The sequence below is a fragment of the Staphylococcus sp. Marseille-Q5304 genome, assembly GCF_943737015.1.
Taxonomy (GTDB): domain Bacteria; phylum Bacillota; class Bacilli; order Staphylococcales; family Staphylococcaceae; genus Staphylococcus; species Staphylococcus hsinchuensis.
The window spans coordinates 692,058-749,728 of the sequence record NZ_CALSFP010000001.1; the positions used below are offsets into that span (position 1 = coordinate 692,058).

General features: G+C 31.8%; 56 protein-coding genes, 8 tRNA genes, 2 pseudogenes and 2 riboswitches (2 of these 68 cut by a window edge). Of the genes and pseudogenes, 45 read left to right on the plus strand and 21 right to left on the minus strand.

Translation table 11 applies throughout. The annotated features are described in order from the left end of the window. Positions 1-259, minus strand: partial view of a formyltetrahydrofolate deformylase gene (gene purU / locus NGI30_RS03535; protein ID WP_251519599.1) — the 5' portion only. Its footprint begins 593 nt before the window's first position; 259 of the gene's 852 nt are visible here — the first part of the coding sequence; it begins with the start codon at positions 257-259; its stop codon lies beyond the left edge, outside the window. Positions 260-696: 437 nt separating this feature from the next. Here purU and xdrA point away from each other — a divergent pair, with 437 nt between their 5' ends. From xdrA to chrA, 7 genes and pseudogenes are all read left to right on the plus strand, one after another. Then, positions 697-1,161: an XRE family transcriptional regulator XdrA gene (gene xdrA / locus NGI30_RS03540; RefSeq protein WP_251942729.1), complete on the plus strand. Its 465-nt coding sequence runs from the start codon at positions 697-699 to the stop codon at positions 1,159-1,161. A 446-nt stretch (positions 1,162-1,607) separates the two neighbouring features. Beyond that, positions 1,608-2,738: a DUF445 domain-containing protein gene (locus NGI30_RS03545; protein ID WP_251942731.1), complete on the plus strand. Its 1,131-nt coding sequence runs from the start codon at positions 1,608-1,610 to the stop codon at positions 2,736-2,738. 69 nt (positions 2,739-2,807) lie between these two features. Further along, on the plus strand, positions 2,808-3,152 hold the full coding sequence (locus NGI30_RS03550; RefSeq protein ID WP_251519605.1) for a YlbF/YmcA family competence regulator: 345 nt from the start codon (positions 2,808-2,810) through the stop codon (positions 3,150-3,152). 772 nt (positions 3,153-3,924) lie between these two features. Then, entirely contained in the window at positions 3,925-5,109 is a 1,185-nt protein-coding gene (locus tag NGI30_RS03555) for a metallophosphoesterase family protein (protein WP_251942732.1), read from the plus strand. A gap of 1 nt (position 5,110) precedes the next feature. Then, positions 5,111-8,044, plus strand: a pseudogene (locus tag NGI30_RS03560) (ATP-binding protein). Next, positions 8,044-8,985 carry a 3'-5' exoribonuclease YhaM gene (gene yhaM / locus NGI30_RS03565; RefSeq protein WP_251519611.1) on the plus strand — a complete coding sequence of 314 codons (942 nt, stop codon included), beginning with the start codon at positions 8,044-8,046 and terminating at the stop codon, positions 8,983-8,985. The pseudogene NGI30_RS03560 and the gene yhaM overlap by 1 nt, the downstream one beginning before the upstream one ends. 232 nt (positions 8,986-9,217) lie before the next feature. Further along, on the plus strand, positions 9,218-10,375 hold the full coding sequence (gene chrA / locus NGI30_RS03570; RefSeq protein WP_251942733.1) for a chromate efflux transporter: 1,158 nt from the start codon (positions 9,218-9,220) through the stop codon (positions 10,373-10,375). Positions 10,376-10,424: 49 nt separating this feature from the next. Here chrA and prsA read toward each other — a convergent pair whose 3' ends face one another. The 4 genes from prsA to NGI30_RS03590 form a co-directional block, all read right to left on the minus strand. After that, positions 10,425-11,441, minus strand: coding sequence for a peptidylprolyl isomerase PrsA (gene prsA / locus NGI30_RS03575; protein ID WP_251519615.1), 1,017 nt, complete (start codon positions 11,439-11,441; stop codon positions 10,425-10,427). A gap of 228 nt (positions 11,442-11,669) precedes the next feature. Next, complete coding sequence (locus tag NGI30_RS03580; RefSeq protein ID WP_251520952.1) at positions 11,670-12,236, minus strand: DUF3267 domain-containing protein; 567 nt, start codon at positions 12,234-12,236, stop codon at positions 11,670-11,672. 190 nt (positions 12,237-12,426) lie between these two features. Further along, positions 12,427-12,798: a YtxH domain-containing protein gene (locus NGI30_RS03585; protein ID WP_251519617.1), complete on the minus strand. Its 372-nt coding sequence runs from the start codon at positions 12,796-12,798 to the stop codon at positions 12,427-12,429. Positions 12,799-12,879: 81 nt separating this feature from the next. After that, positions 12,880-13,305 (minus strand): HIT family protein, encoded by a 426-nt coding sequence (locus NGI30_RS03590; RefSeq protein ID WP_251942734.1) that lies wholly within the window; start codon positions 13,303-13,305, stop codon positions 12,880-12,882. A gap of 130 nt (positions 13,306-13,435) precedes the next feature. Here NGI30_RS03590 and ecsA point away from each other — a divergent pair, with 130 nt between their 5' ends. Continuing rightward, entirely contained in the window at positions 13,436-14,170 is a 735-nt protein-coding gene (ecsA, locus tag NGI30_RS03595) for an ABC transporter ATP-binding protein EcsA (protein ID WP_251519621.1), read from the plus strand. Beyond that, positions 14,170-15,396: an ABC transporter permease EcsB gene (gene ecsB, locus NGI30_RS03600; RefSeq protein WP_251519623.1), complete on the plus strand. Its 1,227-nt coding sequence runs from the start codon at positions 14,170-14,172 to the stop codon at positions 15,394-15,396. The genes ecsA and ecsB overlap by 1 nt, the downstream gene beginning before the upstream one ends. Positions 15,397-15,535: 139 nt before the next feature. Here ecsB and NGI30_RS03605 read toward each other — a convergent pair whose 3' ends face one another. Continuing rightward, positions 15,536-16,036, minus strand: coding sequence for a signal transduction protein TRAP (locus NGI30_RS03605; RefSeq protein ID WP_251942735.1), 501 nt, complete (start codon positions 16,034-16,036; stop codon positions 15,536-15,538). Between the two features lie 260 nt (positions 16,037-16,296). Between NGI30_RS03605 and hemE the strand changes: the two genes are divergently transcribed. The 12 genes from hemE (at position 16,297) to NGI30_RS03665 (ending at position 21,621) form a co-directional block, all read left to right on the plus strand. Next, entirely contained in the window at positions 16,297-17,331 is a 1,035-nt protein-coding gene (gene hemE / locus NGI30_RS03610) for a uroporphyrinogen decarboxylase (protein ID WP_285813496.1), read from the plus strand. Between the two features lie 38 nt (positions 17,332-17,369). Next, entirely contained in the window at positions 17,370-18,293 is a 924-nt protein-coding gene (gene hemH, locus NGI30_RS03615) for a ferrochelatase (protein ID WP_251942736.1), read from the plus strand. A gap of 12 nt (positions 18,294-18,305) precedes the next feature. Beyond that, positions 18,306-19,703: a protoporphyrinogen oxidase gene (gene hemY, locus NGI30_RS03620; protein WP_251519658.1), complete on the plus strand. Its 1,398-nt coding sequence runs from the start codon at positions 18,306-18,308 to the stop codon at positions 19,701-19,703. A 233-nt stretch (positions 19,704-19,936) separates the two neighbouring features. Continuing rightward, positions 19,937-20,494, plus strand: a complete 558-nt coding sequence (locus NGI30_RS03625; protein WP_251519678.1) for an RBBP9/YdeN family alpha/beta hydrolase — start codon at positions 19,937-19,939, stop codon at positions 20,492-20,494. 421 nt (positions 20,495-20,915) lie between these two features. Then, positions 20,916-20,989 (plus strand) — tRNA-Met (locus NGI30_RS03630). Between the two features lie 10 nt (positions 20,990-20,999). Then, a tRNA-Asp gene (locus NGI30_RS03635) sits at positions 21,000-21,075 on the plus strand. A 4-nt stretch (positions 21,076-21,079) separates the two neighbouring features. Continuing rightward, a tRNA-Phe gene (locus NGI30_RS03640) sits at positions 21,080-21,152 on the plus strand. Positions 21,153-21,169: 17 nt separating this feature from the next. Next, a tRNA-His gene (locus NGI30_RS03645) sits at positions 21,170-21,242 on the plus strand. A gap of 19 nt (positions 21,243-21,261) precedes the next feature. Beyond that, positions 21,262-21,335, plus strand: a tRNA-Gly gene (locus tag NGI30_RS03650). A gap of 9 nt (positions 21,336-21,344) precedes the next feature. After that, positions 21,345-21,419, plus strand: a tRNA-Asn gene (locus NGI30_RS03655). Between the two features lies 1 nt (position 21,420). Further along, positions 21,421-21,492 (plus strand) — tRNA-Glu (locus tag NGI30_RS03660). Between the two features lie 40 nt (positions 21,493-21,532). Beyond that, a tRNA-Ser gene (locus NGI30_RS03665) sits at positions 21,533-21,621 on the plus strand. A 335-nt stretch (positions 21,622-21,956) separates the two neighbouring features. Here the strand turns inward: NGI30_RS03665 and NGI30_RS03670 are convergent. Next, positions 21,957-23,258: an SNIPE associated domain-containing protein gene (locus NGI30_RS03670; RefSeq protein WP_251942737.1), complete on the minus strand. Its 1,302-nt coding sequence runs from the start codon at positions 23,256-23,258 to the stop codon at positions 21,957-21,959. A 352-nt stretch (positions 23,259-23,610) separates the two neighbouring features. Here NGI30_RS03670 and NGI30_RS03675 point away from each other — a divergent pair. Then, positions 23,611-23,937 (plus strand): annotated as a pseudogene (locus NGI30_RS03675) (hypothetical protein); the annotation flags it as partial. 1,277 nt (positions 23,938-25,214) lie between these two features. After that, positions 25,215-25,397, plus strand: coding sequence for a hypothetical protein (locus NGI30_RS03685; RefSeq protein ID WP_251942738.1), 183 nt, complete (start codon positions 25,215-25,217; stop codon positions 25,395-25,397). 287 nt (positions 25,398-25,684) lie between these two features. Here NGI30_RS03685 and NGI30_RS03690 read toward each other — a convergent pair whose 3' ends face one another. Beyond that, positions 25,685-26,308 carry a LysE family translocator gene (locus NGI30_RS03690; protein WP_251942740.1) on the minus strand — a complete coding sequence of 208 codons (624 nt, stop codon included), beginning with the start codon at positions 26,306-26,308 and terminating at the stop codon, positions 25,685-25,687. 414 nt (positions 26,309-26,722) lie between these two features. Between NGI30_RS03690 and NGI30_RS03695 the strand changes: the two genes are divergently transcribed. The 4 genes from NGI30_RS03695 to menC all read left to right on the plus strand — a co-directional run bounded on the left by NGI30_RS03695 (position 26,723) and on the right by menC (position 31,169). Then, positions 26,723-27,247, plus strand: a complete 525-nt coding sequence (locus NGI30_RS03695) for a hypothetical protein (RefSeq protein ID WP_251519685.1) — start codon at positions 26,723-26,725, stop codon at positions 27,245-27,247. Between the two features lie 366 nt (positions 27,248-27,613). Further along, complete coding sequence (locus NGI30_RS03700) at positions 27,614-27,973, plus strand: MmcQ/YjbR family DNA-binding protein (RefSeq protein WP_251519688.1); 360 nt, start codon at positions 27,614-27,616, stop codon at positions 27,971-27,973. Between the two features lie 783 nt (positions 27,974-28,756). Next, positions 28,757-30,145 carry an o-succinylbenzoate--CoA ligase gene (menE, locus tag NGI30_RS03705; protein WP_251519689.1) on the plus strand — a complete coding sequence of 463 codons (1,389 nt, stop codon included), beginning with the start codon at positions 28,757-28,759 and terminating at the stop codon, positions 30,143-30,145. 19 nt (positions 30,146-30,164) lie between these two features. Further along, positions 30,165-31,169, plus strand: a complete 1,005-nt coding sequence (gene menC / locus NGI30_RS03710; protein WP_251519691.1) for an o-succinylbenzoate synthase — start codon at positions 30,165-30,167, stop codon at positions 31,167-31,169. Here menC and yidD read toward each other — a convergent pair. Beyond that, entirely contained in the window at positions 31,166-31,402 is a 237-nt protein-coding gene (yidD, locus tag NGI30_RS03715) for a membrane protein insertion efficiency factor YidD (RefSeq protein WP_251519693.1), read from the minus strand. The two genes, menC and yidD, sit on opposite strands and share 4 nt — an antisense overlap. Positions 31,403-31,461: 59 nt before the next feature. On the opposite strand from yidD, the gene ytkD reads away from it, so the two are divergent. Both ytkD and NGI30_RS03725 read left to right on the plus strand, forming a co-directional pair. Beyond that, a complete protein-coding gene (gene ytkD / locus NGI30_RS03720; protein WP_251519695.1) occupies positions 31,462-31,938 on the plus strand; it encodes an RNA deprotection pyrophosphohydrolase in 477 nt (158 codons plus the stop codon). Continuing rightward, entirely contained in the window at positions 31,922-32,716 is a 795-nt protein-coding gene (locus NGI30_RS03725) for an alpha/beta hydrolase family protein (RefSeq protein ID WP_251519697.1), read from the plus strand. The genes ytkD and NGI30_RS03725 overlap by 17 nt, the downstream gene beginning before the upstream one ends. Positions 32,717-32,788: 72 nt before the next feature. Here the strand turns inward: NGI30_RS03725 and NGI30_RS03730 are convergent, their stop codons facing one another. The 3 genes from NGI30_RS03730 to pckA all read right to left on the minus strand — a co-directional run bounded on the left by NGI30_RS03730 (position 32,789) and on the right by pckA (position 35,751). After that, positions 32,789-33,379 (minus strand): Ltp family lipoprotein, encoded by a 591-nt coding sequence (locus tag NGI30_RS03730; RefSeq protein ID WP_251942741.1) that lies wholly within the window; start codon positions 33,377-33,379, stop codon positions 32,789-32,791. Positions 33,380-33,833: 454 nt separating this feature from the next. Continuing rightward, the gene (locus NGI30_RS03735) at positions 33,834-34,037 is read right to left on the minus strand and encodes a DUF6007 family protein (protein ID WP_251519701.1); all 204 of its coding nucleotides are present in this window, start codon (positions 34,035-34,037) and stop codon (positions 33,834-33,836) included. 124 nt (positions 34,038-34,161) lie between these two features. Next, on the minus strand, positions 34,162-35,751 hold the full coding sequence (pckA, locus tag NGI30_RS03740) for a phosphoenolpyruvate carboxykinase (ATP) (protein ID WP_251942743.1): 1,590 nt from the start codon (positions 35,749-35,751) through the stop codon (positions 34,162-34,164). 165 nt (positions 35,752-35,916) lie between these two features. Beyond that, a riboswitch (SAM riboswitch) is annotated at positions 35,917-36,030 on the plus strand. A 108-nt stretch (positions 36,031-36,138) separates the two neighbouring features. Here pckA and metK point away from each other — a divergent pair. From metK to NGI30_RS03755, 3 genes are all read left to right on the plus strand, one after another. Next, positions 36,139-37,335, plus strand: a complete 1,197-nt coding sequence (gene metK, locus NGI30_RS03745; RefSeq protein WP_251943916.1) for a methionine adenosyltransferase — start codon at positions 36,139-36,141, stop codon at positions 37,333-37,335. Positions 37,336-37,426: 91 nt separating this feature from the next. Then, a complete protein-coding gene (locus tag NGI30_RS03750; RefSeq protein WP_251519705.1) occupies positions 37,427-38,332 on the plus strand; it encodes an NERD domain-containing protein in 906 nt (301 codons plus the stop codon). Between the two features lie 162 nt (positions 38,333-38,494). Further along, positions 38,495-39,337 (plus strand): aldo/keto reductase, encoded by an 843-nt coding sequence (locus NGI30_RS03755; RefSeq protein ID WP_251942745.1) that lies wholly within the window; start codon positions 38,495-38,497, stop codon positions 39,335-39,337. A 75-nt stretch (positions 39,338-39,412) separates the two neighbouring features. Here the strand turns inward: NGI30_RS03755 and NGI30_RS03760 are convergent, their stop codons facing one another. The 3 genes from NGI30_RS03760 to NGI30_RS03770 are packed head-to-tail and all read right to left on the minus strand — an operon-like array spanning position 39,413 to position 40,460. Next, positions 39,413-39,769, minus strand: coding sequence for a fluoride efflux transporter FluC (locus tag NGI30_RS03760; protein ID WP_251519709.1), 357 nt, complete (start codon positions 39,767-39,769; stop codon positions 39,413-39,415). Next, positions 39,766-40,131 carry a fluoride efflux transporter CrcB gene (crcB, locus tag NGI30_RS03765; RefSeq protein ID WP_251942747.1) on the minus strand — a complete coding sequence of 122 codons (366 nt, stop codon included), beginning with the start codon at positions 40,129-40,131 and terminating at the stop codon, positions 39,766-39,768. Before crcB ends, NGI30_RS03760 begins: the two co-directional genes overlap by 4 nt. 23 nt (positions 40,132-40,154) lie before the next feature. After that, positions 40,155-40,460: a hypothetical protein gene (locus NGI30_RS03770; RefSeq protein WP_251519713.1), complete on the minus strand. Its 306-nt coding sequence runs from the start codon at positions 40,458-40,460 to the stop codon at positions 40,155-40,157. Between the two features lie 236 nt (positions 40,461-40,696). Between NGI30_RS03770 and NGI30_RS03775 the strand changes: the two genes are divergently transcribed. Together NGI30_RS03775 and NGI30_RS03780 are read left to right on the plus strand one after the other, a co-directional pair. Beyond that, on the plus strand, positions 40,697-41,410 hold the full coding sequence (locus tag NGI30_RS03775) for a transaldolase (RefSeq protein WP_251942749.1): 714 nt from the start codon (positions 40,697-40,699) through the stop codon (positions 41,408-41,410). 273 nt (positions 41,411-41,683) lie between these two features. Beyond that, entirely contained in the window at positions 41,684-42,124 is a 441-nt protein-coding gene (locus NGI30_RS03780; RefSeq protein WP_251519717.1) for a hypothetical protein, read from the plus strand. On the opposite strand, the gene NGI30_RS03785 is transcribed toward NGI30_RS03780, so the two are convergent. Then, positions 42,125-42,547: a competence protein ComK gene (locus NGI30_RS03785; protein WP_251519718.1), complete on the minus strand. Its 423-nt coding sequence runs from the start codon at positions 42,545-42,547 to the stop codon at positions 42,125-42,127. Between the two features lie 7 nt (positions 42,548-42,554). Further along, positions 42,555-43,031: a sigma-70 family RNA polymerase sigma factor gene (locus NGI30_RS03790; RefSeq protein WP_251519721.1), complete on the minus strand. Its 477-nt coding sequence runs from the start codon at positions 43,029-43,031 to the stop codon at positions 42,555-42,557. 217 nt (positions 43,032-43,248) lie between these two features. Between NGI30_RS03790 and NGI30_RS03795 the strand changes: the two genes are divergently transcribed. Both NGI30_RS03795 and sagB read left to right on the plus strand, forming a co-directional pair. Beyond that, positions 43,249-43,473: a hypothetical protein gene (locus NGI30_RS03795; protein ID WP_251519723.1), complete on the plus strand. Its 225-nt coding sequence runs from the start codon at positions 43,249-43,251 to the stop codon at positions 43,471-43,473. A 189-nt stretch (positions 43,474-43,662) separates the two neighbouring features. Further along, on the plus strand, positions 43,663-44,514 hold the full coding sequence (sagB, locus tag NGI30_RS03800) for a peptidoglycan release complex glucosaminidase SagB (RefSeq protein WP_251942750.1): 852 nt from the start codon (positions 43,663-43,665) through the stop codon (positions 44,512-44,514). Positions 44,515-44,874: 360 nt separating this feature from the next. Here the strand turns inward: sagB and NGI30_RS03805 are convergent, their stop codons facing one another. After that, complete coding sequence (locus NGI30_RS03805) at positions 44,875-45,801, minus strand: osmoprotectant ABC transporter substrate-binding protein (RefSeq protein WP_251942751.1); 927 nt, start codon at positions 45,799-45,801, stop codon at positions 44,875-44,877. Between the two features lie 172 nt (positions 45,802-45,973). Here NGI30_RS03805 and NGI30_RS03810 point away from each other — a divergent pair, with 172 nt between their 5' ends. From NGI30_RS03810 to ribH, 5 genes are all read left to right on the plus strand, one after another. Then, positions 45,974-47,443 (plus strand): FAD/NAD(P)-binding protein, encoded by a 1,470-nt coding sequence (locus tag NGI30_RS03810; protein ID WP_251519729.1) that lies wholly within the window; start codon positions 45,974-45,976, stop codon positions 47,441-47,443. A gap of 135 nt (positions 47,444-47,578) precedes the next feature. Beyond that, positions 47,579-47,715: riboswitch (FMN riboswitch) on the plus strand. Positions 47,716-47,920: 205 nt separating this feature from the next. Next, positions 47,921-48,964, plus strand: a complete 1,044-nt coding sequence (gene ribD, locus NGI30_RS03815; RefSeq protein ID WP_251942752.1) for a bifunctional diaminohydroxyphosphoribosylaminopyrimidine deaminase/5-amino-6-(5-phosphoribosylamino)uracil reductase RibD — start codon at positions 47,921-47,923, stop codon at positions 48,962-48,964. 5 nt (positions 48,965-48,969) lie between these two features. Next, the gene (ribE, locus tag NGI30_RS03820) at positions 48,970-49,602 is read left to right on the plus strand and encodes a riboflavin synthase (RefSeq protein ID WP_251942753.1); all 633 of its coding nucleotides are present in this window, start codon (positions 48,970-48,972) and stop codon (positions 49,600-49,602) included. 11 nt (positions 49,603-49,613) lie between these two features. Continuing rightward, positions 49,614-50,795, plus strand: coding sequence for a 3,4-dihydroxy-2-butanone-4-phosphate synthase (gene ribB, locus NGI30_RS03825; protein ID WP_251942754.1), 1,182 nt, complete (start codon positions 49,614-49,616; stop codon positions 50,793-50,795). Between the two features lie 12 nt (positions 50,796-50,807). Then, complete coding sequence (ribH, locus tag NGI30_RS03830; protein WP_251519734.1) at positions 50,808-51,266, plus strand: 6,7-dimethyl-8-ribityllumazine synthase; 459 nt, start codon at positions 50,808-50,810, stop codon at positions 51,264-51,266. Positions 51,267-51,555: 289 nt separating this feature from the next. Here ribH and NGI30_RS03835 read toward each other — a convergent pair whose 3' ends face one another. Next, positions 51,556-52,557, minus strand: coding sequence for a proline dehydrogenase family protein (locus NGI30_RS03835; RefSeq protein ID WP_251519735.1), 1,002 nt, complete (start codon positions 52,555-52,557; stop codon positions 51,556-51,558). A gap of 263 nt (positions 52,558-52,820) precedes the next feature. Here NGI30_RS03835 and NGI30_RS03840 point away from each other — a divergent pair, with 263 nt between their 5' ends. The 3 genes from NGI30_RS03840 to NGI30_RS03850 all read left to right on the plus strand — a co-directional run bounded on the left by NGI30_RS03840 (position 52,821) and on the right by NGI30_RS03850 (position 55,458). Further along, a complete protein-coding gene (locus NGI30_RS03840; RefSeq protein WP_251942755.1) occupies positions 52,821-53,645 on the plus strand; it encodes an alpha/beta fold hydrolase in 825 nt (274 codons plus the stop codon). A gap of 315 nt (positions 53,646-53,960) precedes the next feature. Further along, a complete protein-coding gene (locus tag NGI30_RS03845) occupies positions 53,961-54,917 on the plus strand; it encodes an L-lactate dehydrogenase (RefSeq protein ID WP_251942757.1) in 957 nt (318 codons plus the stop codon). 139 nt (positions 54,918-55,056) lie between these two features. Then, complete coding sequence (locus tag NGI30_RS03850; protein WP_251519738.1) at positions 55,057-55,458, plus strand: transcriptional regulator, SarA/Rot family; 402 nt, start codon at positions 55,057-55,059, stop codon at positions 55,456-55,458. A 308-nt stretch (positions 55,459-55,766) separates the two neighbouring features. On the opposite strand, the gene mnmM is transcribed toward NGI30_RS03850, so the two are convergent. Then, positions 55,767-56,327 carry a tRNA 5-(aminomethyl)-2-thiouridylate-methyltransferase MnmM gene (gene mnmM / locus NGI30_RS03855; RefSeq protein ID WP_251519740.1) on the minus strand — a complete coding sequence of 187 codons (561 nt, stop codon included), beginning with the start codon at positions 56,325-56,327 and terminating at the stop codon, positions 55,767-55,769. Continuing rightward, on the minus strand, positions 56,324-57,277 hold the full coding sequence (gene mnmL / locus NGI30_RS03860) for a tRNA modification radical SAM protein MnmL/YtqA (protein WP_251942759.1): 954 nt from the start codon (positions 57,275-57,277) through the stop codon (positions 56,324-56,326). Before mnmL ends, mnmM begins: the two co-directional genes overlap by 4 nt. 107 nt (positions 57,278-57,384) lie before the next feature. Here mnmL and NGI30_RS03865 point away from each other — a divergent pair, with 107 nt between their 5' ends. Next, a protein-coding gene (locus NGI30_RS03865) for an MDR family MFS transporter (RefSeq protein ID WP_251519742.1) crosses the window boundary here: on the plus strand, positions 57,385-57,671 show its 5' portion. The gene runs 889 nt beyond the window's last position; only the first 287 of its 1,176 coding nucleotides appear in the window; the start codon lies at positions 57,385-57,387; its stop codon lies beyond the right edge, outside the window.

The following is a 57,671-nucleotide window of genomic DNA, read 5'->3' on the forward strand; positions in this document are numbered from 1 at the left end:
TTTTTTCATTACCATCAAATATACTGTATTCAATTTGATTATCTGATAAAGCTGATGACAATGCTTCTTTAAGACCTGGAGCCTTTTCAAATTCAAAACGTAAATAGAGTTTTCCATTTGAATCTTCATTATTATCATATTCTGTAAAATGATCTAAATGTAAAATATTAGATTGATATTCAGCCATAAGATCTGTGATAAGAGAAGTGATACCAACTCTATCAGAGCAACTTGCTAATAATATGTATTTATCTTTCATAAAAATTTAACCACCTTCATCTAAAGTAGTTAAAATTATAAGGAAGTTTCAGAATAATGTAAAATAAAATAATATTTTTTGACGAATTCACGTCAATTTTCAATTTATGTGTAGTTTTGAGTGATTTTGCGTTATAATTATAAGAGTTTGTGATTTGAGAAGTTATTGGTCTACGTACTTTTTATAATAATTAATTTATGAATACGATTGTACAAACTTCTTAATTCGTGCACGTAAACAATTGTTTTAAAATCCGGCTATAAGATTGATTATTTAGACAATTATGTGATTGATTGAAAATCAACAAAAATTGCATTTCACTCTTTTATTTTAATTCAATATGTATTAAGATGTAATTTGTGTTTCAAGAAACGTGTATTATTGCAATTTCTTGTATCCGGATAAAATATTCTTTATACGAAAGGTAGATTACAGAAATGGATAGACAGAGTTTTACAGATTTAATTCAAACAAAATTTAAAATGGTCCGTATCGAAGCGGGGTATACGCAAGATACAATGGCCCAAACAATTGGACTATCTAAAAAGACGTTAGTTCAAATTGAAAAAGAAAGAGTATTACCTAACTGGACAACATGCGTGTCAATTTGTGCTTTATTTAGAGATTCTGATGTATTAAATAGTACATTTGGTTGTGATCCTTTAGAAATGGTTCAAACGATTTCTCGTAACCATTGTGCATACCCAAACCACTCAACTACGAGTGATATTTACTGGAATACTGAAGAGAAACGAAATGGCTATATTTTGCAAAGTAACAAAATAAGTAATATCTTCAGAGTACTTAACCAAGAAACACAACCAATCTTCGGTACTTCAAAATTAAGAGAATCAGAAACTTATTTCAACAGAATTTCTAAAGAAGAATTAATGCATGTGTAATTCTAGAAATCTTGTGATAGAAGAATCATTATTTATGTAAATACTTCATATAGTAAGGCAACTTTATTTGAATGATTTAATCACATTTTAAAAACGTAATGAAATCATTATTTTATTAACGTTTAATTTGGCTAGAATTAGAATAGTTAGTTTATAAAGCTTTTTTAGCTAGAAGGTTACTGAAAGATTAAATCTTTTTATAATTAAGGGAATTCCAAGGTGATGTTACGTTATCATCTTGGATTTTTTTATTTGAAAATGCTTTTACATGTAATTAAGTTTAGGTATACTGAACAGCTATTTAAAGTTGTATAGTTTTATGTATAAATAAGACGAATACAATGCCAAATTTTATACATTGAACTGTTGAATGTTATACAATGTAACAATGGAAATGCACTAAAATATTTACATTCAATTAAAAAATAAAAAGGGGTTACCATTTTATGACCGCGATATTACTTGTTGTATTTATGATGATCATAGGTGCAATTATTGGTGGCGTTACTAACGTCATTGCCATTAGAATGTTGTTTCATCCTTACAAAGCATATTATATTTTCAACAAACGTCTCCCTTTTACACCGGGTTTGATTCCTAAGCGTCGAGACGAAGTTGCGAGTAAAATTGGGCAAGTTGTAGAGGAACATTTACTTACAGAATCATTGATAAAGTCAAAATTAAATGCACCATCTTCAAGAGAAGCTATTGAAGATTTATTATTAAAGCAAATTTCGAAATTGAAACAAGATCATGTGACGATTAGTTATTTAACGGAAGAACTGAATATTGATTTAGATCAAGTTTCATCTCAACATCTACACCCGTTTATCTCAAGTAAGTTAAGTTCATTTTATGAAAACCATAGATCCGCAACTATTGCATCTATCATACCTAATGAAATAGAAAAGGTGTTAGACAGTAAATCAGAACAGGTGCCTGATTTATTATTTGATCGTGCCCGTGTGTATTTAAAATCAGAAAAAGGTGCACATGATATTTCTTCCATGCTAGATACTTTTTTTCAGGAAAAGGGTCGTATTGTAGGTTTATTACAAATGTTTATGACGAAAGAAAGTATTGCAGAGCGTATCCAACATGAATTAATTCGTTTAACGAGTCACCCTAAAGCTAAAAAAATTGCAAAGCAAATTATAGATAATGAATATCAAACATTAAAATCGAAAAAACTAGAAGAAGTGGTAAGTGAAACTCAATTTGAATCATTTAAAGCATCTTCAACTGATTTAATCATGGGGTATTTAGAACTTGATAAGACAACACAACAACCTCTAAATAAATTGATGCCAGGGTTTATTAATTTTCTAGAACAACGCGTCGTTTCGAAAGCTACAAATATCATTATCGATCGCGCATCTGAACATTTAACACCGATAATGAAGAAAATCAACTTAAGACAAATGATAGAGGAACAAATCAATACTTTTGAACTTGATTATATTGAAAGATTAATTATTGGTATCGCCAATAAAGAGCTAAAATTGATAACGTTTTTAGGTTTCTTATTAGGTGGAATTATTGGTTTATTACAAGGCGTAATTGCTATTTTTGTATAACTAAATAATTTATGTTATTGTAATGACGATGTGGTTTTAAACACATATACACAAAAGGAGTGAAGCAGAATGGCAGTAAATTTATACGATCATGCAAATCAACTAGAACAAGCTTTAAGAGAAAGCGACGAATACAAAGCAATTCAAGAAGCTTATTCAAAAGTAAAAGAAAACGAAGAATCAAAAGCTTTATTTGAAGAATTCCGTGAAACTCAATTGAATTTCCAACAAAAACAAATGCAAGGTGAAGAAATCGGCGAAGAAGAGCTACAAAAAGCACAAGAACAAGCTCAAAAAATCGAAGAAGATTCTAACATCTCTGAATTAATGAATGCTGAACAAAAAATGAGTCAAGTATTCCAAGAGATTAACCAAATCATTGTTAAACCATTAGATGAAATTTACGCTGACTAATTTTTAATATTAGCCAGAAAAATTTAATTATTCATTAATAAGGTCTATTCGAAAAATTGTTTTCGAATAGACCTTTATCTGTCTTATGAGATGAATATGACTTATATTATTATAATGGTTACTTCAAATATTTGGTCAATTATACTTGGGACACGTAAATATTAAAATATCATCTGTATCATTTAAAAATTTTAACCAAAATATTTATAACTAACCATAAAAGTTGAATAATAAATGGAAATATAAATAAACCTATGAGTAAACAAAAGAATTTAAAAAAATCTGATTGATTATTAATTGTAAGGCCGTTTAACAATGAATAAATAGTTAAACTTAAAATAACCACTATCCAAAACACACTTATAATCCACCATAGAATCCAAGATATTTTCATATACTTCCTCCTCTTTTATATAACAATACCATTATCTTTTAAGAAATATAAATAGTGTTATTTTAAACATATTATTTGTATTTTGTATTTTTACTTAGATCAAGTTTATCAAATCGTACCACTTTCAAATTTAACCAGTTCAAAGTGAATGAATCGCTCATATCACTTTAAGTTTTATCGACTGGATGATCTAGATTATGGTAAAATGAATAGAAACAATAAGGGTGGGGTAAGTAGGTTTAGAATCCCAACAATTCAAAGATAATTCACTTGATCCCCTAAAGTTTTATGCCCTTATCATCATAATTAACATCTAGTTATTACTCTCAAGATTTGTAATTGATATGATATCAACCTTAAAAAGGAGATCTGTACTGTATGGTTAAATTTATACATTGTGCTGATTTACATCTGGATAGCCCTTTTAAGTCCAGAAGTTATCTAAGCCAGTCTATTTTCGAAGATATTCAAAATAGTACATATGAAAGTTTTAAGTTAATTGTAGATACTGCGTTAAATGAAGAAGTTGATTTTCTAATAATATCAGGAGATTTGTTTGATCAAGAAAATCGCACTTTAAGAGCCGAAGTATTCTTAAAGTCTCAGTTTGAGCGTTTAGCTAAGGAGCAAATATTCGTCTATGTTTGCCACGGTAATCATGATCCATTATCGACAGGCGTAGCAACTCAGTGGCCTAATAATGTCTCAGTATTTTCGGAAAATGTGGAAACTTACCAAACCATAACGAAAAATGGCGAAGAAATATACTTACATGGTTTCAGTTATCAAAATGATGCGAGCTATGAAAATAAAGTAGATGCATATCCTTCAAGTCAAGGAGAGAAAGGTATTCATATCGGTCTGTTACATGGTACATATAGTAAATCCAATACGCATGAACGTTATACTGAGTTCAGGTTAGAAGATTTGAAAGAAAAGCTATATCATTATTGGGCTTTAGGGCATATACATGAACGTCAACAACTAAGTGAAATGCCTCAAATACATTATCCGGGTAACATTCAAGGTCGTCATTTCAAAGAATTAGGAGAAAAAGGCTGCTTACTCGTTGAAGGTGATGATTTAAAATTACGTACTCAATTTATACCGACACAATTTATTCGTTTTGAAGAAGCAACAATTCAAACTACTCAAACTACGAAACAAGGGTTATTTGAAGAAATTCAAAACTTTAAAGATAAAGTACGTAAATATGGAAAATCTATATATAAACTTAAAGTTGTTTTAAAAGTGGATAATGAAATACCACCACAAGATTTAATGCAAGTTGAACAAATGATTAGTGAGTATGAGGAAAATGAACACAACTTTGTATTTATAGAAGATTTAACATTTAAATACAAAGATGAAGAGTCTAAGTCACTTGCAAGTGAATTTTCTTCAGAATTGATAGATGATCAACAAGTGTTTGAACAAGCGATGAGTGATCTCTATTTAAATCCAAAGGCATCTAAGTACTTAGATAATTTCAATGATTTTGATCGTCGTTCCTTAATTGAACAAGCAGAAACATTGTTAAAATCTGATATGAGGGGTGAATAACGTGAAGATTAAATCAATAGAAATATATGGATATGGACGTTTTATCCAAAGGAAGATTGATTTTAATGATCAGTTCACTGAAATTTATGGTGAAAATGAGACAGGGAAATCTACAATCCAAGCCTTTATACATTCAATTCTATTCGGATTTCCAACGAAAAAAGAAAATGAGCCCCGCTTAGAGCCTAGATTAGGGAACCAATACGGGGGCAAATTAACTTTAATTCAAGATGATGGTTCTCTTGTAGAAGTTGAACGCATTAAAGGCAGTGCAGCTGGTGATGTAAAAGTTTACCTTCCAAACGGTGTGATTAAAGATGAAACATGGTTGAAAAAAGAGCTCAATTACATTTCAAAACGTACATATCAGGGAATCTTTTCATTTGATGTGTTAGGTTTGCAAGACATTCACAAACGACTAGATGAAACCCAATTACAAAACTATTTACTCCAAGCCGGTGCTTTAGGTTCTACAGAATTTACTAGCATGAGAGAGTTGTTGAACGAAAAGAAAGAAACATTATATAAGAAAAATGGTCGCCATCCAGTTATCAATCAACAAATCGAGCAACTTAAAGATTTGGAGTCCCAAATTCGTAATGAAGAAGCAAAGTTAACAACTTATAAACGTTTAACTGATGATAAAGATAAAGCAGAGCGCAGATTGAATCATCTCAAACAAAACTTATCTCAATTATCAAAAATGCATGAATCAAAACAAAAAGAATTAGCATTACATGAACAAACGCAAGAATGGAAAACGTTGGAAGGTAATTTAAATATTGCTCCAATACATTTTCCAGAACAAGGCATTGACCGTTACGAAACGGCTAAATCACAGACACATAACTTAAAAAAAGACTTAGGACTTCGTCAAGAAAAGTTAGCAATGCTTAAATCGGAAAATGAGAGAATCAACGAACCTCATCAAATGGATATTGATGCATTTAAACATTTGCAACAACAAGAAAATGAGGTCAAACAAAAAGAATTTGAATTAAAGAATATTAAAAAAGAAATTAATGATAAAGAACGTGAAAAATCAGGGTTACAATTTAATATTGGTTGGGATACTGTACATCATGATGTTGATAGTTCTGAAGCGATGAAGAGTCACGTAAGTGATCAAATCAAGACGAAACAAGAACAAGCTGCAGCAATTCAACAAATTGAGCGAAGCATAGAAGATAATAAGATAGAAAAAGACAGTAATGAAGACGAACTCAATGCTTTAGAAGCGGATATCGTTCCAGAAGAGACATTCGAAAAGAAAAAGCAATACAATAAACGCGTATTTGAATTAAGAGAAAAAAATAATTTATTCCAAAAAATGAAAGAATCATTTGATATTGAACAACGTGAAAATGAGAAAAAGCAAAATATGTTACGCATATCAATGATTATCTTAGCGATTGTAAGTATTGGCTTAGCTGTATTTTCATTCATGTCTACAACTATTTTATTTGGTGTTATATTCTCAATTTTAGCGATCGTGTTTATCGTAGGAACATTTTTCGTTAAATCCAAAGAAGTGGGCCATAGCGAAACATTTTCAAATGAAATAGAAGATTTACAGCATCAAGTTGATCATCTAGAAAAAAATTACGATTTAGACTTTGACTTAGATGACCAATATAGAATACGAGAACAGCTACAAAATGCTATTAAAAATAAAGAAACATTAGAACGTAAAACCGATTACTTAGCTAAAAATTTAAAATACGCACAACAACAACATCAAAAAGCAGATCAACATATTAAAGATGTTAAGTCAGAACTACATTTATCTGATAAAATGTCAGATGAATTACTGGTTGATGGTATCGCTACAATGCACAAAATTAAAGGGCATGATAAACATGTTGAGGAATTATCGCAACATGCGAACGAGTTAGAAAGAGCATTAAAATCATTCTACGAACATGCTTATGAAGTAACGAAAAATCAATTTACTTACTTCAATGAATCATCGTTATTCCATGATGTTCAACAATGGTTGAAGACAGAAATTGATAACTTAGATAAACGTCAACGTAACAATGAACAAATCGCTTTATTAGAAAATGAAATAAGTCAACTAAACGACCGTTTAACTGAAAATAATAATGTAATATCAAAGCTATTTGAATTTGTTCAAGTTTCTGATGAAGAAAGTTATTATCGTCATTATGATAAATATCAAACATATCACAAACAGTTAAATAGATTCAGTGATTTATCTAACTATCTAGAAAATCAAAGCTATGATTATGAATTAAGCTCATAACTACGTGAAAAAACTACGGCACAATTAGAAAATGAAAATGCAGTACTTTCTAAGCAAGTGGATGAATATAATGATCAATATTTAACGCTACAATCTGAAGTAAGTGACTTAAAAGCTCAAATTACTGATATGGAAACTGATAAGACGTTAGCGCATTTAAGACATAGATTCCATACACTTAAGAATAAAGTCAATGATGAAGCGAAAGAATGGGCAAGTTTAAGTTATCTGCAAAATTTAGTAGATGGTCATATTAGACAAATTAAAGACCAACGTTTGCCATATGTTATAGATGAAGCAACACATATCTTTTCACATTTAACAAATAACCAATATGTACAAGTTACTTATGCAAACGAAGTTTTAATGGTGAAACATCTTAATGGCCAAATGTATGAACCAGTCGAACTGAGTCAATCTACTAAAGAAATATTATATATTGCTTTACGCTTAAGCTTAATCAAAACGTTAAAACCTTACTATCCATTCCCAATCATTGTAGACGATGCATTTGTTCATTTTGATAAACATCGTAAAGAATTGATGATGAATTATTTAAGAAGTATGCCAAATGATTATCAAATCTTATACTTTACATGTGCTAAAGATACTAGCGTGCCTTCAAAACAAATAATCACGTTAAATAAATACAAGGAAGGCGGTAAATAATGCGAAATATAGAAAAACTTAATCCTGGTGATTCGGTAGATCATTACTTTCTAATACACAAGGCAACACAAGGTGTAACTGCGCAAGGTAAGGATTACATGACGCTTTATTTACAAGATAAAAGTGGAGACATGGAAGCGAAACTATGGACAGTTACGAAAGAAGAAATGAAAGTACTTGTGCCAGAAAAGGTTGTTCATGTTATTGGTGATGTAATTAATTATCGTGGTAGAAAGCAAATGAAAATTAATAAAATTAGGTTAACAACAGCTGAAGATAATTTAAACATTCACGATTTTGTTGATGGTGCGCCTTTAACACCAGATGAAATACAAGAGGAAATTTCACATTTCATGTTAGAAATTGAAAATGCCAATTTACAGCGTATTACACGTCATTTAATACGCAAACATCAAGAAGCATTTTTTACGTTTCCAGCAGCAAGTACACATCATCATAACTTTTCAAGTGGGTTAAGTTACCATGTTTTAACGATGTTACGTGTAGCTAAATCAATTTGCGATATTTATCCATTGTTGAATCGTAGTTTATTATACAGTGCAATTATTTTACATGACATGGGTAAAGTGAAAGAGTTAAGTGGTCCAGTGGCTACTTCTTATACGGTCGAAGGAAATTTATTAGGCCATATTTCTATTGCAAGTGATGAAGTGGCTGCAGCAGCGAGAGATTTGAGCATAGATGGCGAAGAAATTATGTTATTACGTCATATGATCTTAGCTCACCACGGTAAAATGGAATTCGGTTCACCAAAAATGCCACATTTAAAAGAAGCTGAGATACTCTTCTTCATAGATAATATTGATGCTAAAATGAATATGTTTGAAAAAGCATTCAAGAAAACAGATGAAGGACAATTTACAGAACGTATTTTTGGTTTAGAAGGACGTCAATTCTATAATCCGAAAACAATGGATTAAGTACTAAATATGCAAGAGGTTTATACACAGAGAAATGTGTATAAACCTCTTTTTATATAATGGGACCATTTTTATAAAATTAGCGATATAAATAAGCTAGTGAATTGCTTAAAATTAAATTGACTTACTATCAAAATACACATAAAATCAAATTACAATAACTGAATTTGATATTTGAAGGGGATCATAAGTATTAATGAATGTCATTTCAAAACACTTAAGGGGATAAATAATGTACAAATACATACAAATCTTTTTAGTAGCGCTTAAGCTCGGATGTATTTCTTTTGGCGGACCTACAGCACATTTAGGATATTTTTATGATGAATATGTAAAAAAGAGGAAATGGTTAAACGAAAAAGAATATTCAGACCTGGTGGCTTTATGTCAATTTTTACCGGGGCCCGCGAGTAGTCAAGTTGGTATAGGTATCGGTACTATAAGGGGAGGTTTAATAGGTGGGATATTATCATTTCTTGCTTTTACGATGCCCTCGGTAGTCATACTTATTATTTTTGCAGTGGTAATGAATGGTACTGATATGAGTACATCTTGGATACAAGGTTTGAAGTTAGTTGCGGTTGCTGTTGTGGCTCAAGCAATTTTAGGTATGAGTAAAAAATTAACAAATACAAAATCAAAAATTTTACTCGCTTTGTTTGTATTAGCAATTACTTTATTAGTGCATCACATACTTATACAAATTGTAGCGTTAACTTTAACAGGATTATATGGATTAATCTTTTTAAGAAAAAGTGATCATCCAGCGACATATTCTAAACAAATTCGCATTCCAAAATTGTTCGGTGTTATATCAATAAGTTTGTATTTTGCTTTATTAATTATTCTACCTATTTTTCGCACAATATTCCAAAACGTGTGGATCATCATGTTCGATAGTTTTTATCGTGCAGGCGCACTCGTTTTTGGGGGAGGGCATGTTGTTTTACCTTTATTAGAAAAGGAACTTGTGCCGGCTGGGTTAATTTCTAAAGATGATTTTATAGCTGGTTATGCTGCGGCCCAAGGTGTTCCAGGACCATTATTTACTTTTGCATCATATATCGGTACTAATATAGAAGGTATTGTCGGTGGTGTCGTAGCAACTATTGCGATTTTCTTACCCGCATTTCTATTGCTATTTGGCATTCTACCTTTTTGGGAAGATATCAAGTCCAATAAATATATTGATGGTTTCTTAACTGGTATCAGTGCTGGTGTGGTAGGGATTTTAATAGCTGCGTTCTATTCACCAATATGGATTTCAACAATAAAAAAGGAACTGGATTTTGTTTTAGCTAGTGTAATGTTTGTTTTGTTGATGCATTTTAAATGGCCATCTTGGTCAATTGTACTCATTGGTATAGCAATAGGGGTTATTTTATATTAATAATGAATAAAAAACTGAGACATTGAGTAATGTCTCAGTTTTTTTCGTGTTATTGACTTGCTGATAGGCCTGAAGCTCCTCCTGAAGCGGCGCCTCCACCTTGTTGTTGCATTGCTTGTTGTTGTTGCTGCTGTTGCTGTTGTTGTTTGATTTTGTCAGGGTCAAGAATAGAATTTTCAATAGCTTTTTTAATATCTCTATCTTTATAATCTACTTTATATTCTTTAAGTAAATCTTTGTATGCATCTGTTAACAGTTTAGGATCTTTTTGTACTTTTTGTTGTAAGATTTGAGATTTTAGCTTGCTCTTTTCATCTTTAAAGTCATTTTCTTTATCGGCTTTAATAATATGGTAACCGTAATCTGTCTTAATGACTTTAGAAACTTCACCTTGCTTAAGCTTGAATAAAGCTTTTTCAAATTTGTCATCCATTTGACCTTTAATGACATAACCTAAACTACCATTTTTCTTAGCTGATGATGTATCTTTAGATTCTTCTTTGGCAATTTCACCAAATTTGTCTGGGTCTTTAGAAACTTTCTTTTGAATTTCTTCAGCTTTGGCTTTAGCCTTTTTATCTGATAAACCTTCTTTATCATCTTTGTTTTCTTTTACTTTAATTAAGATATGTGATGCTTTTTTAGTGTCATCTTTGATTTCTTTATCTGAAACTTTAACTTTGTCGTTAAGTAATTCTTTTTGATACGCTTGTAATTTCTTTTGTTCCTTATAATCATCTAATGACATTTTTTGTTGTTTTAACATGCTTTCAAATTGATCTTTGCCACCATATTGCTTTTGTTCTTTCTTAATTTCTTTATCAATATCTTTTGTATCAACCTTATCTTTATATTTATCAGCTAATAATTTGTTTAATAAGATTGAGAAAGAACTATTTGCAACTTGTTCGTCACCCATTTTATTCATGACATCTTCAACTTTAACATTACCAGCTTTAGATGAAATGAGTGTGTTATCTTTCGAATCTGTAGCATTATTACCACACGCGCCTAATAATAATGCACTAGCAGTTAATGGAAGTACGACTTTTTTAAATGATTTCATAGTTGGAAACTCCTTTTGTAAGAATAACAAGGTAAATATAACATATTAATTGCGATACACCAATTAGAAACATAGTATCTCAGACTATTGTAGTAGAAAATTATGATTTTTTTGACATTTTAATAATGATTATATTTAAAACGAAATACCTCAACTTTAAAGATAAAAAAGCAGAACTTGTAATCATCAAATTAATGATTACAAGTTCTGCTTTAGTAAACGGTATTTTTATTTGTGTAATGCGTGTTGCTTGGAATTCACTTTACTTAAAATATTGATGCCTGTTTGATGTTCTTCAATATGTGTACCTTCATTAGAAAGGATGATAACCTTTATATATAGTAAATCCATTATTGAATAACCTAAATTTAATGCGATTAAAAACATAAAATAGTGACCGTAAGCCGTGAATAAAAAAGTTGCATAGATACATAAAGCAGTGATTACGAATAATGGTGTTAGTAATGCAAAACAAAAATAGTATTTATTCACTGGTGTATTCACGTAAACATTATAAAAGGGCACATTGGAATTTTTCGATAATTTGTATGATTTGAAATGTTTATAATATGGACTTAGAAATACTAAATGTATAAATTTATGAAATGGATATAACAAAAATACTGCAATTAAAAATAATATGAAATGTTGATCCGTTGATTTCGTATCTGAAAAGAAGTATAGAATTTCATATGCGATTAAAAATGAAATTATAGTAGTAGCAAAACTGAGAAATGCAATTCTAGGCAACCCGAATCGTGCGTTAATATCGACCTGACGAGAACAAAGATACATGATCTCCATACTCCTTTCCTAACCATTATTAATTGTACTCAAGTATTATCTATCTTAATGTATCAAACGTCAAGACTAAAATGATCACTGATGTCAAATCATTCAATTTTCCCATTAAAAATACTGAATATCGCTCTAGCTCATTAGCGATATCCAGTAATTTTTAATTATATTTAAAGGAGTAAATCAATTACTTATCTTTTTGGAAAGTATTACTAATTTCTTCACCACGGTTTTGAAGATTTTCAACATGAGATTGTAGACGGTTAATATTTGGATCGATATCCGCTTTGAAATCACCAATCATTGTCTTAACTTCGTCACCGATAGAGTTACCGAACTCAGTACCTTCAGTTTTTATTTGATTTACGTAATTCATAATATCGTTGATATTTTGTTTAATCGTATCAATTTCTCTTGTGAATTCTGATTCAGCGCCAGCAGGACGTTTTACTTTTAATTGGCGATCAGCATCTTGTTTATTGTCACGGTTCATCATTGCAACGCCAAGACCAGTTGCTAAACCTGCAGTCACACCTAATATAATTTGAGCTGTTCTCATTACAATTCTCCTCATTTCTTAATTAATCTCATATTTGTTTAATATTTTTTATATACCCATTTTCGTTGGATAATAAGCATTTTAGTTGAATTGGTTAGCAATTTCTTTTGCAAGTTGAGCTTTCATATCATCATCGATCGTATCTTCATGTGTTTCCCAATGATAGCCAAAACCGTCTGTGTCGTTCTCATATCTTGGTAATAAATGGAAATGAAGATGGAAGACAGATTGATCGGCGAACTCGCCATTATTTTGTATAATATTTAAACCATCAGGATTAAATGCTTTTTTAATCGCATTTGCAACTTTTGGAAGTGCAGCACCAATATGTTGCATCGTTGCTTCATCGGTTTCAAATATATTCGCAGATGGTTTCTTCGGAACAAGTAATGTATGTCCTTTAGTAACTTGTGAGATATCTAGAAATGCATATACGTATTCATCTTCATATACTTTATGACTTGGAATTTCACCGTCAATAATTTTGCTAAAGATAGTTTCTGACATAATATCTTCACTCCTTTTATCATAGTTACAAATATTATAGCATTCCTACAATATTTTCGTCAGTGCTTTACATATAAATTTATGAATAAACATTGATTTTTGGTACAATACAAATTATGGAGGTGCCCATATGACAGTGAAAGTTGAGCAACTAACAGGTGGTTATGGTAAAAAACCTATTATTAAAAATATCAATTTTGAACTCAAAAAAGGAGAAATCGTAGGACTCATTGGATTAAATGGAGCCGGTAAAAGTACAACAATAAAACATATGCTCGGTTTACTCACGCCAATGGAAGGTGAGTTGACGATTTCCGATGTTAATATAAAACAAGATGTTGAAACGTATAGAAGAAAGTTATCATATATTCCAGAATCGCCAGTGATTTATGAAGAATTAACTTTGAAAGAACATATTTACATGACAGCAATGGCTTATGATATAAACAGAGAGGAAGCTATGAAACGTGCTGAACCATTACTTAAAACCTTCCGTTTAGAAAATGAATTGAACATTTTCCCAAGTCATTTTTCTAAAGGTATGAAACAAAAGGTAATGATCATTTGTGCATTTATCGTAGATCCTGAACTATACATTATTGATGAGCCTTTCTTAGGCTTAGATCCACTAGGTATTCAATCGATGTTAAATTTAATGGTAGAAAAGAAAAAAGAAGATAGAACTGTATTAATGAGTACGCATATACTTGCAACAGCTGAACGATATTGTGATCGATTTATTATTATGGATAAAGGTGAGATAGTGGCGTTCGGTGATTTAGATGAGTTGCGCACACAAACAGGATTACATGACAAAACATTAGATGAAATTTATATTCATGTTACGCAAGGTGGCCAAGCATAATGAGTAGTCTGGATGCAAAGCAGTTATTTAACGAACGTCGTCAGGCCATCAATAAAGAAAAACGCTACTATAATAAGTTTATATTTAATGGTCATTTTTCTGTTTTTATCGTTATTATGCTAGGTGCTTTTATAATGGGATACGGTGGCTGGTTAAAGCATATCCCGAAAGGTATTAATTATGCGTTAATTGCGAGTTTAGTGTTAGCAATTACTTCAATGTTTCCATTACGTACATTACTTAAAGATGCAGACCGTCTATTCTTATTACCATTTGAAAAACATATGTCAGATTATATGAAATCTAGTTTGATTTATAGTTATTTTTTAAGGCTGCCTATCCAAATCATAATGATTATCGTATTGTTTCCATTGTTTTATGTAATCAATGGTAAATCGTATGGTTTCTATATCATGTTTGCGATATTAGCATTAATCTTGCCATATTTAGGTTTATTACTTAAATGGCAATGGTATCGTTATAGACTTGAAACTTGGTCTTTATATTTATTATTATTCATTATCTTTACATCAGGGTATTTTGTAGTGTTGGGACCTAAAAATATTTCAGGTTTAAGTACGATTTTACTACTGATAGGATTAATTTTAATATTGAAAAAGATTAATATAAAACAGTTATTCCCATGGGAACGTATGATTAAATCTGAACAACAGCACCATATGAATTACTACAAATTTGTAAATATGTTCACTGATGTTAAACATTTAAAAGAAACAGCAGTCCGCAGAAGTTATTTGGATCCTATATTACGCACACCAAGTACGAAGAAATTTAATGAGAATCACATGTACTTATATTTATTTACAAGAAGTTTTGCAAGAGGTAAGGATGCCTTTCACATTATATTAAGGCTCGTTGTGATTGCATTGATCTTAATGATATGGTTACAACAACCTATTGTTACATTAGTGATTGGCGGATTGTTTATGTATATTATCTTATTACAGATGGCACAATTTTATACGCAACAAGCTTACGGTTTATGGCCTCAAGTTTGGCCTGTTAGCGATACGAAAGTGATTAAAGGTTACCACCAATTTTTATTACGATTAATGGTAATTTTAGGTATATTATTCACTATTGTTTATGCGATTGTAAATCCTATCTATGCATATGGAGGTATAGTGTTCTTTATCGTAGGATGGTTAACTATAAGAAGCGTGATTAAAAAGTTACAGTACCAAGAAACGTTATTGAGAGACTAAATTATATTTCCATCTATAAATAATGTTTCAATTATATAAAATAAAAGCAGTGAAGTTATCTATTAATGTAGAAAGCTTCACTGCTTTTTAATATTGTATTTATATTGAATATAATATTTTAAAAGATGGTCAACAAAGATTAATGTTCGATTGGATATAAATATCTTTCGAAATAACTTGAATGTTGCCCGCTTGCACCGAAAAATTGACTTAATGCCGTCTTAGCAAAATTGTCATTAAATACTGTTGATGATTTAAAGTCTTCATAGTCGGCTCTTTTGTTAAAACCAAAGTAAACCTTATATGTTAAACCTTGGTTAGGTTTTAATAAACGATAACTACGATAACCCGCAAATTGTTGGAAATCAGCTGTTACATTCATTAATTTCTTCTCTAATTGATATGCATGGTCATCAGTAGTAGGGACGAAGATGACAGAATAGAAATGGTCTTCGTTTAATTCACCTTCTGATTGTAAGATGTCATATTCAATAGGTTGTTTTAAAGCTGTTGTAGTATCAGTTTCTTCAATAATTACTGAAGAATCTGAAGCTGAAAATTGTAGTAATTCATGGTCTGGGTTATTGATTCTTATCTGATTCAAATAACCAAAGGTACCATAAGAAGCATATAGTTTCATATCGTTATCCCCCTTGTTATTCTCCATTATTTGTATGTAACAATTATACTTTACTATATTTAGTTTAATTTTCCCAATATATACATATATTTGCTAGCTTATATTATAATAGATTCTTGATAGAAGGTAAAAGATTTTTAAATAGTGTGACATTATTTATTGAGTATGAATTTTTTATGACATTTAAGCATGACGAAATACGAACATAATAACATATGATATTATAAATAAGAATGATTATAATGTAGGAGGATCTTAAGGTGCATAGCAAAAACAATACAATTTTAAAGATGATTCAGGGAGAGGAAGTTTCACATACGCCTGTATGGTTTATGCGACAAGCAGGACGCTCTCAACCTGAATATAGAAAGTTAAAAGAAAAATATTCATTATTTGAAATTACGCATCAACCAGAGTTATGTGCATATGTGACACATCTTCCTGTAGATAATTACAATACAGATGCTGCAGTATTATATAAAGATATCATGACACCACTAAAACCTATTGGTGTAGACGTAGATATTAAATCAGGTATTGGCCCCGTTATTCAAAATCCTATTAAAAATATTCAAGATGTAGAGAAATTAGGGAAAATTGATCCTCAAAGAGATGTTCCTTATGTACTAGATACAATTAAGTTACTTACAGAAGAAAAATTAAACGTACCATTAATAGGATTTACAGGCGCACCATTTACTCTAGCGAGTTATATGATAGAAGGTGGCCCATCAAAAAATTACAATCATACAAAGGCTATGATGTACAGCGATGAAGCAACTTGGTTTGCATTGATGGATCATTTAGTTGAAATGTCTATCACATACGTTAACGCACAAATCAAAGCAGGTGCAGAGTTAATCCAAATCTTCGACTCATGGGTAGGGGCACTTAATGTTGAAGACTACAGATATTATATTAAGCCGTCTATGAATAAACTGATCAATGGAATTAAAGCGCAACATGATGTACCTGTTATCTTGTTTGGTGTGGGTGCAAGCCATTTAATCAATGAATGGAACGATTTACCTATCGATGTATTAGGTTTGGATTGGAGATATACAATTCAAGATGCACACGATTTAGACATCACTAAAACATTACAAGGTAATTTAGATCCGTCATTACTACTCGCACCATGGAATGTTATTGAAGAAAGATTAAAACCTATCTTAGATGAAGGTGTAGCTCATGGGAAACACATTTTCAATTTAGGCCATGGTGTATTCCCAGAAGTTAAACCTGAGACGTTAAGAAAGATTACTGAGTTTGTGCATAACTATACACAAAGATAACGAGAATACATTAAATTTATTTGAAGGATGATTTGAAAATGAAAAAGCGCATAGGCTTATTAGTTATGGCATACGGTACGCCGTATAAAGAAAGTGATATAGAAGCATATTACACAGATATTAGACATGGTAAGAAACCATCAACTGAAGAAATTGAAGATTTGAAAGCACGTTATGAATTTATAGGGGGACTTTCTCCTTTAGCTCGAATTACTAATAATCAAGCAAATGCATTATGTGAAGCCTTAAATGAAACATATTCAGATGTTGAATTTAAACTTTACATTGGTCTAAAACATATCCATCCATTTATCGAAGATGCCGTACAATCTATGCATGAAGATGGTATTACAGAAGCGGTAACAGTAGTACTCGCTCCACATTATTCTAGCTTTTCAGTAGGATCTTATGATACGCGTGCCGAACAAGAAGCTGACAAATATGGTATAACATTAACGCACGTTCAACATTATTATCACCAACCTCAATTTATACAATACTGGTCAGAGAAAATTAATGAAACGTTAAGTCAAATACCTCAAGAAGAGCATGATGATACTGTATTAGTGGTTTCTGCGCATAGCTTACCAAAAGGGCTAATTGAAAGAAATAACGACCCATACCCAACAGAATTACATGAAACTGCCCAACTCCTTGAACAGAATACGCATATTAAACATGTTGCAGAAGGTTGGCAGTCTGAAGGTAATACAGGCACACCTTGGTTAGGACCTGATGTTCAATATTTAACGAAATCACTCTATGAGCAACACGGTTATAAACATTTTATATATACACCGGTTGGATTTGTGTGTGAACATTTAGAAGTATTATATGATAATGACTACGAATGTAAAGTAGTGTGTGATGAAATAGGTGCGAACTATTATCGTCCTGTAATGCCTAACACAGATCCTTTATTTATAGGCGCCATCGTTGAAGAAATTAAATCTGTCTATTAAGAAAGGAGCTTGTTGATGACGGAAATTGCAATTATAGGTGCAGGGATCACTGGGTTAACAAGTGCATACTACATTAAACGACAACGACCTGACATTGACGTAACAATTTACGAAGCGACAAATAGAACAGGTGGTAAGATTCAAACATATAGAAAAGACGGCTACACGATTGAACTGGGACCTGAATCGTATCTTGGAAGAAAGCATATTATGACAGATGTCGCAAAAGACATTGGTTTAGAGTCAGATCTCGTTACAAATCAAACAGGTCAATCTTATATCTATGCTAAAAATAAACTTTATCCTATCCCAGGTGGATCCATTTTGGGAATACCGACAAGTCTGAAACCATTTTTACAAACGAAACTCATTTCACCGATAGGTAAACTGAGAGCCGGTTTAGATTATTTAAAGCGTCCAACACAGATGGAAAATGATATTTCAGTAGGACACTTTTTCCGAGCAAGATTAGGTGATGAAGTACTTGAAAATCTCATAGAACCATTAATGGGTGGTATTTACGGCACAAATATAGATGACTTAAGTTTAATGAGTACCTTCCCTGAATTTAAGCAGAGAGAAGAGCAATTCGGTAGCTTAATTAAAGGGATGAAATATGAGAAGATACAGCGCCAACAGCAAAGACAGCTTTATCCTGGTGCCCCGAAAGGTCAATTTAGACAATTTAAAAATGGATTAAGTTCATTTATTGAAAGTTTAACTAAATATGTAGAACACCAAGGAGTAAAGATTGTATATAATACTAGAGTAAATGATATTACTCAATCTCAGAAACATTATCATTTACACTTTACTAATCAAAAGATTGCTTTCGATGGGGTATTAGTTACAACACCACACCAAACTTTTATAAAATGGTTCGAGAATGATCCAGCGTTTGATTACTTTAAAGAAATGCAATCTACGTCAGTTGCTACAGTTGTATTGGCATTTGATGAAAAAGACATTGAAAACACGTACGACGGCACAGGGTTTGTTATTGCACGTACGAGCAATACGACAATTACAGCTTGTACTTGGACAAGTAAAAAATGGCCATTCACAACACCAGAAGGTAAAGTATTGTTGCGTGCTTACGTAGGTAAACCAGGTGACACTACATTAGATGCTCATAACGACGATGAAATCGTGTCGATAGTAAGAAACGATTTAAATAAAATGATGAATATTAATGGCGATCCTGAATTCAGTATTGTAAACCGATTACCACAGAGTATGCCACAATATAGAGTGGGTCATATCGATAAAGTTAAAGATATTCAGTCACACATTATTAAAAATTATCCAAAATTAAGAATAACAGGTGCTTCATTTGAAGCGGTAGGTTTACCGGATTGTATACAACAAGGTAAAGATGCGGTTGAATCTCTATTAAATGAAATAGAATAATAGATTAAAAAACATTACTCGATTTAATTTAATTATTAAAAAGGGTGATGTTTTTTTATTATGAGATTTTAAAACTCATTAAATTTATGAGATACTAAAAATTAAATGCTAAGGATTTTAAGAGTTATGAAATAAGATGTGACTTTGCCTAAAGAACGAATTGAGTATACAAAAAGTTAGCATTGAGTATCAATAAGGAAAGGTAACTCTTTTACTCCGTGGGGGAATTAATAATGACAGATATAATTATAGTACATTCTAAATATGGAGATTCAACAAACCACTGGTATGAGTGGTTAGCAAATAATTTAACGATTGAAGGTTATCGCGTAAATATTTTTAATATTGCAGTTGACACAAATGATAATCTTCAACAATGGGTAGACGAAATGGAACAACAAATACATATTCGAAAATATGAAACATACTTTGTTACGCATGGATTTGGCACATTAGCTGCTTTAAAATACCTAGAATGTAAAGATATTCAAAGTATAGAAGGGCTTTTTAGTATTTCGGGATTTAAAGATGATGCTAAAGATATCGATGAAAATATAAAACTGAAAGATGAATCGATAGATTATGAAAAAGTAAAATCTAAAGTGGATCATTTTTATGGTTTATGTTCAAAAGATGATCAATATGTTTCCTATAAAGAAACAAAGAGACTCATGGACACGCTAGGTGGGACATGTAGGATAACAGATCACGGCGGACATTTTATGGATAGTGATGGATTTGGTACGTTTACCAAATTACAAAGTAAAATGCAGAAGTTAATGACAACGTAAATAATCATAAAGAAAAGGTCATTTACGTTGCTTGAATGTATTATTTAGGAATTTAAAGTCGTGCGTTTTTAATGAAGTGAATAAGAGCACGCTACTTTGAAATAGAATCAGATAAGGAATAGGGGACGCGTAAAATTAATAATGTAAAGAAAACAAAGAAAAAATATAAATAAAGCACAAAAATTAAAAAAATATGGTATATATTGCGTTTTTACACAAATTTCTTTCAATAAGTTATTGACGTTAGTGCTAAAAATTTATATACTGTAAAAGTCTTACAAGTTAGCCGAGTTCAAATAGCAAGTATTACATATCTTCTTTAAGCAATAATTAAATAAATGTAAATAAATTATAAAAATATATTGACTTGATATTAAGATATATGCTATATTAATGAGGTAGGCGTATTAAATAATATTAACGCGGGATGGAGCAGTTCGGTAGCTCGTCGGGCTCATAACCCGAAGGTCGGTGGTTCAAATCCGCCTCCCGCAATTACATAATAGGTCCCGTAGTGTAGCGGTTAACACGCCTGCCTGTCACGCAGGAGATCGCGGGTTCGATTCCCGTCGGGACCGCCATTATGGTTCAGTAGCTCAGTTGGTAGAGCAATGGATTGAAGCTCCATGTGTCGGCAGTTCGACTCTGTCCTGAACCATTTCTGATTTGCCCTTGGCGGATGTGGCGAAGTGGTTAACGCATCGGATTGTGGTTCCGACACGCGTGGGTTCGATTCCCATCATCCGCCCCTTTAATCATTATCATATGCGGGTGTAGTTTAATGGCAAAACCTCAGCCTTCCAAGCTGATGTTGTGGGTTCGATTCCCATCACCCGCTCCATTATATTAATCCACAGTAGCTCAGTGGTAGAGCTATCGGCTGTTAACCGATCGGTCGTAGGTTCGAGTCCTACCTGTGGAGCCATGGCCCCGTGGTCAAGCGGTTAAGACACCGCCCTTTCACGGCGGTAACACGGGTTCGAGTCCCGTCGGGGTCATACAAACAGAAGTGAAATATCGCTTCTGTTTTTTTAATATGGAAAGTTGTCCGAGTTGGCCGAAGGAGCACGCCTGGAAAGCGTGTAGGCGCCACAAGCGTCTCGAGGGTTCGAATCCCTCACTTTCCGTTATTTGCTTATTCCTCGTTATTCATCGTTTATAAAAACGTTAATATGACGGGGTTTTGTTATATCTCGTTTAACTTCGTTTTTCATCGTTTTTATAATTCTACGCCAACGGAACGCCAATATTCGCATGATAAAATAGGTGTTACGCCAATATTTTTAAGTCGACGCCAACGCAGTTATCGCCTTGTTTTCTGAAATGTTTGCCATTATAACCAAAATAAAACCCCCATTTATCGTTACTATTCATTTTGACTTACATTTTATAAATTTTTAGAGAACTTAAGTTCTAGTAGAGGATAAAAAATAATAAGGGTACCGAAGTACCCTTATTATTTTTAACTTATTTCCAATCTCAATGATTCTTTATATTGTATTGCTTTGGGTTCATCAATAAAATTCACTGTATTATTATGTTCTTTTAATACTTGATTTTTAATTTCTTCTATATTTAATTTAAAGAACTCTTTACGTCCATTCACTTTATTAACTTTGTAATTTTTAAAATGTTGATGTAAATTCTTCTCTAACTCAAATGCATTTTCTGAAAAAATTAAAGCATGAACATCAAATTCAAATGGTACAGAAGCACTGCTCAATTCATTTATTCTATCCATAGGATCTAAACGACGAGTTACGCCAATTTTATAAATATTTTCTCCGAATGATCCAATGTTAGAAATGATATAAACATATCCAGATTGAGCTTTTTGTTGTCGTTCACTTATATTTTCTTTTTCAGTATTTAGGTTCTGTAAAGATTGTTCAAGTTCTTTTATTTTTTCAATAAATAGTTCTTTTTCAGCTTGTAATTCTGTATTATTTAGATATTTTGTTAGCTTATTGATTTCATTATTATGATGTTTAATATCTTTATTTAATTCGTTGAGTCTTTTTTCCATTTCTTTTTTAGCTTTTTCTTCTTCTTTAATTCTTTCACGTTCTTCTCTTCTAATTATTTTTTCATCTTCAAGTTTAATTTGATATTTATGTACTAATTCAAGCATCTCGAGTTTTATATCTAATAGTTGAGTAGGAATTTGTACATTATCAGTTTCAAATATTTTATTTATACCTTCAAAACTCTTAAAAATTCTATTTTGCATACTTTCAATATTTTTACTTGTAACGCTGTTAATTAAAATTGCAGTTTCAGCGTTAAATAATCTTATAATTTGTTTTACTTGATTATTATAGTGACGTTTATTAGACGTAGGAATATCAAGTAATAAATTCTCTTTATTTATTAACTCTTTTTCTTTTAATTCTAATTTCTTTATATAATTATTAATATCCGTTGAAGCTACATCAGTCATTTTAAATGGATAAATTAACTTTAATTCATATTTAGATCTTTTTTCTTTAATTAAATTATTTAAATATGATAATTCATCAGTACCTTTTTGAATATTTCGATGTAATTCATGTGAGATATTTTCCAATTCTTTAGTTTTAATTTTTAATAGTTGATAATTTTTTACATCAATTTCGGTTATTTTATCAATGAGAACTAATTTAATTACTGCATAAATCGAAAGGCCAAAGGGTATAATTGCTATTCCTGGCGTAGCGATTGCAAATAACAAAGTTACTAATATTGTCCACATTACCCAATTCTTTTTAAAATTTTTGTTTTCCATGATTTCCTCTCCAATTAATTTTTATATTCAAACGTACATAATTGTTCTAACATTTTTTAATTTACATAGTACGAGATGCGGTATGAATAAATAGTGTGTTTTACATATTCAATAAATTGTTAAATTCTCTCAATTATTTCTCTATGAAATAAAAATTAAGTTAACTTGATTTATACAATATAATACTATACTTATTTACTAGAGTTTGGCAATAGATATTTTGAATATTTTGTATTATATTTTTGATTAATTTATAAAGTTTCAAAATTTTGATAGTTTAATAATTTTATCGGTAGGGTAGAATACTTTTACCTACTGTTGTCTCCTAGAATATATCCGTCTAGGAGGAGCTATGATAAGTTTAATTTCCGCAATTGGGTCCATCGGGACTTTCATTATGGCACTATTTTATATTATTTCTATTTCTATTCAGTTTTACCAAATGAAAATTGAATTTATTCCAGCGCTCGGCTTTAACCAAACCTTATTGAGTAGGGACAACAAAAATCAATTATATTTGTTGAATACGTCTGCCAGAGAATCTAAACATGAAGATTTTTTAAGGTTATATAATTTAGGTGGCGGTGCAGCGAAAGAAATTAAGATAGAAATATATTTAGATGGAGATAAGACGATTCAAACTAAATATGTTAATATCTTACCGAGTAATGATGATTTTTAACTTCATTCCCAACTAGTCTGTTTTGATTCAAATGCAAAACTAAAATATCATGAGCATTTATATCATCTTTCATAATCATTTCCCCTTTATTTTTAATATCCCAATTCTACTCGCATCATATGATTATATTCCTCTACACGTTCTTTTAACTTTTCATCTAGAATTGCCATATAAGAAGACATTTGTCTATGTTCAAAAGTTGAAATTTACTCTTCTAAACCGTTTTCCATGTGTTCATCAAAAATATCTAATGCAACTTTTGCAGCTTGATAACTGATTTCAAACATACCTGCAACTTCACTTTCTGATAGCACATGTCTATATTTATATCGGACATTGAGAGGAAACAATAAACATGATGCAAAAGAGTTTGCTTCAAATTCTTCGATTTTAGTTCGTTTTAAATCTCCTTAGTTGTTGCATGTTCAAATCCATGCCGTGATGATTCATAATAAAATGTCCATATTCATGAGCTAAAGTGAAACGTAATCTTCTACTATAATAATTCATATGAGTTATCCTATATTTAGAAGGTGAGGGGGGTGAGGCGAAAAGAAGGAACAAAAAGAACATTGCGAAGATGTTGAATATTACTTGAAAATCGGCACTTTCACGTTACTATTCATTGATTTACTTCACAAGATGTTCTTATGTAAGTCCCCGAAAGAGGGTCATTGCCTCTTATTATAATAGAAGGGGATAAAAATGAAAAGAGAGACTAAACAAAAAGTATCATTTAGTTTATCAATTGGAATATTAATCTTGGTTATTTTACTACTAATCACTTAATAATAAAATTTGCCTCATACTTAAAAATATGAATTGTTATGATAAAATGTTTAAAACAATCAAGAAATTAATTGAAAATAAAAGCATATCAAAGTATCAGATTAATAAAGATATCGGTTTTAGTTATGGAAATTTAAACTCAATGAAAAACGCTAAAATTTCATATGAGTATGCTAATATCCACCTAAGTGACTAGGGGTTATTTATTAAAAAATAATGTAAGAAAGGTGTTGAATCCATGACGTATGTCAATGATAAATATAAGTGTTTTATGGAAGTGATACAATAGAGAAGGGCAGAAAAATAACAACCTTCAATACTACAAATACTCGAACTGATAACAGATATCTACAAAATCTTTTTAACATGCTTGTTGAAACTTTGAATAGGTAAAGAGGCAAGAAAAGTAACAAACATAAACTATAATTAGTGTTGTGGCAAATTTATATACTTCCCAATTAAATATAAATCAACGAGGTGATTTTATGAGAAAAGAAATTGAAAAGTTATTAAATAGTGATATTACAACTTATAAAATATCAAAAGATACAAATATTAATAATAAAACAATATCAGAATTACGTTCAGGGAAAAGAAAGTTAGATAATATTACATTATTAACATCAGAAAAATTATACGAATATGCCAAAACTCACCTTAATGATTAGGTGAGTTTTGTGTCATACACGTGTCAATTTAATTGTATTTAGTTAATTTTTGTTAAAAAGAAAATCTTTTAAATATAATTACTTAAGACTTTTTAGTAAATGGTTTAAAATTTAAAAATTCCCTCACTTTCCGCTAGTCATCAATATAAATCCCCGTTATGCAATATTGGGAAAGTTGCATAACGGGGATATTTTGTATTTTAAAGCGGAAGGGAATAACTATGTGGCAGAATGACTTTTATTTCTATTTGTACTTTTTATTTTTGATTCGAATATTAAAAATATGACTATTGTTTTTGAACCTTTAATAAACTTATAGCTATGATAATTAAAGTTAATCCTACTAAGTAATCAAATACGGCTTTGAATTTGCTATTGTTAAAAATGAAATTGATATAATTAAAAATAAAACTACAAAGAACATACCACACAAGCGTCATTAATATTACAGCTCCTGAAAGAAAAAGTAGTTTACTTGTTCCATCTTGCTGAGTTATAAATTGTGGTAATACACTGACATAAAATAAAATAATTTTCGGATTTAAAATAGTGCTAAGTAAACCTTGTCTATATGATTTTAAATACTTTATTTTATATTGTCTTTCAGAGTTTTGGTTTATCTCTACTTTTTTACTTGCTCCTAAAATAGTTTTGATTCCTAAAAAAATTATGTATAGGGCACCTAAAAGTTTAATTCCAGTAAAAATATAATAAGAACTAGATAAGATAAATATTAATCCTAAAGCTGCAAATAGAGAATAAATTAAATGTGCAGTGGTTATTCCTAAAGTTGCAAAAATACCATTAGTTGGTCTTCCAGAAATGGAATTATTTAAAACTATAAAGAAATCTGGACCAGGAACGATAATTATCATTAAAGCAATAGCAAAAAAACTAATAAGTTGATCCATAAAATTCACCTCGCTGTTAATTTAGAAATTCATAAATTCACTGAATATTGTGAAAAAAGTTTTATTTCATAAAAATAACAAACAGCATTATAAAAAGCAATAGAAAATTTAATGAATAGAAGTAATTTTTTGAATTGTGTCATCAAAAATAATATTAATCTAACATGTATAATTGAACTGCAATTGATAAAATTAAAGAATTTAAGTAGTTTCAATAGTAAGTATTTTAAATAATATAAATGTATTTCATATACTTTCGAATTGATACGAAACTTAAATCATATTAAATATAAAATTTAAAAATTGGAAAATTCTTAAAAAATTTAAATACTATGGTTTTAATGTTATGAAAAAGTGGTAGAATAATTCTACCTACTCTGTTGTCTCCTAGAATATATCCGTCTAGGAGGAGCTATGATAAGTTTAATTTCCGCAATTGGGTCCATCGGGACTTTCATTATGGCACTATTTTATATTGTTTCTATTTCCATTCAGTTTTACCAAATGAAAATTGAATTTATTCCAGCGCTAGGCTTTAACCAAACCTTATTGAGTAGAGACAACAAAAATCAATTATATTTGTTGAACACGTCTGCTAGAGAATCTAAACATGAAGATTTTTTAAGGTTATATAATTTAGGTGGCGGTGCAGCGAAAGAAATTAAGATAGAGATATATTTAGATGGAGGTAAGACGATTCAAACTAAATATGTTAATATCTTACCGAGTAAAGAAGGTTATTTATTACCTATCAATAGATGGGTGTTTGATGAATTGAATAAATCAATCGACAGTCGCACTGAACAGTCTAATATAAAAATAAAAATCTCATATAACCATTACGTAAGTAGAAAAACTAATGTAATCACTTATAGAGCTTATATAGATGATTTTAATGAATACAATGATAGAGATATATATGAATTACAATTTGTATAATTGTGTAGTGTCTGAACTCACCTTAAATAGGTGAGTTTTTATTTTTAATAAGACAAAGTTATTAGTATTTCTAAAATTTTCTTTACTTTTAAGTTGTTTGATGTAAATATAGTGCTATATATAAATTTCGTTATAAGTATTTTTAGATTTCAATGTATTTTAATAAAAGGAGTTGAGAAGTGAGAAAGTGGAAGTTATTTTTCACAATTATCAATGCTCACATCGTGATATGAAAGTTACTGTAAATGTTCGAAAAACAACAAAAGAAGAAAAAAGAGAAGCTATGATTGCTTTGGGTTTACTCGTAATTACAATTATAATAATAAAAAAGGTATTGTTTTAGTATAAATTTTTAAAGGTGATTTTATGGTGACACGTGAAGAAATTTTTAAATTTGTACAAAATAAATATGGTGTAGAACCTGACTATCCTTGGGAAAAATATTCAAATTATGCAGCGCTTCGTCATGATAATAATGGTAAATGGTTTGGGTTAATTATGGACATAACTGGAGATAAATTAAACCTTAATCATAACGATGACATCGATGTAATAAATTTAAAAGTTCATCAAGAATTTATTGGTAGTTTACGCAAGAAAAAGGGGATATATACTGCATATTATATGGATAAATCGAATTGGGTATCGATTAATCTGGACGAAATTCAGTCTTTAGAAGTTATTTCAGATTTAATAGAAGAAAGTTATGAGCTCACTACTAAATGATTGAGACTAATTTGTAATTAAAGTGAAGAAATAATAAAAAACGTACACAGCATTTGTGTACGTTTTTTTATATGGAAGTGATTGATAATAGAGATTTATTTAAATTACACATAGACATCGTACTTTGCAACTAGGGATTGTAATTCAAACTTTAGAAAGTAAACATAATTCCAATAATTGAAATAACCATGATGCTACATACAATAACTAATTCTTTGATATCGTCCAATGTGATCCTCCGTTCTCTATATTTTTGTTAATAAAAATTACTCCAAATATAAAATCATACTAGTGAACTAAGCGAATGGAGTAGCTAAAATTTATGTATAATGAGAATTCTTAGGATGTATTTTTAGAGGTAATTATAAATCGTTATATTTGTGTGCAACAGTTTAGCAATAGACTTATAGAACTTGCACGATAAATACAATAATATTGTACATGATTTGGTTGGTGAAGTTAAGAAGCTGGCGCGCAGAAAATTCTAATAATTAAGTAAAGCAAATGTAAAGGTTATGTATATAATTTCTGAAAATTCACCCTCAAAGATAATCTTTATCAATTTGGCAGTAGATGTCTGAATTGAAAATGCGCTTATTTCAAGCTTTTTTCAATCCTAGTCACCCTTACCGGGGTGAGACTACGAAATCTTTATTAAAAATTCGATTTCTGTCCCACTCCCATTTATCTTCGAAAATAATATATAAATTTAGTTTAATAATTTTATATTCTGAAATATACGAGCATACAAGTTATAATATATAAGAATGGAGGTATGATGTAGTGGAGTTTTGGTTGAAAACACAAGCACGAGAAAATAATGAAAAGATTTTTTTAGATGATGGAAGTACACAATTAACATTTGGTGAAGCATATGATTATACAACGCGATTAGCGCATACGCTAACTCAACTTAAACGAACTAGGTTAGGCTTGTATATTGATAATTCAATTGAATCTGTATTGTTGATTAATAGTTGTTGGTTAGCAGGTATTGAAACGGCGATGATTAATACACGCTTAACTGATCGAGAAATTCAATCTCAAATGGCGTCAGTTAATGTGGAAACTATTATAACTATGGAACAATTTGAATTGGCTGGTCTAACTATCATTCCTTATAAGACTTTACAAAGCCAGATGTCATCTCAACAATTCGAATTTGACTTTTCATTTGAACGAATTGCATCGATTATGTTTACTTCAGGTACCACTGGTCCACAGAAAGCAGTACCTCAAACTTTTGCAAATCATTATGCAAGTGCGCTTGGATGTAAAGAAAGTTTAGGTTTTAATGCAGAGACGAAATGGTTGTCAGTATTGCCGATTTATCATATTTCTGGATTAAGTGTGATTTTAAGAGCCCTTATTGGTGGTTTTACGGTACGCCTCGAATCAAAATTTGTAGCTGAGCGTATGTTACAAATTATTCAAGAAGAACAACCGACGCATGTATCATTAGTACCTCAGACATTAAAGTGGTTAATGAATGAAGGGCTAACACAACCTCACAGTATTGAAAAGATTCTACTAGGTGGTGCAAAGCTTTCGAGTAGCTTAATTGAACGTGCATTACAATATCATTTACCAATTTATAATTCTTTCGGTATGACAGAAACTTGTTCTCAATTTTTAACGGCGAGTTCGGAAATGTTAGCCACACGTCATGACACAGTAGGGCAAACGAGTGAAAATGTAGATGTGAAAATTAAAAATCCTAATCATCAAGGTCATGGGGAATTACTAGTGAAAGGTAACAATGTAATGGATGGTTATTTATATCCAGAAAATAGTAATAATGCTTTTGAGGATGGTTATTTTAATACAGGTGATATAGCCGAAATTACAGAAGAAGGTTATGTGATGGTTTATGACCGTCGTAAGGATTTAATTATTAGTGGTGGTGAAAATATTTACCCATATCAAATAGAAACGATAGCAAAATCACATCATCTTATAGAAGATGCTGTTTGTGTCGGGGTTAAAGATGAAACGTGGGGCGAAGTGCCGAGTTTATATTATGTAGCAGAAGTTGCTATTTCTGATGATACGTTAAAGGACTATTTTAAAGAAAATTTAGCGAAATATAAAATCCCGAAATTTTTCCATCGAATTTCATCGCTACCCTATACATCAACTGGTAAATTACAAAGAAATCAGTTGAAAAACTAACTGCGAGGTATCCTTAATTATGAAAATCATCGATATGAAAATGTATACGTTTGAGGCACCTTTTAAACAACCAATTATCACACCAAAAGTGAAATTATATTCTCGCAAAGCACTAGTTGTAGAGCTGATTACTGACGAGGGGATCAGTTACTTTGGAGAATGCAACGCATTTGCGACGAATTGGTATAGCAATGAAACAATAGATATTGTGAAACACAATGCGCACGCGTGGTTTAAAGAATACCAAGGCTATGCCTTTGAGACATATCAACAGCTTCAAGCAACTTTAAGTAAATTAGAATCATTTCCCGCAACACGAAGTATGATTGTGATGGCGTTATATCAAATATTTTATAAATTACCTTCATTTAGTGTGCCATATGGTGCTACAGTTAGTGGAATTTCAAAAGAAAATATTGAACAATTGAAAAAAACACGTCCATCGCGTGTTAAAATAAAATGGAGTTCGCAAATAATGGATGATATTCAAACAATCCAGAATTTGTCATTTAAACCTACAATAGCAATTGATGCCAATGAGTCCATAAAATCATCGGAAACCGACTTATTGTTAAAGTTAGCACAATATGAAATATTATATGTTGAAGAACCATTTAAACAGTTAGCGACTATAGATAATTTTGAAAAGGATCAACTACCAGCTTTAGCGATTGATGAAAAAGCTACTTCGTCTGAAGAAATAAAAAGAATCGTAACACAATTTAATGTGAAAGTGGTTGTATTAAAACCGTTCAGATTAGGTGGAATTGATAGGGTTTTAGAGATTATTAAACAACTTGAAAGGGCAAATATTGATTATGTCATAGGTGGTATGTATGAGTATGGTTTGAGTCGATATTTTACAGCAATGCTTGCTCGACATGCTTCATATCCATCAGATATTACACCTGCTGGATATTATTTTGAGACTGACTATGCACCAGACTCTGGCATATTAAAAGGAGGCTCTATCGAATTTGAGCCTCCAAAGATCGACGTTAATAAGTTAACGCGAATCGATTAATTTTTATCTGAATGATCTTTCTTTAATGGAACGGGATCAAAGCCGCCTTTATGCAATGGGTGACATTTAGAAATTCTTTTTATACCTAACCATGTACCTTTGAATGCACCATGTACTTCGATTGCTTCTTTCGTATATGCAGAACAAGTAGGATAGAAGCGACATGTTGGTGGTGTAATAGGTGATATAAAACGTTGGTAAATATATATAAGTTTAAGAAGAATGGTCTTCATGGTTATGCCTCCATCGTGAAATTAATTATGATTATCTTAACATACAAATAGGAAGAGTGATGCACTTGAAGTTTATTGATCAAGAGAATGATGATGTATATTTAAATTTTAAAAATGAGCATGATAACGCAGATGGACAACACGTATTAGTTATTCCTATTTATCATAATAAACTCTTATTTACGAAGCATAAACAACGGGGTATAGAGTTTCCAGGAGGTAAAGTTGAACCAGGTGAGTTAAGTTTAGAAGCTGCCAAAAGAGAACTCTTAGAGGAAACGGGCGCTCGTGCAAAAACGATAAATTATCTCGCTCAATATTATGTGGATCGAACGAATGGCAAAGGGTTTAGTAAAGATGTGTACGTAGTTCATGTGGCGGCAATTGAACAACAAGATGACTATTTAGAAACCCTAGGACCGATTTTATACCGACACCCAGATGAAGTACCAGGCTCTGATAAAAGTTATCTACTTAAAGACCCAGCTATTTTATATTGTCTAGAAAGAGTGATTGAACTTGGATTTTATCAATAAAAAGCGCATGCCTGTAGAGTTAGCACACCATAAAGTTGAAGAAGTGACTTACCTTGTAGATCAATTAAAGGTGAGAGGGCTAATGATGACACCACACAAAGAAGTCAAACGCATTGTAATATACTTACGTGGTGGTAAAGGACAAGTGGGGCGTGTACGTGCAGGAAGATTATTACAATTTGCAGATATCAATACGTTAGTCATAGGGCCTTATTATCGTGGTAATAACGGAAGTGAAGGTAAGGATGAGTTTTACGGAAATGATTTACACGATGTTACAGAAGCCATTCGTTTATTAAATCGTTCATATCCTAATGCATTTATACATATGGTTGGATTCTCTCGTGGTGGTTTACAAGGGTTATTAACGTTTCAAGATTTACCTATTACAAGTTATATCATTTGGGGTGGCGTATCTAATATTCACTTAATGTATGAAGAACGCGTGGATTTAAGAGGAATGTTGCGACGAATGATTGGGCATCCGCGTAAGCATTCTGAGCGTTATGAAAAACGATATGCTATTAATCAAATTTCTGCCACTAGTCCACCAATTTTAATCGTTCATGGCGGACAAGATCACCAGGTAGGGATTCATCAAGCTTATTATTTGGCGAATCAATTAGAACAAAGAGGTGCCGTATTCCGTACATATTATCAAATGAAAGAAGGCCATGTGCCAAAACCCTTTGCGTTGAAACATACGCTGCACACTGTCTTTCAATGGATGAGCGATGTTGAACAAGGTCATATTAAAGATGATTATGATGAAGACTAATATTATAGTATTTAGAAAATAATCAAAAGAAGCTGAAACATACACATGTTTCAGCTTCTTTTTTAAATGTAATTAATCTAAATGATTTACTGCGTATTGTGCTTCTTCATCCGTGAATTTTTCCCCATATGAAGATGTCAGTTGGTCATACACTGCATCGTTAGACATATTTTGTTCTTCTGCATAATCTTTGGCTTTTTCTAATGCATTCTTTTTATAATTTGCTTTAAGGTGTTTAATCGCATAATCAGCTTCTTTTTCTTTGAATTTTTCTCCATATTCAGAAGTCAGTTGATCATAAATACCTAGTTTAGACATATGCATTGTGTCAGAGTATGTTTTAGCTTTATTTAATGCTGCCTTTTCTTGACGTGTTGCATTAGAACTATTCGTTGAATTATCACCTGATGATGTTGAATTTGAGTCACTAAAACTTGCTGTTAGCGCTGATATACCGATAATAAATAAAATAATTAAAACAAGACATCCGCCACAACCACTGCAGCCCCATATCCATGCTTTTTTCTTTTTATCCTTACTTTGTTGATTTTGATACGCTTGAAATTGTTCCCATTGTCTTTGTTCGTGTGTGCTATTGTGATGGGTGTCAGAGTTTGTGCTGTGTTGATGATTCTGTTGGAAGTCATTACTGTTGTTCGACATAAAAAGCCTCCTAATTATTTTGTTTTTATTAAACAATTTATGTTGTAAATAATGCAGATATTCAGAAACATAAATTGTTAAAAGCTAAGGAATAAATTTTAAGTTTTGTTAAATGTAAAATGAGATGACAAAATAAAATGGTTAAACTTAAATTTATGAAATCTACTAAGATGAAAGTATATGTATGTAAAAGGGTGTTAAAAATTTAAAGCGGTCTCAATAACTTTAATGTTTGGAAGCAATCTTTAAATTAAAATATTTGTAAAACCAATTAAAAATTTTATTGAGAATAAACTTATTATATAATTTTGCGTGGTAAAATGTAATACCTTTTCGTAAAAATTTTGTATTATTTTTTGGGATTTTGTAATAATGAAAAATTTACGATTTTAATAAAATAAAAACCACCCTTAGACTGCTACTAACAATCTATAGGGTGGTTTAATTAACCGATTTATTGTCGTTTATTTAGAAAATGATTCCATAAAATGTGTGTAGTTAAAACTAAACCCATACCAAAAAATATAATAATAATTACATTTAACAATATACACCACGTGTTATAGGTAGGTAAGTAAGAAAATAACAGAAACATTGGAATTAAAAATATAATGTCCCACCAAGTGATTTGTAAAATTGTCTTTTCAATATTTTTCATCATGCACCAACCTTACTGTATTAAGAGTACTTGCATTACAAAAAGAAAAGCACTACTTACGGTTTGTGGACTGTAAGTAGTGCTATGATGATGACAGTAATTAAAAGTTTACTTGTAAAACGTTTTATTTGAAACCGCCTTTTTCAGCTAAATCTGAAACTTCGTCTCCGAACTTTTCGAAGTTTTGTTTAAAGCGTTCAATTAAATCTTGAGCTTGTGCTCTATATTCTTCTGGTTTGCTCCAAGCATTGATTGGGTTCAATAATGTTTGTGGTACATCTTCAACTTGAACTGGAATGTTTAAACCGAACATATCATCTTTAATGTATTCAGCGTCTTTAAGTGAACCTGTAATTGCTTCGTTAACCATTTGGCGTGTATAACCTAAGTTAATACGGCGACCTGTTCCGTATTTACCACCAGTCCATCCTGTATTAACTAAATAAACGTCAACTTCGTGTTCATCGATAAGTTCACCAAGTAAATCAGCATATTCTCTTGCGTGTAATGGTAGGAAAGGTGAACCGAAGCATGTTGAGAATGATGGTTCTGGTTCAGTAATACCACGTTCTGTTCCTGCAAGTTTAGCTGTAAATCCACTTAAGAAATGATACATCGCTTGATCTTTCGTTAATTTAGAGATTGGTGGTAATACACCAAACGCATCGGCTGTTAAGAAAATAATCGTATTTGGGTGTGCTGCTTTTGAAGGTGTAACGATATTTTCAATATGGTGAATAGGGTAAGCTGCTCTTGTATTTTCAGTATAACGGTTATCATCGAAATCTACATTGCCTTCTTCGTCTACAACGACGTTCTCTAAAATTGTACCGTATTGAATTGCATCATAAATTTGTGGTTCTTTCTTATATGAAAGGTTAATTGCTTTTGCGTAGCAACCGCCTTCGATATTAAAGATACCGTTATCGTTCCAACCGTGCTCATCATCACCGATAAGTTTACGGGATGCATCAGCTGATAATGTTGTTTTACCTGTACCAGAAAGACCGAAGAATAGGGCAACGTCACCTTTCTCCCCAACATTTGCAGAACAGTGCATACTCATAATGTCATCTTTAGGTAATAAGTAATTCATTACTGAGAAGATACCTTTCTTCATTTCACCAGCATATTCAGTACCACCGATTAAAATCACTTTATGTTTAAATGAAGTGATGATAAACGTTTCTGATTTAGTGCCGTCAATTTCAGGATCAGCTTTAAAGTTTGGTGCTGAAACGATTGTGAAGTTAGGTTTAATATCTTCTGCTTCTTCTTTAGAATTTGGACGAATGAACATGTTTTGAGCAAATAAATTGTGCCATGCTAATTCATTGATGACAGTTAAATTAAGTTGAGAATCTTCATCACTGCCAGCATAACCATTAAATACATAAAGTTCGTCTTTAGCATCAAGGTGGGTGATGACTTTGTCATACAGTTTTAAAAATGTATCTTCGTCGATAGGTTGGTTGATATTACCCCAATCGATATCATCTCTATATGAAGGTTCGTTGACGATGAATTTATCCTTTGGTGAGCGTCCAGTATATTTTCCGGTTTTAGCATTAATCGCACCCAATTCTGTTAATTCGCCTTCATCGTTTTCTAAAATTTTCTTGTACAGTTGAGTTGTAGATAATTGGAAAAGTGAAGTTGGTTTCTCTAATAAGCTCTTAATCTTATTCGTATATGTGTATGTATCTACAGCCATATTCGATCCCTCCTAGATTTTTGAAAATATAAGCCTTTACAATTGAAAAGTATAACACATATGTATGATTAGTCCATATCATTTTGTGATGAATAATAATAATTTATAACTAAATGTTAAATTGACAATATGATCTAAATTCTGTACTATAGTTACTAACGGATTCTCTTATCCTGAGAGGCGGAGGGACATGGACCCAATGAAGCCCAGCAACCTCTTCTATTTTATAGAAGAAAGGTGCCAAACCGTTTGCAGACAAATAGGTCTGAACGATAAGAGCGAATGGACGTATAAAAGCCTTCTCTCTATTAATAAATAGTGATGAAGGCCTTTTTTAATGAGCTCACTATGAAAGAGAATTTTCGTAATAAATATTTAAAGGAGCAAATTATGTATAATAAAAGATTATTCACTTCAGAATCTGTAACAGAAGGTCACCCAGATAAGATTGCAGATCAAGTTTCAGATGCAATTTTAGATGAAATACTAAAGGATGACCCTAATGCTCGTGTAGCTTGTGAAACGACTGTGACTACAGGTATGGCATTAATTTCTGGTGAAATATCTACTTCGACTTATGTAGATATTCCTAAAGTAGTTCGTGAAACAATTAAAGATATCGGTTATACACGTGCGAAATATGGTTACGATAGTCAAACGATGGCCGTGTTAACCGCGATAGATGAACAATCTGCAGATATCGCACAAGGTGTAGATAAGGCTTTAGAATACCGCGATGAAACAACTGAAGCGGATATCGCAGCTACTGGTGCCGGAGATCAAGGGTTAATGTTTGGTTATGCAACAAACGAAACGGATACTTATATGCCGTTACCGATATTTTTATCTCACCAGTTAGCGAAACGTTTATCAGACGTACGTAAAGATGAAATTTTTAATTACTTGAGACCCGATGGTAAAGTCCAAGTTACTGTGGAGTACGATGAACATGATGAGCCTAGCAGAATTGACACAATTGTTGTATCAACGCAACATGCAGAAGATGTAGAATTGGAGCAAATTCAAGAAGACATTAAGTCCCATGTTATTTATCCAACAGTACCAGAAAATTTACTCGATGATGAAACTAAGTTCTTTATTAATCCAACAGGACGCTTCGTCATTGGTGGACCACAAGGTGATGCAGGACTTACAGGTCGTAAGATTATTGTAGATACTTATGGTGGTTATGCACGTCATGGTGGCGGTTGTTTCAGTGGTAAAGATCCAACCAAAGTGGATCGTTCAGCAGCTTATGCCGCACGATATGTTGCTAAAAACATCGTCGCTGCTGAATTAGCTGATAAATGTGAAGTTCAATTAGCATATGCAATCGGTGTTGCAGAACCAGTTTCAATTTCAATCGATACATTTGGTACAAGTTATGTTAGCGAAGAACAACTTGTTGAAGCGGTCAGATCTCATTTTGATTTAAGACCAGCAGGTATCATTAAAATGTTAGACTTAAAACACCCGATTTATAAACAAACAGCAGCCTATGGTCACTTCGGTCGTACTGATGTGTTACTACCATGGGAAAAATTAGATAAAGTGAACTTATTGAAAGATGCTGTTAAAGCATAAAAAGACCAACTTATTGTAAACTTATCTCTCGAACAGAAAGCGAAAGTTGTTTATAATTAAGTTATGTAACACATAAAGGAGCGTTTACGTTATGAGTGGAGTACCATTATTAATTGGTCTAGCTGTCGCAATCATTGTAGCAGTTGTATTGCTCATTCTTTTCATTGCTGCACTAAGTAGTAAGAAGAAGGCACAAAAAAAGGTTGAAGAGAAATATCAATCTAGAGAAAAGAAATTAAAAGACGAGCATAAAGAAGAGTTAGAGAAAGAACGTATTGAAAATAAAAAGACAGTGACAAAGCAAAAGGAAGATTACGATAATACTGTAAATAACAAAGATCGAGAAATCGATGCTTTAAAGTTGTTCTCTAAAAATGAAAGTGAATATGTAACGGATATGCGATTAATCGGTATTCGTGAACGTTTAGTGAATGAGAAACGCATTCGACCAGAGGATATGCACATCATGGCGAATATATTCTTGCCAGAGAATGAATTCAGTAATGTACAAAGATTAAGTCATTTAGTACTAACACGTACTGGTCTTTATATCATTGACTCACAGTTATTAAAGGGACATGTATATAACGGCATTAACTCAAGACAATTCAAAGAACAACCTACGATGGAACAAGTATTTGAAACGCTAGATCTTGATAAACAATCACCACAAACGTTAGTTTTAGATCAAAATGATGATAAACATTCGTTATCATTTGTGAACTATTCAAAATACTTAAGTGATTTAGAACATTTAGCAGGTGATTTACAAACAAAATTAAACTTGAAATTCACACCGACAACAATTCTTTACTTTAATCCGAAGAATGAAGGCGCGGTTACAATTTCAAACTATGCACAAAGTTCTAGTTCGAAAGTATTGGTTGGGCCTGAACAATTAGACGAATTCTTTAATAAATTCGTATTCCATGGTCGAATTCAATATAACGTTGAAGATTTACAACGTATTATGGATGAGATTGAAACATTCAATTAATATAACATTACATCAAACTGTCAATTAAGTTAACGACTTAGTTGGCAGTTTTTTTAGAGTTAATAAATTGAAAATAGAATGCTTTTTGCAAGATTATTTACTTTATTACTGAAGTTATTTTAATTATTATAGATTTTGTAATAGCGAATAGGAGGTCTTTAAATGGAAAGTGTTCAGTTTTACAATGGCAATGAAATGCCAATGGTTGGTTTAGGTACATTTCGTGTCGAAAATTCAGACGAATGTAAATTAGCAGTTAAACATGCAATTGAAAGTGGTTATAGACATATTGATACTGCAATGATCTATGAAAATGAAGTTAAAGTAGGGGAAGGAATAGCTGAAGCTTTAGAAACTACTGGTTTAAAACGAAGTGATTTATTTATTACTTCAAAACTGTGGCTCGCAGATTATGGACGCAATAATGTGGCAGATGCTTATAATAAATCTTTAGAACGTTTAGGTTTAGATTATTTAGACCTTTATTTAATGCATTGGCCAGGTACTGATGAAGCATTAATGATTGATACATGGCAAGGAATGGAAGACTTATATAAGCAAGACAAAGTGAAAAATATCGGTGTGAGTAACTTTAATGTAGAACACTTTGAAGCACTGTTAGCACAAGTATCTATCAAACCAGTTATTAACCAAGTTGAGTTTCATCCTTATTTAACGCAAGAACCTTTAAGACGCTATATGGAAGTTCAAAATATCCATGTAGAATCATGGTCCCCATTAATGAATGCACAAATATTAGATGATGAAACAGTTCAAGCGATAGCTACAGAAATTGGAAAGTCGCCTGCACAAGTCATTATTAGATGGAATATAGAACACGGTGTAGTCGTAATTCCTAAATCTGTAACACCAAGTCGTATTGAAGAAAATTTAGATGTGTTTAATTTTGAATTAAGCGAGGAGCAAGTATCTAAGTTAGATCAAATAAACGAAGATAAACGTATCGGGCCAGATCCAAGCGAATTTACTGGTAAAGATAAGTAATATTAAGCGTGTACATATAATGCTTACTAAAAAACGTGAGACAAATAATTGTCTCACGTTTTTCTATGCATTTGATTAAATGAGATAATAACCACAAATACAAGCGATAAATGCACCGACATATTGTATTGTTGAATAGATGAAGAACAAGCCATATTGTTTGTTAGGTGTTAAGAATTTAACTAATTCTGAAGAAAGCGTTGAGAATGTTGTGAAACCGCCAAGTACACCAACTACGAAAAAAGGGTGTATCCACGTATTGTGAATTGTTAAAGCCATTACCATTCCAATTATGAAACTACCCAATATATTGACAAGGCTTGTCGCAATAGGTATCTGACTATTAAAATATCGTTGACATAGATGCGTGATCGTACCTCTGATAACAGCACCAATGCCACCGCCACACATAAGAAGTAGGATTTTTATCATGCTAACCTACCTCCTAACTTCATACCTGCAAAGCAAGCAAGTAAACCGACAACATAACTAACGCATGCATAAACGATTAGCCATATAATTATACCTTGTTGTAATAGTTGTACAAGTTCAAATTGAAAGGTTGAAAATGTAGTCAATGTACCTAACAATCCTACTGAGAGCCCTTGTTGTAAGTTTGGTTTATTCACTAATAGACGAAACGTATAGACAACTACAATACCTAAAATAAAAGAGCCAAGTATATTCGCTATAAAGTTTCCAAGAGGGAACATCATTGAAAAATTCAGAAAGGAGACAATATATCTCAGTAGTGCACCTATAGCACCACCCAAAAAAATATATAAATATTTCATGCCTGGACCTCCGTTTTCAATATTTAAAATAGCACATCGAATGTAGATAATGAACTTAATATGTGTAGGATGATAACAATAAGTAAAATGAACGGTAGGAACTTACTTGCTTTTCTAATCCAGTCTTCTTTGTCTCTTGCATGTTTAATAGATTTATCTGCAAAAATAACAGAAATTATTAATATAATCGCATTAATTATACTACATACAATGATTAATTTTATAATCGAATGAAAATGTATATTCAGTAATGGATTTTTAGTATTAAAATAAAAGCTAATTAGTATAAATAATAATGTTAAATAAAAATAAAGTTTTGATCGTGCCATAATAACCTCCTCTAACAAGCCATTTAATTATAATACCATATTTTAAATTGAAGTGAACGTAATTTATTTAATGACTCAGTTAATCATTTGTTTAAAGACAAGTTATGAGCTACGTAAATGTCACCTTAAGCAAAAAATTAGAATAAACTAAATGATGGTGGTATAAAGGGTGTAAGAGTTTTAAGAACTGTAATAATAAACGAGTATCGTTTAATCTTTTTTTGGAGGCGTATGTTATGTCAAATTTAAATGTACAAGTATTTGCGGATGGTGCAGATATCGAGGAAATGAAAGCTGCCTATGTTAATAAACAAGTGGATGGTTTTACGACAAATCCTAGTTTAATGGCTAAAGCAGGCGTTAAAGACTATAAAGCTTTTGCTGAAGAAGCGGTACGAGAAATTCCAGACGCTTCTATTTCATTTGAAGTTTTTGCAGATGATTTAGAAACGATGGAAAAAGAAGCAGAAATTTTAAAACAATATGGCGATAATGTATTTGTTAAAATTCCTATTGTAAATACTAAAGGTGAGTCTACTCTTCCATTAATTAAAAAGCTATCAGCAGATAACGTAAGATTAAATGTGACAGCTGTATATACGATGGATCAAGTTAAAGCAATCACAGAAGCAGTTACAGAAGGTGTACCAACTTATGTTTCTGTATTTGCTGGCCGCATTGCAGATACTGGTGTTGACCCACTACCTTTAATGAAAGAAGCTGTAGAAGTAACTCATAGTAAAAAAGGCGTACAATTACTATGGGCTAGTTGTCGTGAAGTACTTAATGTCATTCAAGCTGACGAAATTGGTGCTGATATCATTACTTGTCCACCAGATGTAGTAAAGAAAGTAAATAACAATATTGGTCGCGATGTAAATGAATTATCAGTAGATACGGTAAAAGGATTTGCAAAGGATATCCAAAGTTCAGGGTTATCTATACTTTAATTCAAAAGATTATTGTAAATGTAGTTTAAATAGTGTCTTGGTTACACGAAAGTGTAGATATTTAAGACTATGCGTTAAGTTATATAAATTAAGAATGCCAGTAAATGAATTTAAAAACTCATTTACTGGCTTTTTATTGTATTTATAAGCAAGTACTTTATTAATGTTGTAATCAAAAATAAATATAAATAGGTAGGTAAATAAAGAATTCTTTGTCTGATATAATATGATTAAATAGTTGGATTTCGCTATTTTTAGAAAGGTGTTTGAAATATGAAATTAAATGTTTTTAAAGAAAAGGTTCGAAAACAATTATGGTTTCTTAATAGAAATGAACGACAACAATTAGATGATGTACTTTCTACAATTAATGATCAAGATAATGAAATAGTAAACAAACCTATTGCGTTCTCTAACCAGTTTTTGCGTAAATATATATTCAAAAGACAAAAGATGACACCTACACAGTTATTTTTATTATTGATATTAATACTCATAACATACATTGTATTAATTGGCCTATTTTTATTTGGCTTTTTATTAAGCTTAGCAGTGGTTCAATCATTAATGAGCTCTGGTGGTAACGTATCGATGATTATTGTAGCGTTGTCATTTATAGGTTCCATACTTCTCATTGTTCTAAGTTTATACTTTATTAAACAAGTTACTGCATATTTTACTAAAAAGTTGTTAGCTTATAAGTTTAATAAATAATTAAGTTAAAAGGTGAGAAAGTGTTAGGCTTTCTTGCCATTTTTTATAAACGAGCGTATAGGGGACATCTAAAATAATATATGTTGTATTTTCAAAAAATATATAAGTTTGATTGCCTTTTGAAGTTATACCTGTAATTGCTGCGGCATTAATATAATATTGTAGAGGGGCACGTTGCGTTTTAACAGGAAATAAAATAATGTCTTTTGATACGACTAAAGGGACTAACTTACGAATTTTTAATAACTGTTTAGCTTTTTTACATTGAAGATCGAATGATAATTGATATGTTTCAAGAAAATATTTGAGTGTGCGTGTAATCGTTGTAGGATAGGTAAATTGATGTGTCGTAAACTGACATAACGTCAATGGTTCGTAACTCAGTACAGTCTTGAAATATAAGATTTTTGTTAATTGAGACATATAAAAATCACCTTTTCATTTCAAAATAGTTATTTATAAATTTCTGGCGTACGCGTTTTTGATAATTTTTAAGAGTAGAGGTCGAACAATTAAGTTGATGTGCCATTTCCTGTTGTGTAAAGCCTGCAAGCTTTAACTCTAGCCATTGTTGTTCTTGGTTAGTGAGAATAGTGCGGAATTGCTCGAGTGATAGGGTAAATTCAGAATCATCATAACTAAGTAAATCATTAGTGTGATCTTCTAAGTTTAGGTTGGTGAGCGATGCACCTTGTTGACGAAATAAATCGATGAGATAGTATTTGAGGCGTATAAATAGATGGTTTTTAATTGAGGATGATTTACTGCAATTATAATCAAGAAATAGTTGCCACATCTTGATTAATAATTGCTGGTAATATTCATCATATTGATATTTAACTTGATATTGCTTCAACACACAGTGAATAATATATTGGTGCTTATCGTGAAATTGCTCAAAAGTCATAGTAGCTCCAATGTTGTACATACAACGAGAATTTCCGGATAATCAAAGCTTAATGGGATTTTTATAAATTTTCATTTGCTAAATCTACTAAAAGGGTGTTAAATAGTAGGCGTAGAACTAAAAATTTGCACTTTTAAGTAATTAACACGTTTTTTAAATTAAGATATAACACTTTATTGATATTTTGTTATCTTTTTAATATTTTTAGGAGGTACATATGGATTACGCACTTTTAAACTTGGAACATTTTTTCGCAAAACATAATGATTTAGACGTTATAAAAGACAAATCTGATTTTGTAATGATAAATAATGTAACGAAAGAAATGAAATATCGCGAAGGTGAAGTAGAGGGAGCGGTCGATTTAAACCGTTATTATTATAAAAATAGATCACAAGCCGTTAGTTTTATTATAATGGAGTACGATAAAAGTCAAGAGTAATGAAATTAAACTTTCATTACTTTTTTTATGAATATGTAACAACCAAGGTATTAAATTGTACGTTCGTTTATTTAGTGTTAGAATTTGGTACCAGATAGAAAAAAGGAAAGTTAACTTATAAGAAAGTCATATAAATTTTAAGTTAACGTCAATCATTTTATATTTAATTATTCCTCATGAGGTGTGAAAATGACGAAACAGAAAAAACGCTCGCTTTTAACAATTGGTGGATTGTTAATTGTTTTGGGCATAACTGTAGTCATTGTTTTCTCAATGATTTCAGATCAAATATTCTTTAAGCACGTTAAAGAACAAGAAAAAGTAGAAAATTTGAATGTGTCTTTACATAAAGCTGCTAACAAACAAATTGATAACCACACGAGTCAACAAACTTCAGATAAAAAGAAAGAGAATTGGAGAGACGCTTCATCAACTGAGATTAAATCGGCTATGAACAGTGAAGCTCTCATTGATGATGATACACAAAATTATCAATTTTTAGAGTTAGATAAATATCAAGGCATCGATGACAATAGAATTAAGCGTATGCTTTTAGACAATCCGACATTACTTAAACATTCAGATGATTTCATTCAAGCTGCAAAGCGTCATCATGTAAATGAAGTTTATTTAATATCTCATGCATTACTTGAAACAGGTTCAGCTAAGAGTGAAATTTCAAGTGGTGTTAAAATAGATGGAAAAAAATACTATAATTTCTTTGGAGTTGGTGCATTAGATGAAGACCCAGTGAAAACGGGTGGCGAATATGCTAAGAAACATGGTTGGGATACGCCTGAGAAAGCCATTGACGGCGGGGCGCAATTTATCCACAAACATTTCTTATCACACAAAGATCAAAATACGCTATATAGTATGAGATGGAATCCTAAAAATCCTGGTGAACATCAATACGCTACGGATATTAAATGGGCAAAAAGTAATGCGAAGATTATGGCTGATTTCTATGACAACATGAAGACAGAAGGTAAATATTACAAATACTTCGTATACAAAGACGATGCTAAACATAAAAAGTAAATATATTAATTAAAAGAGCAGAAAAGGCGACACTTGAAATTGTTGTTGTTTCTGCTCTTTTATATTAAAGAAAATGTGTGCAAGTTTCTTGAAAAATTAAAATGTAGTAATTGAAAAAGAGTCTGAGACAAAAATAGATGTCTCAGACTCTTAGTTTTTATTGCAAACTGAATCATTAAGTGATTCAGTACTTATTCAATTAATAAGCTTTATTTTTTCCACTAAAGATAAACATCAATAATATTAATGTTGCAATCAGTTTTAGAACGAATTTCATAATACTCACTTCCTTAAAAATAGAGTAACACTACAGTGCTTTATACGTACATCAATGTACGATACATATTTAGACTGAGAATATTATTTGTTATCGAAATAATGATGTTTCTTTAAGAATTCTTCAGCGATAATTGCAGGTTCTTTGCCTTCGCCATCAGCTTGATAATTTAATTTTTGCATTTGTTTTGTATCGATTGTACCTTTTAATTTCTCAATCGATTGTTTAATTTCTGGATGTTTTTTAAGTAATTTATTTGGCGCGACTGCACTCGCATCGTACGGCGGGAAGAAATTTTTATCGTCTTTTAATACGACTAAATCATATGCTGCAATTCTACCATCAGTGGTATAACCTAATGCAACGTCTAATTTTTTATTTTTGAGGGCATCATACACTAATCCGATTTGCATAGGTTTTAAATTGCTAAAACCAAATCCGTAATGTTTTTTAAATGGACCATAACCGTCGCCACCGCGTTTAATCCAAGTGGTATCTGTACCAACTTTAACTTTGTCCTTTATTTTTTTTAAGTCGGAAACTGTATGCAGATTATATTTTTTAGCAGTTTCTTTCGTTACTACAAAGGCAAACGTATTTTCAAAACCGTAAGAATCAAAAAATGTTTGATCGAATTTCTTGTTAAATTGTTTTTGGGTGATTTCGGTTGCTTTTTTGGAATCAGAAATGGGTTTATGCTTGAGCACACCTGTTAAATCTGTTCCAGTGTAGCGTGTACTGTTAATATCGGCGTCACCTTTTAATAGTGCATTATGTTGGATCGTAGCTGAGCCTAAATTGTTAATAATTGAGCCTTCAATTTTATGGTGGGTATCGTGTTCAATTTGCTCTTTAATTAAATATGCCATAATTTGAGATTCACTCGTAGCTAAAGCTGAAATTTTCACTTGTTTTTTAGCATTGCCTCCGCCTAATCCTGGTAAATCACATGAAGCTAGCACCAAAGTACATAAAATAATAACTAAAGTTAAATATTTATATTTTCGCATGATTTTGCCCCTTAATTAGTTTAATAATTAATTCTTATAATGTATAAATGTTAACATAGTTTTTAGAATTTTATAACTTAGTACTCATTTTAAGCAAAGTTACGTAATTTTGTTTATTATTATGTTAAATTGGTATACTGAAATGTACAGAAATTGAGATAGGATGTGTATTATGAGAATAGCCATTATAGGAACGGGGACCGCTGGAGTCAGCATTCTCAGAGAGTTAGTTAAAAATAAAAATTTTTCAAAAATGCACATTGATGCGTATGATAGTACGAAAAATATAGGACAGGGCATTCCATTTCAAAATGATAGTGAGCAATTATTAATCAATTTGCCTGCCGAACAAATGTCGTTAAATTTAGACAATAAAAGAGAGTTTTTCAATTGGTATGAACACCAGTCGACATTTAAATATAAGCATCCTGAATATTTACCGAGATTTCTCTTTGGTCATTACATGAAGAGTTTTATACAAAAGTACAATGAACAATTTGAGAATATCCACTTGATCGAACAACAAGTTCAAGAAGTATTTATAGAAGCAGGTATAGGGCAAACAAACGTTATATATAATGTCTGCACCTCTGAAGAAATAGGTAAATGTAAAAAATACGATGTTGTATTCTTAACTATTGGGACAATGTCATACCATGATCCATATCAATTGAAAGGAAAGAAAGGGTATATACATACACCATATCCAACTTATAATACACTAGACGAAGTTGACGAAACAGAACGCATTGCAGTAGTAGGTACAGGTTTAGCTAGTTTAGATGTTATAAGATACGTCGTGTCGCATCATCCTAACTTACCTATAACGATGACAAGTAGGAAGGGACAATTGCCAAGTGTGCGTGGGGAAATGCCTGAAGTTCACTTTGAACATTTAACTCCTGTGCAATTAAACCAATTGAAAAAGGAACATTTCGGCAATGCGCCATTAGAAAAAGTCATAAAGTTATTTTTAAAAGATTGTGCACGTTATGACTTACCAATTAAACAGTTAATAGAACGTAGAGTAGGCAATCCTATCGATGACTTAACATATGATTTAAATCATCCAATCGAATTAGGTAAATTACAAAGCTTACTAGAAAATGCTAAAGAAAATTTAAATTGGATTTGGAATAGTCTGAGTCGTAAAGACCAAAAGCGTTTTTTATCTGAATATAGTTGGGTGCTTAAAGATAATAGTAATCCTATGCCTCCAGAAACAGCTCGATTACTCGTAGATTATATTCAATCAGGTCAAATTGAAATTAAATCAGGACTAGAAAACATTGAATATGATGACAAACAATTTCACTTTGAATTTAAAGATCAACAAGAGACGAAACAACAATTTGATGTCGTTATTAATGCTACGGGTTCTAAGACACAACTCGCAGATTTGGATGAAGATGATCAACTCATTATAAATATGGAAAATAGACAAGTGATACAAGCACATCCACTAGGTGGAATTCAAATATTAGCTGAAACAAATCAAGTCATTAGTCCGAGATATGGTACTTTAGATAACATGTATGCGATAGGTCAATTAACAAATGGAATCAATCAATCTCGTAATGGTGTAACAATGATTGTTAAACAAGCAGTGAATGTAGTAAAGCATTTGACAAAAAATAATTAAATAAATATATTAATTAACAGAGGTTCAATGCCGATATAATCACTAAGAATTGTTTTTTAATTAAAAATGTAGTACGATATTATCGTAACTTGAGGAAAGGTTACTTGACTCAAACATCATTTCACAATTTCATATGAATTCTTTCGGGGCAGGGTGAAATTCCCAACCGGCAGTAAACTAAAGCCTGCGACCTGCGTTTGCATTAGTGCGAATGTGGCTGATCTAGTGAGAATCTAGAGCCGACAGTAAAGTCTGGATGGTAGAAAGAATGAAGTATAGCAAACTGTTATTAACACAGTGTTTCTTAAAGATGCACTTTTTTAATAAACGAGTATTTTATATGAGGGACGAGTATGTATTTATTTCATGATTTTTTCATCGGATATACGTACATCTTCAAACTAGTATAAATGTTATACCGATTTTACCTACACCTGAAATTTTATATTTTAGGTGTATTTTTTTAGAGGTGATAAAGTGAGTCATTATTTAAATTATGCAATTCAATTAGCTAAAATGGTTGACGGTCAAACTGGGGTAAATCCACCCGTTGGCTCTGTTGTAGTAAATGCAGGACGTATCGTAGGCATTGGTGCGCATTTAAGACAAGGTGATAAACATGCTGAGGTACAAGCGTTGGATATGGCTCAAGATCAAGCAAGAGGCGGAACGATTTATATCTCGTTAGAACCATGTACACATTACGGTTCTACACCTCCTTGTGTAAATAAAATAATTGAACATGGGCTGAAGAAAGTCATCTACGCTGTTAAAGATACAACGTTAGAATCTGAAGGTGACGCAATATTACAAAATGCTGATATTGAAGTTGAATATCGACCTATAGAAGAAGCGGAAGCTTTATATCACGACTTCTTTATTTCGAAACAACAGGGTTTGCCTGAAGTAACAGTCAAAGTTTCTTGTAGTTTAGATGGCAAACAAGCAACGGACGAAGCTCAAAGCAAATGGATTACAAATCCACAGGTCAAACAAGATGTCTTTGCGTTGCGTCATAATCACGATGCAGTATTGACCGGTCGTGGCACACTAGATGCTGATAACCCACAATATACGACACGTATTGAAAATGGTAAAAATCCACTAAGAGTGGTGTTATCTAAATCAGGCCAAATAAATTTTGATTTAGACATTTTTAAAGAACCGCCACAACCAATTTGGATTTATACAGAAAATAAACAACTAGAAAGTCCACATAGTCAAATCAATATCAAATATTTAACTCAATGTTCTATTGAAAATATATTAAAAGATTTATATCAACAAGGTATAGGTCGCGTGCTTGTAGAATCAGGACCGACAGTGACTTCTGAATTTCTCCAATCAGATTTTATCAATGAACTTATTATATATTATGCCCCGAAAATCATTGGTGGTTCAGGAAAGTATCAATTTTTCCAAACTACTGAAGTGACAGATTTAGCAAATGTATCACAATTCGAAATTGTAAATACACGTATGCTTGAGCAAAATATTAAATTAGAATTGCGAAAGAAGTGAATTAAATGTTTACCGGTATCGTTGAAGAATTAGGAACGATTAATAAAATTACGAATCAAAATTCGGTCGTTAATTTAACCATAAATTGTGAAACTATTTTATCAGGTATGCATATCGGAGACTCAATTAACGTCAACGGTGCATGTTTAACAGTAACCGAATTTAACCATCAATCATTTTCAGTTCAAGTCATTAAAGGAACTGAAAATAAAACTTATCTTAATAAATTGAGACAAGGTGATGAAGTCAATTTAGAAAGAGCGATGAGTGGCAATGGACGTTTTGGCGGACATTTCGTTCTTGGACACGTCGATGCGGTGGCGAAAGTTACGCGTATTCAAGATTCTGCAAATTCAAAAATTGTCACAATCAAATCACCCCAATCGTCATTAAAACAAATGGTGCAACAAGGTTCGATTACTGTAGATGGTGTAAGTTTAACTATTTTTCAATTAAAAGATACTGAATTTGATATTCATCTTATCCCGGAAACGCGTCGTGCTACGATTTTAAATCAAAAGCGTGTAGGTGATTCGGTGCACATTGAAACAGATATGCTTTTCAAATACGTTGAAAAATTAATGACGAATAAAGATTCAGGACTTACAGCTGAAAAGTTAAGCATGTTTGGATTTTAGGAGGCATATGTATGCAATTAGATAGTATAGACAAAGCGTTAGAAGCTTTAAAACAAGGAGAAAGTATCATTGTAGTAGATGATGAAGATAGAGAAAATGAAGGTGATTTAGTCGCAGTCACAGAATGGATGAAAGACGACACTGTGAATTTTATGGCGACGCATGGTAAAGGTTTAATCTGTTCACCTATAAGTAAAGACATTGCTAATCAGTTAGAATTAGAACCAATGGTAAGACAAAATACAGATGCTTATGGCACGCAATTTACAGTCAGTGTCGACCATGTCAATACGACGACAGGTATAAGTGCACCTGAAAGAACAATGACAGCGAAAGCATTGATTAATGAGCACGCAACTGCTAAAGATTTCAATAAACCAGGACATCTTTTCCCGTTGATTGCTCAAGATGAAGGTGTTCTTGTGCGTCGAGGACATACAGAAGCTTCTGTTGATTTAGCAAAAATGACAAATGCAAAGCCAGCAGCACTCATTTGTGAAATAATGAATGATGATGGCACAATGGCTAAAGGCGATGAATTACAATCGTTTAAAGAAGAACATCAACTTGTCATGATTTCAATAGAAGATTTAGTTAAATATCGTAAATCTTCACCCTCCAACTTAGAAGCGAAAGCCAAAGTTAAATTGCCTACACAATATGGTCAATTCGATATGTATGGCTTTACTACTGGTGATAAAAAAGAAGAAATTGTAGCTATTGTGAGTGGTGACATTAAAAAAACTGAAAACGTACGTATACATTCGTCATGTTTAACAGGTGATATATTCCACAGTCAACGCTGTGATTGTGGTGAGCAACTTGATGCCTCTATGAAATATATTCAACAACATGGCGGCATGATTTTATATCTACCTCAAGAAGGTAGAGGTATAGGTTTAATCAATAAACTCAAAGCCTATGAACTGATTGAACAAGGATATGATACTGTAACTGCTAATGTTGCATTAGGTTTTGATGAAGATTTACGTGATTATAGAGATGCAGCTGAAATATTGAACTATTTCGGTATTGAAAATGTGAATTTAATAAGCAATAATCCTAAAAAGTTTGAAAGCTTAGAAACATATGGTATTAATATAGCACAACGTATAGAACTTGTTGTTCCAACAAATAAATACAATCAAGATTATATGGATACTAAAAAAGTTAAAATGGGACATTTATTATAGGAGGAAAACATTATGAATTTTGAAGGTAAATTAATAGGATCAGATTTAAAAGTAGCGGTAGTAGTAAGTAGATTTAACGACTTTATTACAAATCGTTTATTAGATGGAGCGAAAGATACACTTATTCGCCATGAAGTACCATCAGAAAATATTGACGTTGCATACGTACCAGGAGCATTTGAAATTCCGTTAGTAGCTAGAAAGCTTGCACAAAAAGGTGAATATGATGCAGTTATTACATTAGGTTGTGTCATTCGCGGAGCTACTTCACATTATGACTATGTATGTAATGAAGTTGCGAAAGGTGTTTCTAAAGCAAATGATGTAACTGATACACCAGTCATTTTTGGTATCTTAACTACTGAAAACATTGAACAAGCAGTTGAACGTGCAGGTACAAAAGCAGGCAATAAAGGTGCCGAAGCAGCAGTAAGTGCAATCGAAATGGCTAACTTATTAAAAGAAATTTAAACTATTCAGTTTTAATTAGAATAAAAATGATGTAAATCTGATTTGTTCTATATTCAGATAAAATAAAAACGATGATTTCTATCATATTAAAATAGAAATCATCGTTTTTTAGTTATTTTATCTTACTTTGAATTTTGGAATAACGGTTAAATTTTTATCGTGTAATAAATATATATGACGATCATAAGAGGGGATAAAGGTCTCCATTACATCATGACGTTAATCAATATAATATGCCCATCAAAAGGTTTTAATTAAAATCCTTTGATGGGCATCATTTTGACTTATTTTACTTTCTTAAAGCTTTTACTAAGTATGTTGAAGCTACTCCGACTGTTGTCACACCAGCTGCTACAATTCCAATACGTTTAAGTGATTGTGGTTTTGTAAGTTCTTTAAACATAAGGTTTAAGTTTTGTGGTCTTTCAGCAAGTCTACGCATAAAGTAGCTGAACCAATCATCACCAAATGGTACATAAATACAGAAGTTGTAACCTTCATTTTTGATTTCTTCTGCTAATTCAGAACGGAAACCGTACAACATTTGGAATTCATATCTGTCTTTCTCGATATTATTATCTTTAATGAATTGTTTGATTTGTGTGATAATTTTGTCGTCATGTGTAGCAATTGACGTTACATTTTTGGCTGTTAATAATCTTTTTTCGATTAAGCGTATGTAATTTTCATCAATTTCTTCTTTCGTTTGATAAGCTATGTTTTCTGCTTCTTTATAAGCCCCTTTAACCATTCGTAAACGAAGTTCAGGATATTTCTCAATTAAAGCATCAGCTTTATATAAATATGCTTGAATCACTGTACCAACGTTTTTAAATTCGCCTTTTAATCGGTCGAGTACTTGTGTGATGTCAAATAGGCTATCGTATTTCTCAGTATCAATGTTGATATGCATATTATTAAATTCGTTTGCTTTTAATAAAATCTCTCGTAGGTTTTGGTAAGCAAGTTCAAGGTCAAATTCAGAACCAAGTTGGCTTAATTTAATTGACATATGACCATCAAGATTGTGATTATACATCGCATACATAACTTCGAGAATTTGGTCTTTAGCTTTAATTGCTTCTCCTGTAGTCAAAACAAATTCGCCTAGGCAATCAACAGTAACAGTTATCCCCTTATTGTTTAAACGTTCTGTAGTCTCTATCAAAGACTCAATCGTGTTACCTGCAACAACTTTCTTTGCTCCTAGTAAAGGACCAATTTCCTTAGCTGTTTCATTTAAAATTGTACTATTCGATAAACCTATGAAAAAATCTTTCACAATTGGCATATAAAATTCCTCCCATTCCTGCTACTACTCTATATCATCATATAGTGTAGCATGAATCTAAATGTAATGAAATCGTTCTCATAAAAATATATTACGTAATTTTTTACAAAATACACAATAACACGCTTTTCACAATAATAACAATATTTTTTAAATTCAGAACAAATTAGATTAAAAATTACCATGCTTTAAATGGAAATCGGTTGATATGATTTGATACAATAAAGACATTGAAAAATTTACAAAAAGGGGACCAAAGGATTATGTGGAAATGGGAAACTGAAAAAGAAGCCAAAGGTGTTGTGGTTATTGCACATAACATGCTTGAACATACAGGTCGATATGCGTATGTGATCACAATGCTACGTCGAAATGGCTACCACGTTATCATGGGTGATTTACCAGGACAAGGGCAAACACCACGTTCAGATAAAGGATTAATTAGAGATTTCGATGAATATCATGAACATTTTTTAGAGTGGATTAAAATTGCGAACGAATATAAAATCCCAACATACGTCTTAGGTGTAGGTTTAGGTGGCTTAATTATACTTAACTTATTAGAAAAAGTTGATGTTCCCATCGAAGGAGTTGTGTTAATTTCTCCTCTCTTAGAATTTAAAAAAGGTTATAAAACGAGAAAAGATAAAATTATCGCTAATGCAGGCAAAATGACAAAAAACAAACGCTTTAAAGTAGGCGTTTCAATCGATGAACTCACACGTAACGAAGAAGTGTTAGAAGAAACTTATGAAGATGAATTAATGTTACAGAAAGCTACATATCATTGGTATAAACAATTAACCGAAACAATGCGAGATACCGTATCACATTTAACAGATATTAATCCGATTCCGTTATTACTCATGTACGGAACGGAAGATAAAATTGCGGATACTGAAGTAATGAAATTAGTTAAAGATAAAGTAGATACAGATGAGCTTTACTTTAAAGTATGGAAAGGTTTATATCACGAAGTACATAACGAACCTGAACGTGATGATGTCATGAGATACGTACTTGCATTTTTAAATAACAGTGCAAGTCATAATGGTTTTATTATCGATGATAAAAATCAACCAAATTAATATATCAAAGCACATATATAGCAAACCAACTACCGAAATAAGGTAGTTGGTTTTTTTATATTACGAAAAAACCATTTTCAATTGACAATACTATTGATTAATTTCATTGATGAACGAATATCGCGTTATATATTCAAAAGCAAAAGGGTTCCTCGCAACTCAATAGCGTTAAATTACATTCGTAAAAAATAATCATAAAAATTCACGTGAAAATACTATAAATAATATTGCGAAAACTTAAATGATTTGGTATATTTTAATTATGAAATAAATCACAATATCATATTGAGTGAACCAGATAAGGATCGTAATATTATGAGTAATATTAATGGTAATAAAGTCGTACTGATTGGTGATGGGGCAGTTGGGTCTAGTTATGCGTTCGCGCTCGTAGCACAAGGCGTTGCGGATGAACTTGTCATTATTGATTTGGCAGAAGATAAAGTTAAAGGAGATGTTATGGATCTTAACCACGGTGCACCTTATGGGGAATCACCGATTGTTGTTAAGGCAGGCAGTTATCCAGATTGTTCGGATGCCGACATTGTAGTAATAACTGCGGGTGCAGCACAAAAGCCAGGTGAAACTAGATTAGATCTTATAGAAAAAAACACGAAGATATTTAAATCAATCGTAACAGAAGTGATGGAATCAGATTTTGATGGAATCTTCTTAGTTGCTACCAATCCTGTCGATATTTTAACTTATGTTACTCAAAAGGTTTCTGGTTTACCTAAATCCCGTGTCATTGGTTCAGGTACAATTTTAGATACCGCACGGTTCAAATATGAATTATCTCAAGAATTTGGCGTTTCACCAACGAGTGTACATGGACAAATTATTGGAGAACATGGTGATTCGGAATTGGCGGTTTGGTCTCAAACGAACATTGCGGGTCAACCATTATATGATTTATTGAAGAACAATCCAGAAAGACAACATAGAATAGAGGAAATATTTGTTAATACACGAGATGCAGCTTATGAAATCATACAAGCTAAAGGTGCGACATATTATGGGATAGCAATGGGTTTATTACACATCACAAAAGCGATTTTGAAAAATCAAAACGTGGTTCTTACTGTTTCTAGTTATTTAGATGGCGAATATGGAAATGAAGACATTTATATTGGGGTGCCTACTTTAGTGAATAGACAAGGTGCTGTTAAAGTTTTTGAAACATCTTTAAGTAATGAAGAACGACAATTATTTAATAATTCGGCAAATTTATTAAGGGAAATGCAAAATAAAATCAAACATATTATTGCATAATTGTAATTTTAACCTTAAACTATTTGTATAATTCATATTATTTTAAATACTTTGACAATTTATGTAGTACATCATTTATGGGAATGGCTAAGCAATATGAATTTACATGTTAATATTAATTGCAATTGGGGGAAGATTTATGGGAAAGAAACTCAGAGATGATATTGAAGGTGTATTGAAACTTGAGATGATAATGAGTGACATTGATAGCGTGTTTAATAGGGTTATCAGTGACTACAATATGTCGAAAGAAGAAGTGCTTATTCTTTTAACTTTATGGAAAGAAGGTTCTATGACGTTGAAAGAGATGGATAGTTTTGTTCCAGTAAAATCGTATAAGAGAACAAGAACTTACAATAATCTTGTGGAAAAAGACTGGGTTATTAAAGAAAGACCACAAGATGACGAAAGAACAGTAATTATTCATTTCAATGAAGATCTTAAAGAAAAGAGAGAAGCACTTTTAAATCAGTTTAAAACTGAAATTAAAAACAAATCAACTAACCTTCAAAACAATATCAATCTTATCTTAGGTTTATAACAGAATATGAGTTCACGTTATCTCAGTACACAATAAAAACGGGAGAGTGACAGAAATCGAATTTTTAATAAAGATTTCGTAGTCCATCCCCGGCAAGGATGACTAGGATTGAAAAAAGCTTGATATAAGCGTATTTTCAATTCAGACATCTACTGCCAAATTGACAAAGAGCCTGAGACACCTATTTTTGTCTCAGACTCGTCTAATCAATTTGATAATAATAGAAAAATCGATGATTTTTACATTTTCACAGTAAAAATCATCGATTTTATTTTAGTCTGAAAGACTAATGTCCCAGACTCTTCTTTTTAACGTTTTTCAATTGCACAAATAAAAGGTGGATCGTTTTGTTGATTAATAAATTGATAACGTAAAATATGTGCTTTTTTCTGATCGATTGTTTGTAAATAATTGAGTACACGTTCACATTCAATCTTGCCTTCTGGGTGGCCTGGGTAAATGACTAGTACAATAATACCTTCAGGTGCCAACATTTCAAAAATTGAATTAATCGCATCGATTGTACTTTCTGGTGTAGTTACTATTGATTTATCACCTTTCGGTAAATAGCCTAAATTGAATATTGCAGCATCAATTTTTCCATGTTCGTGTGGCGGAATATAATCTTTCACTTGTGCATGGCTATCTTTAAAAACGGCGACATGACTAAAACCATGTGTTCTTTCTTTAGTATGTTCAATAGCTGTATCTTGGATATCAAAAGCGTATACTTTACCATTCCCAACCGTTTCAGCTAAAAATAATGTGTCGTGGCCATTTCCGCAAGTGGCATCAATGACGATACTCTCTGAGGTGGTATGTTGCGATAATAAAGTTCTAGCGAAAGGTAAGATGCGTTCTAATTTCATTGTTGGACTGCACCTTTATAGTGTTTACCTTGATAAGATGCTCTGCGTGCTAATTCATCATCTATCTCATTTAAAACTTCCCATTTATTGACACTCCACATTGGTCCTACCATTAAATCAATAGGGCCATCACCCGTGATTCGATGCACTATCATTTCTGGTGGTATGACTTCTAATTGATCACAAACGAGATTAGTGTATTCTTCTTGAGACATAAATTCTAACATCCCTTTATCATATTGCTTAACCATTGGTGTGCCTTTTAATAAATGTAGTAAGTGAATCTTAATTCCTTGAACATCCATTTGGGCAACTTCTCTTGCAGTTTCCATCATCATTTCATAATCTTCGCCAGGTAAACCATTAATAATGTGTGTACAAACATTGATATTATGTTTGCGTAATTTAGCAACACCATCATAGTATGTTTGCATGTCGTGTGCACGATTGATTAAATCTGAAGTTTCTTGATGAATTGTTTGAAGACCTAATTCTACCCATAAATACGTGCGTTCGTTTAATTCAGCTAAATATTCAACGACATCATCAGGTAAACAATCCGGGCGTGTCCCAATAGACAGGCCAACGACACCTGGTTCCTTTAATGCGGCTTCATATTTTTCTCGTAAAACTTCAACCGGTGCATGTGTATTCGTGAATGCTTGGAAGTAAGCAATATATTGTCCGTCGCTCCATTTTTCATGCATGCGGTCTTTAATTTGTTGGAATTGTACCTCAATTGGGTCAGCACGATTGCCTGCGAAGTCACCACTCCCTGCAGCTGAACAGAATGTACAACCGCCATAAGCCACTGTACCATCTCTATTTGGACAGTCAAAACCACCATCAATTGCTACTTTAAATATCTTTTGACCAAACTTATTTTTTAAATGATAATTCCATGTGTGATATCTTTTATTTTCGAATGCGTAAGGGAAAAATTGTCCCATATAACATTTTCCTTTCTAAATCGATTCTAAGTAAAGATTTTAACATATTTTAATGGTATAGTGTTTATCGTATAGTTGGAAAATTAAACAAAAAGGGGGATTAATGCATGAACATGCCTAAATCAGTTTGGTGGTTGGTTATTGGTATGGCATTAAATATCACTGGATCGAGTTTTCTCTGGCCGCTAAACACAATTTATATGAATGAGGAATTGCATAAGAGTTTGACAGTCGCTGGTCTTGTTCTAATGATAAATTCATTTGGTATGGTTGTAGGCAACCTCTTGGGAGGCAATCTTTTCGATAAACTTGGTGGTTATCGAACGATATTAATAGGGACAGTGATTTGTTTAACGAGTACAACATTATTGAATTTCTTTCACGGTTGGCCGTG

What these genes read in the sequence shown, in the direction of transcription:
- ecsA (WP_251519621.1), top strand. Translation starts at nt 13,436, where the DNA reads ATGACAGTGAAAGTTGAGCAACTAACAGGTGGTTATGGTAAAAAACCT.
- NGI30_RS03835 (WP_251519735.1), bottom strand. Translation starts at nt 52,557, where the DNA reads ATGCCAATTGTGAAAGATTTTTTCATAGGTTTATCGAATAGTACAATT.
- xdrA (WP_251942729.1), top strand. Translation starts at nt 697, where the DNA reads ATGGATAGACAGAGTTTTACAGATTTAATTCAAACAAAATTTAAAATG.
- NGI30_RS03755 (WP_251942745.1), top strand. Translation starts at nt 38,495, where the DNA reads ATGGAAAGTGTTCAGTTTTACAATGGCAATGAAATGCCAATGGTTGGT.
- prsA (WP_251519615.1), bottom strand. Translation starts at nt 11,441, where the DNA reads ATGAAATCATTTAAAAAAGTCGTACTTCCATTAACTGCTAGTGCATTA.
- NGI30_RS03730 (WP_251942741.1), bottom strand. Translation starts at nt 33,379, where the DNA reads ATGTCGAACAACAGTAATGACTTCCAACAGAATCATCAACACAGCACA.
- ytkD (WP_251519695.1), top strand. Translation starts at nt 31,462, where the DNA reads ATGCACTTGAAGTTTATTGATCAAGAGAATGATGATGTATATTTAAAT.
- pckA (WP_251942743.1), bottom strand. Translation starts at nt 35,751, where the DNA reads ATGGCTGTAGATACATACACATATACGAATAAGATTAAGAGCTTATTA.
- NGI30_RS03580 (WP_251520952.1), bottom strand. Translation starts at nt 12,236, where the DNA reads ATGTATCTTTGTTCTCGTCAGGTCGATATTAACGCACGATTCGGGTTG.
- mnmL (WP_251942759.1), bottom strand. Translation starts at nt 57,277, where the DNA reads ATGGGACAATTTTTCCCTTACGCATTCGAAAATAAAAGATATCACACA.
- chrA (WP_251942733.1), top strand. Translation starts at nt 9,218, where the DNA reads ATGTACAAATACATACAAATCTTTTTAGTAGCGCTTAAGCTCGGATGT.
- crcB (WP_251942747.1), bottom strand. Translation starts at nt 40,131, where the DNA reads ATGAAATATTTATATATTTTTTTGGGTGGTGCTATAGGTGCACTACTG.
- NGI30_RS03795 (WP_251519723.1), top strand. Translation starts at nt 43,249, where the DNA reads ATGGATTACGCACTTTTAAACTTGGAACATTTTTTCGCAAAACATAAT.
- yidD (WP_251519693.1), bottom strand. Translation starts at nt 31,402, where the DNA reads ATGAAGACCATTCTTCTTAAACTTATATATATTTACCAACGTTTTATA.
- menC (WP_251519691.1), top strand. Translation starts at nt 30,165, where the DNA reads ATGAAAATCATCGATATGAAAATGTATACGTTTGAGGCACCTTTTAAA.
- NGI30_RS03840 (WP_251942755.1), top strand. Translation starts at nt 52,821, where the DNA reads ATGTGGAAATGGGAAACTGAAAAAGAAGCCAAAGGTGTTGTGGTTATT.
- NGI30_RS03700 (WP_251519688.1), top strand. Translation starts at nt 27,614, where the DNA reads ATGGTGACACGTGAAGAAATTTTTAAATTTGTACAAAATAAATATGGT.
- NGI30_RS03780 (WP_251519717.1), top strand. Translation starts at nt 41,684, where the DNA reads ATGAAATTAAATGTTTTTAAAGAAAAGGTTCGAAAACAATTATGGTTT.
- NGI30_RS03590 (WP_251942734.1), bottom strand. Translation starts at nt 13,305, where the DNA reads ATGTCAGAAACTATCTTTAGCAAAATTATTGACGGTGAAATTCCAAGT.
- mnmM (WP_251519740.1), bottom strand. Translation starts at nt 56,327, where the DNA reads ATGAAATTAGAACGCATCTTACCTTTCGCTAGAACTTTATTATCGCAA.
- NGI30_RS03625 (WP_251519678.1), top strand. Translation starts at nt 19,937, where the DNA reads ATGACAGATATAATTATAGTACATTCTAAATATGGAGATTCAACAAAC.
- NGI30_RS03805 (WP_251942751.1), bottom strand. Translation starts at nt 45,801, where the DNA reads ATGCGAAAATATAAATATTTAACTTTAGTTATTATTTTATGTACTTTG.
- NGI30_RS03685 (WP_251942738.1), top strand. Translation starts at nt 25,215, where the DNA reads ATGAGAAAAGAAATTGAAAAGTTATTAAATAGTGATATTACAACTTAT.
- NGI30_RS03605 (WP_251942735.1), bottom strand. Translation starts at nt 16,036, where the DNA reads ATGAAACTATATGCTTCTTATGGTACCTTTGGTTATTTGAATCAGATA.
- ecsB (WP_251519623.1), top strand. Translation starts at nt 14,170, where the DNA reads ATGAGTAGTCTGGATGCAAAGCAGTTATTTAACGAACGTCGTCAGGCC.
- yhaM (WP_251519611.1), top strand. Translation starts at nt 8,044, where the DNA reads ATGCGAAATATAGAAAAACTTAATCCTGGTGATTCGGTAGATCATTAC.
- NGI30_RS03750 (WP_251519705.1), top strand. Translation starts at nt 37,427, where the DNA reads ATGAGTGGAGTACCATTATTAATTGGTCTAGCTGTCGCAATCATTGTA.
- hemH (WP_251942736.1), top strand. Translation starts at nt 17,370, where the DNA reads ATGAAAAAGCGCATAGGCTTATTAGTTATGGCATACGGTACGCCGTAT.
- ribB (WP_251942754.1), top strand. Translation starts at nt 49,614, where the DNA reads ATGCAATTAGATAGTATAGACAAAGCGTTAGAAGCTTTAAAACAAGGA.
- NGI30_RS03770 (WP_251519713.1), bottom strand. Translation starts at nt 40,460, where the DNA reads ATGGCACGATCAAAACTTTATTTTTATTTAACATTATTATTTATACTA.
- NGI30_RS03555 (WP_251942732.1), top strand. Translation starts at nt 3,925, where the DNA reads ATGGTTAAATTTATACATTGTGCTGATTTACATCTGGATAGCCCTTTT.
- NGI30_RS03585 (WP_251519617.1), bottom strand. Translation starts at nt 12,798, where the DNA reads ATGAGAACAGCTCAAATTATATTAGGTGTGACTGCAGGTTTAGCAACT.
- NGI30_RS03735 (WP_251519701.1), bottom strand. Translation starts at nt 34,037, where the DNA reads ATGAAAAATATTGAAAAGACAATTTTACAAATCACTTGGTGGGACATT.
- NGI30_RS03760 (WP_251519709.1), bottom strand. Translation starts at nt 39,769, where the DNA reads ATGATAAAAATCCTACTTCTTATGTGTGGCGGTGGCATTGGTGCTGTT.
- NGI30_RS03790 (WP_251519721.1), bottom strand. Translation starts at nt 43,031, where the DNA reads ATGACTTTTGAGCAATTTCACGATAAGCACCAATATATTATTCACTGT.
- NGI30_RS03810 (WP_251519729.1), top strand. Translation starts at nt 45,974, where the DNA reads ATGAGAATAGCCATTATAGGAACGGGGACCGCTGGAGTCAGCATTCTC.
- NGI30_RS03775 (WP_251942749.1), top strand. Translation starts at nt 40,697, where the DNA reads ATGTCAAATTTAAATGTACAAGTATTTGCGGATGGTGCAGATATCGAG.
- NGI30_RS03695 (WP_251519685.1), top strand. Translation starts at nt 26,723, where the DNA reads ATGATAAGTTTAATTTCCGCAATTGGGTCCATCGGGACTTTCATTATG.
- NGI30_RS03845 (WP_251942757.1), top strand. Translation starts at nt 53,961, where the DNA reads ATGAGTAATATTAATGGTAATAAAGTCGTACTGATTGGTGATGGGGCA.
- ribE (WP_251942753.1), top strand. Translation starts at nt 48,970, where the DNA reads ATGTTTACCGGTATCGTTGAAGAATTAGGAACGATTAATAAAATTACG.
- NGI30_RS03850 (WP_251519738.1), top strand. Translation starts at nt 55,057, where the DNA reads ATGGGAAAGAAACTCAGAGATGATATTGAAGGTGTATTGAAACTTGAG.
- NGI30_RS03670 (WP_251942737.1), bottom strand. Translation starts at nt 23,258, where the DNA reads ATGGAAAACAAAAATTTTAAAAAGAATTGGGTAATGTGGACAATATTA.
- NGI30_RS03690 (WP_251942740.1), bottom strand. Translation starts at nt 26,308, where the DNA reads ATGGATCAACTTATTAGTTTTTTTGCTATTGCTTTAATGATAATTATC.
- NGI30_RS03785 (WP_251519718.1), bottom strand. Translation starts at nt 42,547, where the DNA reads ATGTCTCAATTAACAAAAATCTTATATTTCAAGACTGTACTGAGTTAC.
- NGI30_RS03550 (WP_251519605.1), top strand. Translation starts at nt 2,808, where the DNA reads ATGGCAGTAAATTTATACGATCATGCAAATCAACTAGAACAAGCTTTA.
- ribH (WP_251519734.1), top strand. Translation starts at nt 50,808, where the DNA reads ATGAATTTTGAAGGTAAATTAATAGGATCAGATTTAAAAGTAGCGGTA.
- NGI30_RS03545 (WP_251942731.1), top strand. Translation starts at nt 1,608, where the DNA reads ATGACCGCGATATTACTTGTTGTATTTATGATGATCATAGGTGCAATT.
- sagB (WP_251942750.1), top strand. Translation starts at nt 43,663, where the DNA reads ATGACGAAACAGAAAAAACGCTCGCTTTTAACAATTGGTGGATTGTTA.